This is a genomic window from Streptomyces melanosporofaciens (genome assembly GCF_900105695.1).
Classification (GTDB): domain Bacteria; phylum Actinomycetota; class Actinomycetes; order Streptomycetales; family Streptomycetaceae; genus Streptomyces; species Streptomyces antimycoticus.
This window is the reverse complement of sequence record NZ_FNST01000002.1, coordinates 7268721-7326391: the sequence shown is the minus strand read 5'-3', so window position 1 is coordinate 7326391 and position 57671 is coordinate 7268721. Positions and strand designations below refer to the sequence as shown.

Below are 57671 nucleotides of genomic sequence, written 5' to 3'. Positions count from 1 at the left end.
TGCGGCCTACGGCCTCGATCTGTACGGGGTGGATGTGCTGCTGGGCCCGGACGGGCCGGTGGTCGTCGATGTGAACGACTTCCCCAGCTTCAAGGAGGTGCCGGACGCCGCGGCCCGGGTGGGGCGTGCGGTACTGGAGTTGGCGCGCAGGGGCGGCGCCCGGTCCGGAGCGGCGTTCGTCGGCGCCGCCCTCACCGAGCCGGTGCTGGCTCCGGAGCCGGTCCCGGCCGTGGCCACGGGCCGGCTATGACCGCGGGCCGCGGCCATGGGCGGGATATGACCGCTACGGTGAGCGGCGGCCGATGAGGATCGGTCTGATCACCGCCGACCCCGGTCATCAACTCCTCGCCGACACGGCGCAGTTGCTGTCGCCCCGTCATGAGGTGGTGGCGCTCGATCCGGGCGGCCACGGGGCCGGGACGCAGGCCCCGGCCGACCCCTCGGAAGACGCGGCCGGCCCCGGGGAACTCGCCGATGTCTATCTGCTGAAGGCCCGGACGCCGCGTGCGCTGGCGCTCGCCCGGTCCCTGGAGCGGCGCGGCGCCCCGGTGGTGAACTCCGCCGCGGCCACCGCCCTGTGCCAGGACCGGACGGCGATGGCCGAAGTGGCGCTCCGCGCCGGTCTGCCGTTCGCCCCCACCCGTACCGTGGCCTCGCTCGCCGGGCTGACGGCGGAGCGGCTGCGTCATCCCGTCGTCGTCAAGAGCCGCCACAGCCGCCGCCATGATCTGGTGGCCCGCGTCGACGACACCGCACGGCTGCGCGCCCTGAGCGCGGACTGGGCGGATGAGCCCGTGGTGGTGCAGGACTTCACCCCGAACGACGGCTGGGACCACAAGCTGTGGGTGATCGCGGGCCGGGTGTTCGCCGCGCTGCGCCGGTCGGAGCTGGCGCCCGGCGGCCGCGGCCCGAGCCTGCCGCTCGCCCCGGACGCGCTGCCCCCGGGCTGGCTGGCCCCGGTGCGCCACGTCGGTTCGGTGTTCTCGCTGGAGGTCTACGGCGTGGATCTGATCGACGCGGGCGGCGGCGCCCCGCTGATCGTGGACATCAACGCCTTCCCGGGGATCCGCGGTCAGGCCGGAGCGCCCGAGGCGCTGGCGGCCCTGGCACTGCGGACCGCCGAACGGGGTGGACTCACCGCGCCCCGCCCATGACCGACACGAGGGAAATACTAGGGGACTCCCGTCCTGAATAGGGGTGGTCGCAGGCCGGACCGGAGCGGCAGGGTGGTCTACTGGTCTCCGCGCGACCCGAGGCACGCGCGCGACAGCCACACGACAGCCGCCGCGGAACGAGCGGCGCGAAAGGACATCACGTGACCGCACACCCCACCGGCACAAGCCTGTGGATCCGGCAGTTCCACCCCGCGCCGGCCGCGGCGACGCGACTCATCTGCCTGCCCCACGCCGGCGGGTCCGCCTCCTACTACTTCCCGGTCTCCAAGGCGCTCTCGCCCACGGTCGACGTGCTCGCCGTGCAGTACCCGGGGCGTCAGGACCGGCGCAACGAGAAGTGCATAGACAACATCCCCGAGCTGGCCGACGCGCTGGTGCCGGAGCTGCTGCCCTATACGGACAAGCCGGTGGCGCTTTTCGGCCACAGCATGGGCGCCACCCTCGCCTTCGAGGTCGCCCTGCGCCTGGAGCAGAAGGGCGTGGTGCCGGTGGCGCTGTTCGCCTCGGGGCGGCGCGCCCCCTCCTGCCACCGTGACGAGTCCGTCCACCTCCGCGACGACGACGGGCTGATCGCCGAGGTGAAGGCGCTCGCCGGGACCGACACCCAGCTCCTGGGCGACGACGAGATCCTCCGGATGGTGCTGCCCGCCATCCGCAGCGACTACAAGGCGGCCGAGACCTACCGCTACGCCCCCGGCCCGCAGCTGGCGACGCCGATCCACGCGCATGTGGGGGACGACGACCCCAAGGCGAGTGTCGAGGAGGCCCGCGCCTGGGGCGAGCACACCACCGGTGGCTTCGACCTCCAGGTCTACTCCGGCGGCCACTTCTACCTCAACGACGAGGCCCCGCGCGTCATCGCGTCCATCCGGAAGGTGCTGACCGAGCAGTCCTGAGCCATCGGCCGGCCGCGGGGCGTTCAGCCGTGCGGCCGGTCCGCCAGGACGGTGCGTATGTAGTCCTCGACGGTGACGTCCAGGCCCACGTCACGCCCGGCCCGCTCGGACAGCAGCCAGCGGTGTTCGAGCAGTTCGTAGTAGATCTGCGCGGTATCGGTGGCACCGCGCAGATCCTTGGGTACGGCCCGCACGGTGGGCCGGAAGACATCGCGGACCCACCGGTGGGCGAGCACCTCCGGACGCGCGCCGAGCGGATCGCCGGGCGCGTAGTCGTCCTGTGTGGCCATCCAGGTCTCCAGGTCGTTCAGGAGGCTGCGAGCCTGGTTCTCCTCGGCGTCGAGTCCGGTCAGCCGCAGCAACTGCCGCTGGTGGTGGCCCGCGTCGACGACCTTGGGCACGAAGGTGACGGTGTCGCCGCCGGGTGAGCGCTCGATCTGCATCTCCGCCACGTCGAACCCGAGGTCGTTCAGGCGCCGGACGCGCTGGTCGATGGCGTGGCGCTGGGCGAGCGGATAGACCGACTGGCGGGTCAGCTCATGCCACAGGTCACGGTAGCGCTCGGCGATGGCCTCGCCGAAGAGCACCGGGTCGACCGAGGGGTGCAGGGAACCGCTCGCCTCCAGGTCCATCAGCTCACCCGCGATGTTCACCCGCGCCACCTCGACGTCGTAATCCCGCTGTCCGCTGGTGAGCTTCGGCTGGATCTGCCCGGTCTCGGCGTCGACCAGATAGGCGGCGTACGCGCCCGCGTCGCGCCGGAAGAGGGTGTTCGACAGCGAGCAGTCGCCCCAGGCGAACCCGGCCAGATGCAATCGCACCAGCAGCACGGCGAGCGCGTCGAGCAGCCGTCGGATGGTGCTCGGCCGCATGGTCGTCTGGAACATCGAGCGGTATGGCTGCGAGCCCACCAGATGGCGGGTGATCAGCGCCGGTTCCAGCGGTTCGCCGTGCTCGTCGGTGCGTCCGGTCACCACCGCGAGCGCGTCCACCGCGGGGACCGCGAGCCGGTCCAGGTCGCGCAGCAGCCCGTACTCGCGTACCGCCGCCCACACGCCGACCTCCTTGACCGCGACGATCTCGCCGCCTGCCTGCGCGAAGCGGACGACATGGCGAGAGATGCCCCGGGGCAGCGCGACCAGATGCTCCTCCGGCCACTCCTCCAGCGGGATGTTCCACGGCAGATCGAGTAGCGACGCCGGATGCTCGGGCGAGGTGGCGGTGATCTGCAGCTCCATGACACCCCAGTGTGCGGTACGGAGGTGTGATCAGAGCCGGCCGGGCAGGGGGGTACTCGCCGGTGCGCGCATTCCGTCGAGGACGACCGTGACACACCGTTCGACCTGGAGCCGGTCGGCCGGGAGGTCCAGCACACAGGCTCCGGCGGCGGCCGCCCTGGCCAGGAACGGAATGTCCCGCCAGGACAGATCGGCGCGCAGCGCGCCGTCCCGCTGGGCGCGTTCGGTCAGCCGCCGTACGCGATCGAGCAGGGCGCGGCGGGCGGCGGCCACCTGCGGTCCACCGCGATCGTCGAGGGAGTCCGAGAGCCCCGCGTTCTCCCCGGTGCGCAGGGCGAGGCCGGTGAAGAACCGGGTGAAGGCCGGCCAGGACTCGTCCTCGCCCAGGGCCCGTTCGGCACTGTCGGCGAGTTCGCCGAGCACATCGAGGAGGACGGCTTCCAGCAGTTGGGCCCGCTCGGGGAAGCGACGGTAGACCGTGCCGACGCCGACCCCGGCCAGCCGCGCGATCTCGTGATAGCTGACGTCGAAACCATGGACGGCCACCGCCTGGCGTGCGGCGGCGAGGACGCGGGCGGCGTTGCGCCGCGCGTCCGCGCGCGGCGGTCTGGGGGGCCGCTGAGCGGAGGGCATGCCCGTCATGTCCCCAGCCTAGTCAGAAGTGGACAGAAACTGTCCACCTCCGTACGCTGAAGTCTAAGCGGACAAGATCTGTCCATTTAGCGAACGGCGCCACGGCCGCGTACCCCACCGGCCTCTCGCCACACGTCCCCGCCACACGACCGAACAGCGCACGACCGAACAGGAGCCACGGCCATGAGCCATCTCGACGGCACCACCGCGGTGATCACCGGGGGCAGCGAGGGGCTCGGCTACGCCATCGCCGACGCCTTCGCCACCGAGGGCGCCGACCTGGTGCTCCTCGCCCGCGACCGGGAGAAGCTGGACCGGGCCCGGCACACCCTGGCCGGACACGGCACCACCGTACGCACCCTCTCCGTCGACCTGGCCGACCCCGGCGCCGTGACCACCGCCGCGCGTCAGGTGCTCGCGCTCACCGAACGGGTGGACACCCTGGTCAACAACGCGGGCACGGCACACTTCAGCCCGCTCGCCCAGACCTCGGCCGACTCCTTCGACGCCATGCTCCACCTCAATGTCCGGGTGCCCTTCCTCCTCGCCCAGGCGTTGCTGCCCGCGCTCGTCGAGGGCCGCGGCAGCATCATCAACATCAGCAGCTACTGGGCGCACAAGATGGTCGCCGACCGCCCGTCCGCGGCCTACTCCGCCACCCGCGGCGCCATCAACGCGATGACCCGGGCCCTCGCCAATGAGCTGGGCCCCTCCGGCGTCCGGGTCAACGGCATCGCCCCCGGCGCCGTACGCACCCCCACCTACGAACGGGACTTCCTCGGCCCTATGAGCGCCGAGGAGCGCGACGGCCACGACCACCGCACCCGGGACGCCTATCCCCTGGGCCGCGTCGGCGAACCCCACGAGGTGGCCGCCGCGGCCGCCTTCCTCGCCTCCCCGCAGGCCGGCTGGACCACCGGCACCATCATGAACGTGGACGGCGGGCTGACCGTCCGCTGACGCCCCCCGCAGAGCCCGCTGCCCGATAAAATGGCCTCCGATGCCGAGAATCCGCCACACTCCCCAGGCGACGACGGGCCTGCGTCCGCTGCCCGCCGGTGGCGGCATAGACGCTCATCGGCATGACGAGCACCAGATCGTCTACGCCGGGCGAGGGGTGCTGGCCGTCACCACCGACGCGGGCAGCTGGATCGCGCCCGCCAACCGGGCGCTGTGGATACCGGCCGGGACCGTCCATGAGCACCGCGCGTACGGCGCCACCGACCTCCATCTGGTGGGACTGGCGGTGGCGGACAATCCACTGCGGCTGGAGCAGCCCGCGGTCCTCGGCGTCGGCCCGCTGCTGCGCGAGCTGATCATCGAGTACACCGCGCGGCCGGCGGACACCGGCGCCGAACGCCGCCGGTTGCGGGCCGTACTGCTCGATCAGCTCCGCCACTGTGCCGAGCAGCCCGTGCATGTGCCCGCCGCCGGGGACCCGCGCCTGGCCGCGGTGTGCGCCCTCCTCCATGATGACCCGGCGGACAACCGGACCCTGCGGGAGCTCGGCGCCGCGGTCGGGGTCGGCGAGCGCACCCTGACCCGGCTGTGCGCGGCGGAGCTGGGCATGACCTTCCCCCAGTGGCGCACCCAGCTGCGGCTGCACCACGCCCTGCGGCTGCTGGCCGAGGGCGTCCCCGTCACGGCCGTCGCCCATCGATGCGGCTGGGCGTCCAGCAGCGCCTTCATCGATGTCTTCCGCCGGGCCTTCGGCCACACCCCCGGCGCCCATCGCGCGCTCTGACGTCCGCCCCTCGTTCAGTCCTCGGCCAGGACCACGACCGTATCGCCCTCCTCCAGGGTCAGCGGCGCTGTTTTGGACGGGTTGAGGTGGACGCCGTAGAGCGGTGGCTCATCGCTCTGCCGGGCCAGCCGGTAGCCGATGGCCGTCTCACCGCGCTGGCGGGCGGCCTCGATGACGGTGGCGAAGTTGGCCTCCGCGCCGGGTATCAGATAGCTGGGCGCGGGCTTGAGGTAGATCTCCGACCCCTGGGGGTCGAAGAGGTCGGCGAAGACCGCGTACAGATGGCGGTTCTCGGTGAGCTGGGTCAGCAGAAGGCTGATCACCTTGGTGGAGACGATGAAGTCGTCGGCCTTGGTGACCTGCGCGACCTCGCGGTTGGCGTCATCGTGCATCTCGGTGACGATCGAGTACGGATCGCCGAGCTGGATCTCGATGTCGCGCAGGTGGAGCAGGGTGACCAGGGTGCGGTCGTCCGACCGTCCGGGGTCGATCCCGTCGTCGGTGAGCACCACGATATGGCGGTAGTCGTCCAGCCCGAGTGCCTCCAGCGACGGGCGGCGGGTGGGTTCGCAGTGCTTGAAGCCGACCGTGAGGTTCTTCAGCTCCCGGTTCGCCTCCTCCCGGGGCGGGCGCGGGGCGGCGATGTCCACCACCGACCCGGGTTTCACCAGGAGGTCGAGCTGCGCGATGATCTTCTCCGCGCGGGAGTTCCAGCCGATCAGCAGGGTCCGGTCCGGTACCGGCGGCCGGAACGCTGCGGTGGCCATCGCCGAGCGCACGATCGGGGCCCGGGTGGCCGCCATCGTGATGAGCAGATCGTCCTCGGCGACCATCAGCAGCCGGTCCCCGCGCTCGATCACGGTGTCCATGGCGGGGTTGACCAGCGCCTCGCCGTCCGCGCGCTGGACACCGATGGGCACACCGAGCTCGAAGGCGTTCAGCGACTCGCCGTAGGTGGCGCCGGCCAGTGCGGGCGCGTGCCAGGGGTAGATCTCGTTGCCGATGAAACTGAGCAGTTCATTGAAGACGGTGGACAGACCGGACTGGCGGTGGGACTGCACGATCAGCCCGACCGCGATGTCATCGGCGTCGATCACCAGCGCGGTGTCCCCCGCGGCCAGCCGGGCGGCCGCCAGGTTCTCCGAACTCTGCACGGCGGCCACCACATTGGGCCGCGTCCCGGGCCAGGTGCGGCCGTTGAGCAGCAACAGCGTCTTGATGACGTCGATGTCGCTGTCGTCGCCGATGGGTGAGAGCACCATGATGGCCTTGGCGCTGTCCGGGCTCACCAGCTCCAGGTCGCCGCGCTGGAGCGGATTGCCGGAGCGGCAGATCACCCGGGTCTTCCCGGTGTCCGGGATGCGGCGCCGGATCTCGTCCTCCATGTCGACCTTGTCCCGGTCGGCGAGGATCACCACACATGAGCGCCGCTCGCTCTGGTTGGCCTCCGCCAGCTCCGCTATCACCGTGAAGACCTGCTCCGACCAGCCCAGCACAATGGTGTGGCCGTGCTCGATCAGCCGTGAGGTGCCCTTGCGCAACTGCTGGATCCGGGCCTCCAGGCCGGTGGTCATCACACCGATCAGCGCGCTGACGATGAAGATCCCGCCGATGGTCACCGTGAGCATGAGGACCAGGAACAGCGGCCGGCCCGTGTCCCCGCCCATCGTGCCCGGATCGAGGGTCCGCAGCAGGCTCATCCAGACGACGCCGAGCCAACCGCCGTTGTCCTTGGTGTCCTTGTGGGCGAAGGCGACCACCACGGCGGAGACCAGGGTGATCAACGCCAAGGAGGCCAGCCCCAGCCAGCCGATCAGCGCCGGGGTACCACGGTCCATCGTCCCGTCGAACCAGTACCGCAGCCGCTCCCGCAGCCTCTTGCGCATGCCGCATTCCTCCATAGCCCATCACGCCGCCGGGCCCAACGGCCCGTGGTGAGCGGCGCTTTACGCCATGAGGGTGTCGTCTGACCCCGCTTCAGCGCCAATCGGGCGCCGCCGGTGACCAGCGGAGGGTCGGTCCGGCGGGCCGTCGGCGGAGCTCGTCGGCGGCCGTCCGGGGCGGCGGGGTCAGCCGGGGATGTCGTCCCACTGGTCGAGGAGGTCCTCGCCCTCGGTGTCGGCCAGCGGGAGCATCGGGTCGGTCAGGGGCTGCTCGGCCCAGATGATCTTGCCATTGGGGGTGTAGCGGGTCCCCCAGCGCAGCGCGTACTGGGCGACGAGGAAGAGCCCTCGGCCGCCTTCGTCGGTGGTGGCGGCGCGGCGCAGATGCGGCGAGGTGCTGGAGCCGTCGGCCACCTCGCAGATGAGGGTGCGGGCGCGCAGCAACCGGACACGGCTGGGGGCGCAGCCGTAGCGGATGGCGTTGGTCATCAGCTCGCTGAGGATGAGTTCGGTGGTGAAGGCGATGTCCTCCAGCCCCCAGGCGGCGAGTTGCTCGGCGGCCTCGTTGCGGATGCGGGCGACCGCGGCGGGGTCGGAGGGCAGCTCCCATTCGGCGACGTGCCCCGGGTCCAGCAGATGGGTGCGGGCGACCAGGAGGGCGATGTCGTCGCCGGGGTGGGCCGAGGTCATGGTGTCGAAGACGGCCTGGCAGGTCTCCTCCGGTGTGCCCTCGGGCAGCCCGGCGAGGGTGGTGCACAGCACGCCGAGACCCTCGTCGAAGTCCCGGCCGCCGTCCCGGATCAGCCCGTCGGTGTACAGCGCCAGCCGGCTGCCCTCGGGCAGCTCCAGCTCGACGGTCTCGATGGGTTCGCCGCCCAGGCCCAGCGGCGGGGCGAGGGGGATGTCGGGGAAGGTCACGGTGGAGTCGGGGAGGACCACCGCCGGGCCCGGGTGGCCGGCGCCCGCCATCGTGCAGCGGCCGGAGACCGGGTCGTAGACGGCGTACAGACAGCTGGCGCCGCTGATCCCCGGTGCGTCGCCTCCCGATGCGGCCTGGTCCTGGTCGAACCGGCTGGCCAGCTCGTCGAGATGGGCGATGAGCTCATCGGGCGGCAGGTCGAGGGCGGAGAAGTTGTGCACGGCGGTGCGCAGCCGGCCCATGGTGGCGGCGGCGTGCAGTCCGTGGCCGACGACATCGCCGACGGCGAGGGCGACCCGCCCGCCGGGCAGGGGGATGACGTCGAACCAGTCGCCGCCGACTCCGGCCTGGGCGGGCAGATAGCGGTGGGCCACGTCCAGGGCGTCCTGGTCGGGCAGGCCCTGGGGCAGCAGACTGCGCTGGAGGGTGGCCGCCATGGCGTGTTCACGGGTGTAGCGGCGGGCGTTGTCGATGGCGACCGCGGCGCGGGCGACCAGCTCCTCGGTGAGCGCCACATCGTCCTCGTCGAACGGGTCGGACTGCTCGGAGCGCCAGAAGGTGGCGATACCCAGGGTGACGTCCCGGGCCCGCAGCGGGATGGTGATCATCGAGTGGATGCCGTACGTGACGACCTTCGTCGCCTGTTCGGGGTCCTGCTCCTGCCATCCGTCATACGCCCGCAGGTCCGCCTCGAGCACCGGCCGGCCCGCGCCGAAGCCCAGCGCCTGGGGCACGCCCCCGGCGTAGGTGATCATCTTGCCGACGCGCCACAGCGGATGGTCGGCCCGGATGCCGGAGGTGGCGGTGCGGCGCATGGCGTTGCCCGTGGGGTCGTCGCCGCGCAGCACGGGCTCCACGAGGTCGACGGTGGCGAAGTCGGCGAACCACGGGACGCCGAACTGGGTCAGCTCCTCGGCGGTCCGCACGATGTCCAGGGTGGTGCCGATCTTCGAGCCCGCCTCGAAGAGCAGCCTCAGCCGGCGCTCGGCCACTTCGGCCTTGCCGGACAGCGCGCGCAGTTCGGTGGAGTCACGGAGCGTGGCGACGCTTCCGGACATCCCGCCGTCCCACCGGGTGGGCCGCTGGTTGATGGCGAGCAGCCGGTCCCCGGCCAGATGCACCTCGTCGGTGGCGACCCGGCCCGAGGCGAGCAGCTCGGCGGTGCGCGGCTCGAGGCCGAGCTCGGTGATGGGGCGGCCCTCGGCGTCCCGGGGCAGGTCGAGCAGCCGGCCGGCCTCGTCGTTGGCGAGGACGAGGCGGCCGTGGCTGTCGACGATGAGCACACCTTCCCGCACGGAGTGCAGGACGGCGTCGTGGTGCTCGTACATGCGGGTCATCTGGGCGGGGCCGAGCCCTCGCGTCTGGCGCCGCAGCCGCCCGCCGACCAGCGCCGTCCCGCCGGTGGCGAGCGCGAGCGCCCCGGCGGCGGAACCGAAGACCAGCGGGAGCTGGCGCTCGACCCGGCCGCTCACATCCGCGGCGGTCATTCCGGCGCACACCACACCGGCCACGGTGCCGTTGGCCCGGGGGATCGGAACGGTGGCCTGGACCTCCCGGCCGAGGGGCCCCTGCACGGACTCGGTGACGATCTTGCCCTTCACCACGGGCCGCCAGTCGGCGACGAGCTCCTTGCCGATGAACTGCGGCCTGGGGTGGGTGTAACGGATGCCCTTGGTGTTCGCCACGACCACGAAGTCCAGATGCGCCCGCTTACGGGTCTCCTCGGCCCGCGGCTGCAGCCGGGCGGTCGGATTCTCCGCGCCCATCGCGGACGCGATCCCCGGGGAGGTGGCGAAGGTCTGGGCCACGGCGGTCGCGCGGCGGACGGCCTCCTGCTCGCTGTCGTTACGCGCCTGGAGGATGAGCGCCGTCGTGGCCGCGACGATGAGCAGGCCGACAAGCAGCACTTGAACAGCGAAAACCTGCCCGGCGATGCTGCGTACGCTCAAGCTGCGCATGCTCAAGAACGAACGGAAGCGCTTCCGGGACAGGGGGTGTGGGGCAGGTCTAGACCGACCGAAAACTCCGACCACGCACCCTTCCTACCATTTATCACCCTCGGATCGTGAAGCCTGGTGGCACACGATCGGAGACCGTCCCGGCCTCCGATACATATCGGCACCGCGTGTGACGGCTCGGCCACGCACCACTCACCGCGGCCCTCCTCGTCGAGCGCCACGGGCCGTATCGGCCCACCTACCACGGTCACACATCGAGCCGGTGGGCCACAGCCCGCATCGCCGCCCTCGCGGCGTCCAGATCCACCCGCGACCGGTCGGCCACCAGATAGAGAAAGACACCCTGGCGGGTGCGCTGGCTGAGCGGACGGATCAGGTGATACTCGGTGTCCAGCGTGATCACGATGTCCTCGAGACGATCCGGGTCGTAGCCGAGCAGCTCCAGAGTGGACAGCTTGGCCCGCATGACATCGGTGTCCCCGTAGGCCACCTTCTCCAGGTCCGGACCGCGCGGGGTCTGGACGGCACCCAGGGTGATCCGGCTCAGATAGTCCACGAGCGAGGCCGCCAGCGCGCCCTCGCACTCCATCATCTCGCGCAGTGACTCCTCGACGTCGATCATGGCCCGTCGCCCTCCGGGGACCCTCGAGATCAAGTCCACATCTTTCATCCTTGCACAGGGCTCGCCGACGCACCCCCGCTCGCGTCCGATCCCCGGCACGGCGTGCCCCACCCCGTGGTGGCGGGCCGCCGATCGTCCTATCCTGCGCACGCGTTGATCGACTTCGGATTGAATCGTTGCTTCCCGCTGGAGGACGCATGACCATCGGCAGCACCCCGTCCCGGGCCGTGGTGGTGGGCACCGGCTCCCGGGCCCAGATGTTCACCGAGGCGCTGGCCCGCCGCCCGCGTCTGAGGGTCGCCGCGCTGTGCGATCCGAACCCGGTGCGCATCGCCCACCACCAGCGGCTGCTGAAGGAGGCGGGCGAGCCGGAGGCCGCCGCCTGGAGTCCCGAGGAGTTCGAGCGGCGGCTGCGCGCGGATGACATTCAGGAGGTGGTGGTGACCTGCGTGGACGCGCTGCACGACGCGTACATCGTGCCCGCGCTGCGAGCCGGCTGCCGGGTGGTCACCGAGAAGCCGATGACCACCGACGCGGCCAAGTGCCGTCGCATCCTGGAGACGGTCGAGGAGACCGGCAACCATCTGGCGGTCGCCTTCAACTACCGCTTCAACCCGGTGCACGAGGAGGTCCACCGGCAGCTGGCCGGCGGCGCCATCGGCGAGGTGCTGTCGGTGCACTTCGAATGGCTGCTGGACACCCGGCACGGGGCCGACTACTTCCGCCGCTGGCACCGCGAGAAGGAGCACAGCGGCGGGCTGATGGTGCACAAGTCCAGTCACCACTTCGACCTGGTCAACTGGTGGCTGGGGGCCCGGCCGGCCGAGGTGTTCGGCTATGGCCGGCTGGGCTTCTACGGCCGTGCGGCGGGCGAGCGCAGCGGTTACCGGCGCGAGTACGAGCGGGCGCACGGCGCCGCCGCCGCGCAGGACGACCCGTTCGCGCTGGAGCTCGCCGAGAACGACGCGCTGCGCTCGCTGTATCTGGACGCCGAGGGCGTGGACGGCTACCACCGCGACCGCAATGTGTTCGGCGACGGCGTCACCATCGAGGACGACATGGCGCTGCTGGTCCGCTATGACACCGGCGCCACCATGACGTACCACCTGACCGCCTACTCCCCCTGGGAGGGCTACCGGGTGATGTTCAACGGCACCCGGGGCCGGCTGGAGCTGGAGGTCGAGGAGAGCGCGTGGCAGCCGTCGCTGCTGGGTACCGCCTCGGGCCGCGGCACCATCCACGGCGACCAGGCCCTGGCCAACGCGGGCGGTCCGCGGCTGGTCCTGCGGCCGCTGTGGGAGCCGCCGCGGGAGGTGGAGCTGCCGACGTTCGACCACGCGGGACACGGCGGCGGGGACGAGCGGATGCTGGAGGTGCTGTACGGCCCCGTGGATCCGGCGGCGGCCACCGGGGCGGCGGCCGTGGACGCCTCGGACGCCTCACACCGGCGGGCCACCGAGGAGGACGGGGCGCTGGCGCTGGTCACCGGGCTCGCGGCCAACCGGTCGTTCGTCAGCGGAAAGCCGGTGGCCACGGCGGATGTCGTGACGCTGTAGCCGGGGGCCGGGTCCAACGCGGCTCATCCCGACCGGGGTTGAGGCAGGATGAGCCGCATGGACACGGATGCGATCGAAACACCCCGGGCGCCCCTCTTCCGGAGCGCCACCCGACGCCGCCGAAGACGGCTGCTCGGCTCCCTCGCGGCGGCCGGTCTGCTCAGCGCATGCGGTACGCAGACCTCCTCGGGAGTCGCCGCGGTGCCCGAGGAGGCCACCTCCCGCCCGTCGGGCCTCACCGTCTCGCCGGACACCACCGCCCCCACCGCCCCTGCGGTCTGCCCCGACTCGGGGGTGCTGCTGCGGGCCGCGGAGGCCAACGCGGCGATGGGGCTGCGGGAGCAGCAGATCGAGCTGGTGAACTGCGGCAAGAGCGTTTATACGGTGAACGGCCATCCGTCCGTCCAGGTCCTCGACGCGGACCTGAAGCCGCTGGAGGTCACGGTCGGCCATGGGGCGTCGGGCATCGCCACCGTCGACGGCTTCGAGACGGCCACCGGGCCGGTGCGGCTGAAGCCCGGTGAGCGGGCGGTGATGCGTCTGCTGTGGCGGAATCTGGTGACGGACACCACGCGCCCCGCCGCCGACGGTCGCTATCTGCGGATCGCGCCGAACGGCGACGGGGCGGATGTGCAGACCGTGCCCGACCTCGTCGACCTGGGCACCACCGGCAAGTTGGGCGTGAGCGCCTGGGCCCGCCCCGCCCCGGAGCGTCCTGCCCCGAATCGTCCTGGCGCGGATCGCCCGGACGCCGGTTCCTGACGTTCGCCGGTGGTGCCGTAGGTCCCGCAGCCCCGTCAGCCCGGGGCGCCCAGCCGCTCCTCCGGCCGGTCGGCCGGATCGAGCCCCAGTTGCTGGGCGAGCCCGGCGGCCAGGGCCTCCACGGTCGGGTGCCGCCAGACGAAGTTGCCCGCGAGCTTGATGTTCAGCCCCGTCTCCAGGCGCACCCGCAGCTCCATGGCGAGCAGCGAGTCGAACCCCAGTGACCTCAGGGGGGTCTGCGGATCGAGGGTGGCGCTGCTGAGCCGCAGCACGGCACGGATGTGGTCGGTCAGATAGGACTCCAGCGCGGTGCGGCGGGCCGGTCCTGCGGGGAGTGCGGCCAGCCGGGCGCGGATGTCGTCGGTGTTCTCCCGGGCGGCCACCGGAGTGTCGTCGCCGGGGAGGAGCGGGGCGAACAGGGCGGACCGGCGGGCGGCGGCGGGGATCCAGGTGGCCGGTTCGCCAGGGATCACACCGGTCTGCACCCGCCGGTGGGCCAACAGGGCGCCGAGCGCGCCGAGCCCCTGCTCGGTGGGGATCGTCTGATAGCCGCGGTCGGCGAAGCCGGTGGCCACTCCGGTCTCGCCCCACGGGCCCCAGTTGACCGCGAGGGTGGGCAGGCCGCGGGCCGAGCGCCATGCGGCGAAGCCGTCCAGCCAGGCGTTGGCGGCCGCGTAGGCGCCCTGTCCGGCGTTGCCGAGCAGCGAGGCCATCGAGGAGTACACCGCGAACCAGTCGAGCCGGTGGCCCTCGGTGGCCCGGTGCAGCCGCCACGCCCCGGTGACCTTCGGCGCCCATACGCGGCCGAGCTGGTCCTCGCGGATGGTGGCCACGGCCGCGTCGTCGAGGACCATCGCGCTGTGGACGACACCGTTCAGCGACGCCCCTTCGGGCGCGGTGGCGGCGGCCACGAGCCGGTCGGCCGTGCCCGGGAGGCTGATGTCGCCGGTGACGACGGTGATCCTGGTGCCGGCGGCGGAGAGTTCGGCGAGCGTCCGCGCTGCGGCCCCGGCCGGTGCGGTACGCCCGCTCAGCACCAGGTGGCCGGCGCCCCGCCGGGCCAGCCAGCACGCGGTGGCGAGCCCGAGACCGCGCAGGCCGCCGGTGACGATGTACGTACCGCCCTCGCGCACCGTCAGCGGTCCGTCGGGCAGGACGGCGTCGAGCTCGCCCTCCTGCGGGATGGTCAGCACCAGTTTGCCGATGTGGCGGGCGCCGGCCATCCGCCGGAACGCGTCGGTGACCTCCGTCAGCGGATAGGTGGTGCAGCGCAACGGCCTGAGACGGCCCTCGGCGATCGCGGCCAGCACCTCGCGCAGCATCGCCGCGTACACCCGCGGGCGGGCCAGTTGCAGCTCCCTCAGGTCCACGGTGGAGAAGGTGATGTTGTGGCGCAGCGGGGAGAGTCCGAGCGGGGCGTCGGAGAGGATGTCGCGGACGCCGAGTTCGACGAAACGGCCGAAGGGGCGCAGACACTCCAGCCCGGCCCGGATGGCCGATCCGGCGAGGGAGTTGAGCACGACGTCCACGCCCTCGCCCCCGGTGGCCTCCTTGACCTCGTCGCGGAAGTCCAGCGACCGGGAGTCCATCACATGGGCGATACCCATGGCCCGCAGGAAGCGCCGCTTCTCCTCGCTGCCCGCCGTGGCCAGCACCTCGGCGCCCAACAGCCGGGCGACCGCGATGGCGGCGAGCCCGGTGCCGCCGGTGGCCGAGTGGATCAGCACCCGCTCCCCCGCGGTCACCTGGCCGACGTGGCGCAGCGCGTACCAGGCGGTGAGGAACGCGATCGGCAGCCCGGCGGCGGTGTCCGGGGCGAGGCCCTCGGGGAGGGGTGCGGTGCGGTCGGCGGGGACGACGGTGAACGATCCGAAGGCGCCGCCGTGCACATCGGCCGCCACCACCCGGTCACCGGCGCGGAGATGGTCGACACCGGGCCCCACCGCGCTCACCTCGCCCGCGCATTCGAAGCCGAGCCGGTAGCGGATGTTCTCGTCGCCGGGGAGCAGGCCCATGGCGGTGAGGACGTCGCGGAAGTTCAGGCCCGCGGCGAGCACCCGCAGCTCCACCTCACCGGGCCCGGGCCTACGGCGGGGGGTGGTGGTCAGCTCCAGGCTGCCGAGGTCGCCGAGGCGGCCGGCGCGCAGCCGGAAGCCGTCGGTGCCGCAGCGCACGGTGCGGGCACAGGCGGTGGCGCGCTCGGTGTCGGTGAGGGGCGCGTAGTCCAGCTCGGCGGTGTAGCGGGCACTGTCGCGCAGCGCGATCTCCTCCTCGGGGCCGTCGGCGAGGAGTTCGGCGGCCAGGGTTTCCGCGAGCTCGTCGGGGGCGGCCGGGTCGGTGTCCACCAAGGTGGCCCGCAGCTCGGGGTGTTCCAGGGCGAGCACCCGCACCAGTCCGCGGAGCGGGCTCTGTCCGGGGTCGGCCAGGTCCCCGGGGGCCACGGTGCGGGCGCCGCAGGTGGCGGCGTAGAGGCGGGGCGGTTCGGGGAAGCGGGCGGTGAGCGCCTGGGCGGCGGCGAGCAGCCGGCGGGTGCGGCGCAGCCCGTCCTCCGCGCCGCCGTCGGCGGGGCGCGGGCCGCACAGGAGCACCACGGCGCGCGGCCGGTCTCCGGGGCGGGTGAGCCGGCTGGTGAGCGCGTCGCGGAAGGCGTCGAGCCGCTGGTCGGCCAGGGGTGTCTCCCACACCCGGGCGGTGGCGCCGGCGTTGCGCAGGGCGGCGGCCACGGGGCGGGCGGTGCCGTCCGCCTCTCCGACGATCAGCCAGCGTCCCGGGGGCCGGGTGGCCGCGGGCCGGGTGGCGCGCCGCCAGCCGACCTCGAGGAACCACTGGTCGGCCTCGGCCGTGCGGTCCGCGGCGCTGTGGACGATCCGCAGTCCGTCGACGGCCAGGACCGGGCGGCCGTCCGCGTCGAGCAGGCGGACGTGCCCGACGGTGGCCCCGGGGGTGGTCTCGGCGAGGCGGGCGTGGCAGTACACCGCGGTCCCGGGGTCGCCGAGGACGCGTACGCTCTGCATCCGCGCGGGCAGCAGCAGCCGCCGGTCGTCCTCGTCGAGCAGCCCGGCGACGATGAGTTGGGCACACAGGTCGACGAGGACGGGGTGGATGCGCAGACCGTGTCCGGGGGCGTGGGCGGCCTCGGGGATCCGGACCCGGGCCCAGAGGCTGTTGCCGTGGCGGGAGGCGGACACCTCGGTGATGCCCTGGAAAGCCGGTCCGTGTGCCACGCCGCGGGCCCGCAGATTGGCGTAGAGCGCGTCGGCCTCGACGGGCAGCGGATGGCGCAGGGCGAGGGTCCGGACGGAGGCGGCGCGCGGGCGCTGCGGTGCGGCGAGTCTGCGGAGCACCGCGGTGGCCTGCCGCACCCAGGCGCCGTCCTCGTCGCGTCCGAAGATCTCGCATTCGGCGCGGTCGGCGGCGGCGAGGGTCACCGTGGTGGAGAGGTCGGTGCGGTCGGCGAGCCGCAACAGTTCACGGAAGTGCAGATCGGTGACCTCGACCTCCCCGGGCCCGGCGCCGAACACCTCGCAGGCGGCGGTGAGCGCGAGGGCGTAGGAGGCCGCGCCGGGCAGGACGGGGGCGTCGTGCACCCGGTGGTCGTCGAGCCAGGGCAGGGCCGCGGTGCCGGTGCGGGCGCGCCAGGAGTGGCGGACGGGGTCGCCGGGCACCTCCAGGTGCGCGCCGGGCAGCGCACCGGCCGGGCTCGCGCCGGGCGGATCGTCGGAGGGCGCGGCGAGCGGGGCGTCGGCCCAGTGGCGGGTGCGGTCGAAGGTGATGGGCGGTACGTCGGCGAGGGCGGCGTCCGCGTACAGCACGGACCAGTCGACGGGGACGCCCGCGCAGTGCAGCGCGGCCAGCTGGGTCCGGAAGGTGGCCGGCTCGTCCTCCTCGCGGCGGAGCGTGGGCAGGACGACGGGGTCCTCCACCAGACCGGCAAGGCCGCGCAGGACGGGGTGGGTGATGACCGGGTGGGGGGATATCTCGACGTACACCAGGTGGCGGTCGGCCGCGGCGGCGGCGACCGCCGCGGCGAACCGCACCGGGTGGCGCAGATTGGCGCACCAGTAGTCGGCGTCGAAGGCGGGCGGGGTGTGCGGATCGTCGAGGACGGTGGTGTAGAAGGGCACGTCCGGGCGGCGGGGGGTGAGGTCGGCGAGGGCGGTGCGCAGATCGGCCAGGAGCGGGTCCACCTGGGGTGAGTGCGAGGCGACGTCCACGGCGATCAGCGCGGCGGGCACGGAGCGGGCCTGCCAGCCGGCCACGAGCCGTTCGACCCGGTCGGTGTCCCCGGCCACCACGGTGGAGCCGGGTGCGGCCATGACGGCGACGGTGACCGCTGCCGCGGCGCCGCCGGTGTCGAGTTCGGCCTGCACCTCGTCGGCGCCGAGACCCACCGTGGCCATGGCCCCGTTCCCGGCGACGCGGGTGAGCAGCCCGGAGCGGCGGCAGATCACCTTGGCCCCGTCGGCCAGGGAGAGCGCCCCGGCCACCACGGCGGCGGCGACCTCGCCCATGGAGTGGCCGATGACCCCGGCGGGCTCCACGCCATGGGCGCGCCAGGTGGCGGCGAGCGCGGTCTGCAGGGCGAACAGCACGGGCTGCACCCGGTCGCAGCCGGTCACCGGAGCGCCGGAGCGGACGATGTCGAGCACCGAGAATCCGGACTCGGCGGTGATGAGCGCGTCGGCCTCGGCGAGCGCCTCGGCGAAGGCCGGTTCGCACTCCAGCAGCCGCCGTCCCATACCGGGCCACTGGGAGCCCTGTCCGGAGAACACCCAGACCGGCCGGCGGGAGACCTCGGCGCCCACGGCGCCGGTGACCACGGCGGGGTGGGCCTGACCGGTGGCGAACGCCCGCAGGGCGCCGACGAGTTCGGTGCGGGAGGCGGTGGTGACGCCGAGCCGTCCGCGGCCGGCGCCGCGACGCAGCGCCAGGGTGTGGGCGATGTCGCGCAGCGGGGTGTCCGCACCGTCGCCCTCCAGCCAGTCGGCCATCCGCCGCGCGGCGCCGGGCAGCGCGGCCGGGGAGCCGGCGGGGACGAGGAACACCTGCGGAACGGCGTGAGCGGCGGGTCGGGAGGCGGGTGCGGGTACCGCGGGGGGTTGTTCCAGCACCACATGGGCGTTGGTGCCGGAGAAGCCGAAGGAGGACACGGCGGCCAGCCGCGGGCCGGTGCGCACCGGCCAGGGGGTGAGCTCGCGGGGGATGAAGAGGCGGGTGCCGTCGGCGTCGATGGTGGGATTCCACCGGGTGAAGTGCAGATTGGGCGGGATGAGTCCGCGGCCCAGGCACAGCACGGCCTTGATCAGGCCGGTGACCCCGGCGGCGGGCTCCAGATGGCCCAGGTTGGTCTTGACCGAGGCGAGGGCGCAGCGGTCGCGGCCGGTTCCGTAGACCTGGGCGAGGCTGGCGAATTCGACCGGGTCGCCGACGGGGGTCCCGGTGCCGTGGGCCTCGACCATCCCGACGTCGGCGGGATCGACCCCGGCGCGGCCGAGCGCCTCCTCGTACAGGGCGCGCTGGGCGGTGGCCGAGGGCGCGGCGAGCCCGTCGGAGTGGCCGTCCTGGTTGACGGCCGAGCCGCGCAGCACGGCCAGGATCCGGTCCCCGTCGCGCACCGCGTCGGTGAGGCGTTTGAGGACGACGATGCCGCAGCCCTCGCCGCGGACGAATCCGTCGGCGGCGGCGTCGAAGGCGTGACAGTGGCCGGTGTGCGAGAGCATGCCCATCCGGTCGAACGAACGGGTGATCCGCGGCTCGAACATCAGGGTGACCCCGCCGGCCAGGGCCAGATCGCATTCCCCGGCGCGCAGGGCCTGGACCGCCAGGTGGACGGCGACCAGGGAGGACGAGCACGCGGTGTCCAGGGCCACGGAGGGGCCGTGGAGGCCGAGGAGGTAGGAGATCCGGCCGGTGGCGACGCAGTGCCCGTTGGCCAGGGCGGAGCCCTCCAGCTCGCGGGGGTGCCGGTCGAGCCGGTTCATGTAGTCGTTGTAGCTGAGCCCGGCGAAGACGCCGGTGGCGGTGGAGCCGAGCCGGTCGGGTGGCATTCCGGCGTGTTCCAGGGCCTCCCAGGCCACTTCGAGCAGTAGCCGGTGCTGAGGGTCGAGGATGTCGGCCTCGCGTCCGGAGACGCCGAAGAAGTCGGCGTCGAAACCGGATACGTCGCGCAGATATCCGCCGCGGACCGGCGGTGCGGATTCGGACCGGGCGGCCGTAGTGGGGTCGGCCGCCCAGAGCGCGGCGCGCTCGGCGGGCGGTTCGGCGACGGCGTCGCGTCCGTCGGCCAGCAGCCGCCACAGGGCGGAGGGCGAGTCGATGTCACCGGGAAGCCGGCAGCCCATGCCGACGATGGCGATGCGGCCGGGGGAACGGCTGGGAGCGGGGGGGTGCTGACTCATCGGGGTCTCCGTGGGTGGTGCTCGGCCCGGGGTGAGGGCCGTGGGGGGCCGTGGGGTGGAGATCGCCGCGGGGGTGTACGGACTCAGATGGCGTCCGGGCCGCCCAGCAGCATCGCGTGCTTCACGCCACCGATCTGGTAGTTGAAGCTGAGCGCATGGTCGAAGTCGAGGGGACGGGTGCGGGTGCCGGGGACGGGGTCGAACGAGAGCCCGTCCGCGGGCTGTTCGCAGTTGGCCGTGGGGCACACCTCGCCGAACTCCATCATCATCAGGGTCAGGGCGAGGCCCACGCAGCCGGAGGCCGCTCCGTGGTGGCCAAAGCAACCTTCCTGGGAGGACAGCAGCACGGTGGAGTCGGGGCCGTAGAGCTCGCGGACGGCGTTGGCCTCCATGGCGGTGACAGCGGCACCGCCGTCGCTGGCGCCGTTGATGTACGGCACCTGCTCGATCCGCCAGCGGTCGCCCAGGCAGAGGCGGACGGCCCGCGCGAGCTGCGCACCGGTGTGGTCGGCGGCCAGCGGGTTGGCCAGGCCGTCGCGGGTCATGGCGGCGGCGAGCACCTGGCCGTAGAGGTGGGCGCCGCGGCGGGCGGCGTGTTCCCGGCTCTCCAGGATCACGGTGGCGGATCCCTCGCCGTGGTTGATGCAGTCGGCGCGCCGGTCGTAGGGGCGCATGAGGGAGTCGAAGGACGGCAGCAGATCGGGCATTGCGGCGGCGTCCATGCCCTCGTGGGCGTGCTGGGCACCGCGCAGCAGCCGCTGACCCTTTTCGATCAGGCCGACGTTGAAGACGTCGACGCCGGTCACCACCGCGAGGTCGGTCTCGCCGGTCGCGATGAGGCGGCGGGCGTTGCCGATCTGCACGGCGGTGGAGGAGCAGCCGCAGGACACGGTGAAGCAGGGACCGATGGTCCGGGTCAGCGCGCCCTGGACGACGGCCACGTCGGAGGGGGATACGGCCTGTTCGGCCGCGACGAACATCTCCAGGGCGTCGAGGGTGGTGGCGGAGTCGGGGTCGATGCCGAGCAGGGTGAGATAGCTGTCCACATTGGCGTCCACGCTGCCGCGGCCGACGAGCAGGGCCGCCTCGCACAGATCGCCCGCGGCCAAGTCGAGTTCGGCGTCGGCGCACGCCTCGACGAGGGAGACCAGGCCGTACCGATGGGCGTTGGTGTAGTGGCGGGAGAAGAATTCGGGGATGTCGGGGAGTCGCTCCTCGAACTGCCCGGCCGTCAGATGGACCGAGCCGTAGTGGCTGTCGTGCCGGCCGAGGACGGTGCGGCCCCGGGAGGCGATGTCCCACACCTGGGCCGCGGTGAAGACGGGTTCGGCGCCGCCCGGAAGGCAGAAGCCCAGGCCGGTGACGACGGTGTCCCGGGCGTTCCGGGAGCCGCCCGGAGCCGGGCGGGAGGGGTGGCCGCGCGGGCTCACGACGCCCTGCCGCATCTGGAAAGAGTCATGACGGTGGTCCCTTTCGCTCGCACCGGAGTACGGACCCGCCGGTACGGCGTGTCGCCGAAAGCGCGGTGGCACCGTCGGTGGGCCGGAATCGGTTCACCGTCGAATTCGGCGCGTACGGCGCGGCGTTGGGCGTACTCGAAGCCTTTCCCCGTTGGATGGTGAGCCGTCTCCGTTCGGGAGTCGCTCATCTTTCGGAAAGGATGGGTGGAATAGATGACGGTACGCCCGCCGGGACATGGGCCGGTAGGTGGTATCCGCATCACCGAGGTGGATTCGGCCGGTCCGGCGCACCGCTGTTGTACCCCCGGAGCCCGTGCCGCGCGACCCCTGGAAAGAAGGGGCTCGCGCCCCGGTTCACGCCCCCCTGTTGTGGAATCTTTCTGAAAGAGCGTACAGAAAAAGGCGCCCCAGGCATTCAATGAGTATGGGGCGGTTTGAAAGCGCGGAAGAGCCCTTTACCTTATGGGGCAAAAACCGTAAAGGACGACAAAAGATGACGCACCCGTCCCCACTGTTCGACGATCTGGACCGCAAGATCGTCGCGGCACTGGTGGAAAACGCCAGGACCAGCTTCACCGAGATCGGCGCCGCGATCGGGCTCTCCGCCTCGGCGGTCAAACGCCGGGTCGACCGGATGCGCGAGACCGATGTGATCACCGGCTTCACCACCACGGTGCGCCCGGCCGCCCTCGGCTGGCGGACCGAGGCGTATGTCGAGGTGTACTGCGACAGCGCCGCACCACCCCGGCGCCTCGCGGAGGTCGTGCGCAACTATCCGGAGATCATCGCGGCCATGACGGTGACCGGCGGCGCGGACGCCCTGCTGCATGTCATGGCCACCGACGTGGAGCACTTCGAGGAGGTGCTGGAGCGCATCCGGGCCGAACCGTTCGTCCGCCAGACGATCAGCTACATGGTGCTGTCCCACCTGCTCACAGGCAGTCCGGAGGCCGGTTCGGCGCCTCCCGCGACCGCGACGCAATGAACCGCCGCCAGACGGCCACAGCACGCAGCATCGGTGCGCCTACACGCAGTTTTCCTTTCTTGTCTCCCCTCTCCTCCGTTTTCTACCGTTGATTCATCCCCCGGTCGCCCGCGGAAGCGAGAGGAATCCTCCGTGTCCCTTACGCGTGTGCCGCGCCCCAGGCGCTTCTTGACCTGTGCCCCCAGATTTTTCGATGTGCGGTATGCCATCAATCCCTGGATGCGTGAGGACACCGAGGTCGATACCGACCTCGCCCGGGCGCAATGGGAGACGCTGATCGGCGCCTACCGCGACCACGGCCATCGGGTCGAATTCATCGAGCCGGTGCCAGGGCTGCCGGACATGGTGTTCGCGGCGAACTCGGCCCTCGTCCTGGAGGGCCGGGTCTTCGGCTCGCGATTCCACGCCCCGCAGCGACGGCCGGAGCAGCTCGCCTACGAGCGGTGGTTCAAGGCCAACGGTTTCGACGTCCATCCGCCGGAGTCGGTGTGCGAGGGCGAGGGCGACCTGGTGCCGGCCGGGCCCTTCGTCCTGGCGGGCACCGGCTTTCGCACCACCCGGGCGGCCCACCAGGAAGTGCAGGAGTTCTTCGGGGTGCCGACCATCAGCCTGCTGCTGGTGGACCCGTACTTCTACCACCTGGACACCGCGCTGTTCGTCCTCGACGACCAGAACATCGCCTACTACCCGGAGGCGTTCTCCCCCGGCAGCCGTGAGGTGCTGGAGCGGCTCTACCCCGACGCGCTGATCGCCACCCGCGACGACGCCATGGCCTTCGGGCTCAACTCCGTCTCCGACGGCCGCCATGTCTTCGTCGCCCCCCGGGCCACCGGCCTCATCGACCAGCTCACCGACCGCGGTTACGTCCCCGTCCCCGTCGACCTGTCGGAACTGCACAAGGCCGGCGGGGGCATCAAGTGCTGCACACAGGAGATCCGCTGATGACCGCCACCACCCCCACCGCCTCCGGTTCCCCCGCCGCCGCGGCGGACGGCGCCCGTGCCGCCCGCTCGTCGCGGGAGCTGATCCGCGCCGAGGAGTCCTCGCTCGCGCACAACTACCATCCGCTGCCCGTGGTCGTCGCCCGCGCCGAGGGCACCTGGGTCTGGGACGTCGAGGGGCGCCGCTATCTCGACATGCTGGCCGGCTACTCGGCGCTCAACTTCGGCCACCGCCACCCGGCGCTCATCGAGGCGGCCCACCGTCAGCTCGACCAGCTCACCCTGACCTCGCGGGCCTTCCACAACGACCGGCTGGCCGGGTTCGCCGAGGGGGTCGCGGAGCTCACCGGACTCTCCATGGTGCTGCCCATGAACACCGGCGCGGAGGCGGTGGAGAGCGGGATCAAGGTCGCCCGCAAGTGGGCGTACGAGGTCAAGGGCGTCGCCCCGGACCAGGCCACCATCGTGGTGGCGGCCGACAACTTCCATGGCCGTACGACGACGATCGTCGGCTTCTCCAGCGACCCCGTCGCCCGCGACGGCTTCGGCCCGTTCGCCCCGGGCTTCCGCGTCGTGCCGTACAACGACCTCGCGGCGCTGGAGGCCGCCGTCGACGAGACCACGGCGGCGGTGCTCATCGAGCCGATCCAGGGCGAGGCGGGCGTCGTCATCCCCGACGACGGCTATCTGCGCGGGGTGCGCGAGCTGACCCGGCGCACCGGGACGCTGTTCATCGCCGATGAGATCCAGTCCGGCCTGGGCCGCACCGGCACTACCCTGGCCGTCGAGCACGAGTCGGTGATGCCGGATGTGCTGCTGCTCGGCAAGGCGCTGGGCGGCGGCATCGTGCCGGTGTCGGCGGTGGTGGCCGACCGTGCGGTGCTCGGCGTGCTGGGCCCCGGCGAGCACGGCTCCACCTTCGGCGGCAATCCGCTGGCCGCGGCGGTCGGCTCGGCCGTGGTCGACCTGCTGCGCACCGGCGAATTCCAGCGCCGCGCCACCGAGTTGGGCGAGGTACTGAGGGCCGGGCTGGCCACGCTGACCGGCAAGGGCGTCGTGGGCTACCGCTGCCGCGGGCTGTGGGCGGGTGTCGATGTGGACCCCGCCCTCGGCACCGGGCGCGAGGTGAGCGAGCGGCTGATGGCCGAGGGGATCCTGGTCAAGGACACCCATGGGTCGACGATCCGGCTGGCACCGCCGCTGACCATCACCCGTGAGGAGCTGGAGGGGGCGCTGGCCGCGCTGGAGAAGGTGCTCGGCTGAGCGATTGACCGAAAGCGACGAGGAGCGCCGGGCCGCATTATGTTTCATACGGCCCGGCGCTTCGTCATGTTCAATGCGCGCGCAGATTCTTTTTCGGCGGCCCTGCCGCATGCCTCGAGAACGCCGGATCGCAGATAACGCCCAGGTCACGGCGGACTTTTCGAGTTTTTATGTACGTTGTTGAGCATTTCACTGTTCCCGATCGCACGGTGTGGAACACTTCGTGTCATCTCGCCGGGTGGACCTGACGGGAAGTTGGCAGTTCTCGCAGGTCGGCACCGTGGAGAAGGCAAACGTCATGGTGCGGAAAGGAGTTGCGGCTGGAGTGGACAGTGAGCCGGTCACGGTGACTGCCGCATACCGGGTGGACCCCGGCCGCGAAAGCGAATTCTATGCCTGGGCGATCGAGATGCTCAATGCCGCGGCACGCCTTCCGGGATATCTCGGAGGCGGGGTCATGGGATCCGGTTCGGCGTCCTCGGAGTGGCATGTCCTCTACCGGTTCGAAGCGGAAGGCCCGGCAAGGGCATGGGATTCCTCGCTGGAACGTGCGCGATGGGCATCCCGGACCGGGCCCTTCGTCCAGGAAAAGGGAACACAGCGCACCTCGGGACTGGAGAACTGGTTCAAGGGGCCGGTGCGGCCGCTGCCGCCACCACCCAAATGGAAGCTGTGGCTGGTGAATCTGAGCGCGGTCTTCCCGCCGGTCCTCATCTTCAATGTGCTGGTGATCCCGTTCATCAAGGACACCAATTTCCTGCTGCGGACCCTGGCTCTGTGTCTTGGTGTGACCGCGATGGTGACCTGGCTGGTCATGCCACGGCTGCAGCGGATTTTGAAGAAGTGGCTCCACCCGCCGCTTCAGTCGATACGAGGACGTCACAGGCGGATGGTGGCCGACGGCCCGCGCGCTCGCCGGTAGGTGAGCGACGCGCCACGGCCCGACGACCGGGACGGGTGATCCCCGGCCGGTTTTCTCATCGCAAGGAGGCAAATCCGGATGGAATCGCTGAGGACACTCCTCGTCGATCATCACGACTCGTACACGTACAACCTCTTTCATCTGCTGACCGAGGTCAACGGCGAGGAACCGGAGGTGCTTCTCCATGACGCGCCGGAATGCGCGGACATCGATCTGACCGCGTTCGACAACATCGTGCTCTCCCCGGCCCCGGGCATCCGGCCGATCCGCGGGACTTCGGCGCCACCGCCCGGCTGATCGAGCGGTCGGCCATTCCGGTGCTGGGGGTGTGCCTGGGGCACCAGGGGATCGCGCTCGGCGCCCAGGCGCGGGTGGTGCCCGCGCCCGAACCGAAGCACGGGCATCTGTCCCGGATCAGACACGGCGGGCGCGGGCTCTTCCGCGGTCTGCCGCAGGACTTCACGGCCGTTCGCTATCACTCGCTGTGCGTGGCCGAGCCGTTGCCGCTGGGGCTGCAGGGCATCGCCTGGTCCGAGGACGGTGTGCTGATGGGGGTGCGGCACCGGGCCCGTCCGCTGTGGGGCGTGCAGTTCCACCCGGAGTCGGTGCTGACCGGATACGGCCATCGCATGCTCAGCAACTTCCGCGATCTGACCATCGAGCACGCCAATGGCGAGTCGGTGACCTCGACCGTGGCGCCCGCCTCCGCCGAGGAACCGCGCCGCACCCGTACCGCCGCCGAACCGGCCGCGGGACCTTCCTCCGCCCCGGGCTCCCCGCAGCCCCCCGAGGCGGACCCCCGAGCGGAATTGGCGCGGCTCGACCCCGAGGAGGGCGCCCCGGCGCCGTCGTCCCCGGAAGGCCCCGCCTACCGGCTGCACGCCCGGTGGCTGGCCGATGCCACCGACACCGAGGCGGCCTTCACCCGGCTGTACGCGAAGGCGCCGCACGCGTTCTGGCTCGACAGCTCGCGCGCCGAGTCCGGCGAGGCGCGCTTCTCCTTCCTCGGGGACGGCACCGGTCCGCTCGCCGAGTTCGTCCGCTACGACACCGATACGGGCGTCTGCGAGGTCGAGCGGGCGGGACGGCCCGCCGTCCGGGTCGAGGGCGGCGTCTTCGACTACCTCGAACGGGAGCTGGCCCGCCGCCGGGTGACCGCCCCCGGTCTCCCCTTCGACTTCACCGGCGGCTATGTGGGCTACTTCGGCTACGAGCTCAAGGCCGACTGCGGCGCCCCGGGCCGCCATCGGTCCGCCACCCCGGACGCCTGCTGGCTCTTCGCCGACCGGTTCGTCGCGGTCGACCACCAGGAGGGCGTCACCTACATCTGCTGCCTCACCGAGGACACCCCCGAGGGCCACCGGGAGGCGAAGGACTGGCTGGACACCACCGTGACCGTGCTCAGCGGGGTGCCGACGCTCACCGGCCCCGCCCCGCGGCCGCCCGCCCTCACCACCACGGCCGCCGTGGAGCCCTGGCTGGTGCGGGACCGGGAGCGGTATCTGGCCTCGATCGAGGCGTGTCTGCGGGAGCTGCGCGCCGGGGCGAGTTATGAGATCTGCCTGACCAACGCCGCCTGGCTGCCCGCCCCGAGCGACAGCTACGCCTTCTATCGGGCCCTGCGGCGGTCCAATCCGGCGCCGTACGCCGCCTATCTGCGGTTCGGCGGCACCGATGTGGCCTGCGCCTCCCCCGAGCGCTTTCTGCGCATCACCCCCGACGGCACCGCCGAGGCCAAGCCGATCAAGGGCACCGCCCCGCGCGGCACGGGCCCGGAACAGGACGCGCGGGCGCTCGCCGCCCTGGCCTCCAGCCCCAAGGCCCGCGCCGAGAACCTGATGATCGTGGACCTGCTCCGCAACGATCTGGGGCGGGTGTGCGCACCGGGCAGCGTGTATGTGCCGCGCCTGATGAACACCGAGACCTATGCCACCGTCCACCAGCTCGTCTCCACCGTGCGGGGCCGGCTGCGCCAGGAGACGAGCGCCGTCGACTGCGTCCGGGCCTGCTTCCCGGGCGGCTCCATGACCGGCGCCCCCAAACTGCGCACGCTGGAGCTCATCGACTCGCTGGAGACCGAGGCCCGCGGTGTCTACTCCGGGGCGCTCGGCTACCTGAGCTGCAACGGCGCGGCCGACCTCAACATCGTCATCCGTACGGCCGTGTTCACCAGCGGCCGGATGCACATCGGCGCGGGCGGCGCCATCGTGCTCGATTCCGATCCGGCCGAGGAGTACGAGGAAATGCTGCTGAAGACCGCTGCCACCATGCGTGCCTACGAGGCCGTGGAGCCCGTGCCCGACGCGGAGCCCGCCGGGGAGATCGACGACCTGCTGGTGGCCGCCGCCACGGCGCCACCGGCCCCCGCGGCGAAGGAGCCCGGCCGGTGACCGCCCTCTCGGTGTCCGCCGCTTCGGTGTCCGCCGCTTCGATGTCCTCCCCGCCCCTGCCCACCGGCCCCACGGTCTCCGCCAATGTCGCCGCGCATCTCGCGGCGCTCGCGGACCGCCGCGGCTGGTCCGGCCGGGCCGCCTTCTTCGAGGGCCACCGGGCCTGGACCCACGGCGAGGTCCACGACCGCGCCGAGCGCGCCGCCACCGTGCTGGCGGGCCGGGGAGTGGCCCCCGGTGACCGGGTGCTGCTCGCATTACCCGACGGCATCGTGTGGGTGACCACGTTCCTGGCCGCCGCCCGGCTGGGCGCGACGGCGGTGCTGGTCAATCCCGCGCTCACCGCGGACGACCACCGCTTCATGGCCGAGGACTCACGCACCGCGCTGGCCGTCTCGGGCCCCGATCTCCAGGACCACTTCGAGGGCGTCCCCTGGCTCGGCGCCGACCAGCTGTCGGCCCTGACCGGCCCGCCCGCCACCCTGGGCGCGGCGGCCCCGGCCCCGGCGGCGAAACCGGTGACGGCCGCCACCTCGCTGTGCCTCCAGTACACCTCCGGGACCACCGGCCGCCCCAAGGCGGTGACCCACAGCCATGGCGATGTGGCCGCCTATCACGATCTGGTCGGGCAGGAGGTGCTCGACATCGGCCCCGCGGACGTGTCGTTCTCGGTGTCCAAGCTGTTCTACGCCTACGGCTTCGGGAACGCCTTCGCCTTCCCTCTCTTCTCGGGGTCGGCCGCGGTGCTGACCGCGGACCGCCCCGGACCGGCCCTCATCGACGACCTCGTGGCCCGGCACCGGGTGACCCTGCTGTACTCGGTGCCGTCCTCGTACGCCGCCCTGGTGGACGAGCGCGGCACCGGCCACACGGCCCGCTTCGCCTCCGTCCGCGCGGCGGTCAGCGCGGGCGAGGGACTGCCGCCCGCCCTCGGCGAGCGGGTCGGTGAGCTGCTCGGCGCGCCGGTGCTGGAGCAGATCGGCTCCACCGAGGCGGGCCACGCCTTCTGCGCCAACACGGTGTGGGACAACACGCCCGGCACCCTCGGCCGTCCGGTGCCGCGCTTCGAGCTGGAGTTACGGGACCACGAGGGCGCCGTGGTGGCGGACGGGACCGACGGCACCGCCGAGGGCGAGCTGTGGGTGCGGGGTCCGACGGTGGCCACCGGCCGCCCGGGGGACGGCGGTTGGCTCGCCACTCGGGACCGGGCCCGGCGCGAGCGCGACGGGACCTATCGCCATCTGGGCCGGGTCGACGACCTGGAGATGGTCGGCGGGATCACCGTGTCGCCGCTGGAGGTCGAGGAGGTGCTGCGGCAGCACCCGGCGGTGCGGGAGGTGGCGGTGGCGGCCGTCCCCGACGAGCGGGGCGCGACCCGGCTGCGCGCCTATGTCGTACCGGCTGCCGACCCGGGTGGCCGGGCGGCCGACGAGGAGACGCTGACGGCCGATCTGGTCGCGCTGGCCCGGCGGCGGCTCGCCGCCTACAAGGCGCCGCGCACCGTGCGCCTGGTGGCCTCGCTGCCACGCACCCCGACGGGGAAGCTGCGGCGCCATGTCGTCCGCACGGGCCGCTGGTGACGCGCCGCGGACCCCACGGCCGCGCCTGGGCGCACGGCCTCCCGACCGACTTCGAACGATGAGGACCTCGATATGTTGCAGCGGCTGCTCCCCGAGCGCGGGTTCTATCTGGGGCTGATGTTCCAGGAGGCCGCGGCCCGCCACGGCAGGGTCAGGGTGACCCTGGACCGGCCACTGGACGTCGCCCCCGGGGCCGGTACCGACCTCGGGTACACCGAACTGGCCGATCTGGTCGACGATCTGGCCGCCCGGCTGTGGTCGGCGGGGGTCCGCCCGAGCGAGCATGTGGCGATCCTCAAGGGCGACAACGTCGACATCGTGCTGCTGACCTGTGCGGTCTCCCGGATCGGCGCGGTCCCTGCGCTGCTGTCGCCCTCGCTGGACGGACAGGTGGCCGCGGTGCTGCTGGACCGGCTGCACGCCCCCTGGCTGATCACCGACCGGGCGACGCTGGAGTCCACGCTCAGCGCGGTGGACACCACCCTGGCCCGGGGCGTGCTGACGGTGGACGAAGCGCCCGGGAACACCATCGCGCTGACCGCGCTCGCCGGGGTGCCGCGCCGCCCGGCCATCCGGCTCCATCCCGGCGAGCCCTCGCTGATCACTCACAGCTCGGGGACCACCGGCATACCGAAGCTGGCCGTGCACTGCCCGCACACCATGTGGAACCGGCTGGTGCCGCAGCAGGCGCTGGGCCGGGCCACCCGCCGGGAACCGGCCGCGCTCCACATGTCGTTCGCGCACTCCCGCTTCTACCATCTGCTGGGTGTGCTGCTGCACTTCGGCAGTCCGCTGCTGCTGCTCGTCGACCCCGACCCGGCCCACGCCGGCCCGCTGCTGGCGGCACACCGCCCCGGCATCGTCGAGACACATCCCAACACCTATGTGCTGTGGGAGGACCTGGCCGACGCGCCGGACGGGCCACTGTCCAACGTCCGGGCGTACGGCTCCACCTTCGACGCCATCCACCCCCGTGCGGTGCGGCGGCTGCTCGCCGCCTCCCGGCGCCGCGACCCCCGGCTGACGCAGTTGTACGGGCAGAGCGAGACCGGGCCCATCGCGTTTTGCTGGTACACCCGGCGGGGCGCGGACCGGGTGCAGGCGCGGCGGGTGGGCACCGGCATCCCCGGCTTCACCCGGGTCCGGGTGGTGGACGAGCGGGGCCGCACCTGCCCGCCGGGGACGACGGGGGCCATCGAGGCCCGCACCCGCGGCCGGATCCTCACCTACCTCGGCGCGCCGGAGAGTTACGCCCGGCAGGTGGACCGGGGCTGGTGGCGGATGGGCGACATGGGCTACCGCGACCGGTGGGGCGCGCTGTATCTGCTGGACCGCGAGGTGGACCAGATCGCCACCGTGGACAGCAATCTGGAGGTGGAGGACGAACTGCTGTCGCGGATCGCCGACCTCCGGGAGGTGGTCATCGTCCACGGTCCGGAGCGGGAGCCGGTGCCGGTGGTGTGCACCCGGGGGACCAGCCGCTGGACCCCGACCGCTGGCGGGAGGCGACCGGGGATCTTCCGGCGCTGGCCGAGCCGGTGCAGTGCCGCTTCGAGGATCTGCCGCGCACCGGCACCTGGAAGATCAAGCGGCTGGAGATCGCCCGGCTGCTCGCCGCGGGTGAACTGCCCACCCTGTCCACCGCCCCGGTCGGTGGCTGACATGGCGGCGCGGAAGGAGCGCGGGCCGGTTCTGGTGGTGGGCGCCGGACCGGTCGGGATGACGGCGGCGCTCAGCCTGCGCGCGGCCGGGCTGCCGGTCACGGTGCTGGAGGCCGGGGCGCGGGACCGGGTGCGGGCCGGGAGCCGCGCGCTGTTCGTCCACCGGCGGTCGCTGCGGCTGCTGGAGCGGGCCCGCCCGGGGCTGGGCGCGCGGATCGCGGCGTACGGGACGACCTGGCACACCCGGCGCACCCTCTACCGCGGCCGTGAGGTGTTCGCGCGGACCTTTCCGCGGGTCGCCGGAGACGGGGGCCACGAAGGCAGGGGCCACGGAGACGCGGGCCGCGGAGACGGGGTTTCCGCGGCCGGGGTTTCCGGGGACGCCGCCGCGGCACTGCCCCCGTTCACCAGCCTGCGTCAGGTGGACACCGAGCGGTTCCTCTTCGAGGCGTGCACGGAGGCGGGCGTGGAGTTCCGCTTCGGCGCCGAGGTGCACGGGGTGCGCTCGGACGGCGACGAGGTGACGGTGACCGCGAAGGACGGCGGAAGCTGGACGGCCGGTCATGTGATCGCCGCCGACGGGGCCCGTTCGGGGGTGCGCAAGGCGCTGGACATCCCGCTGGTGGGCACCCGGTCCGAGGGATATCACGTGGTCGTGGACGTGGCGGATCCGGCCGGCGGGGACCTGCCGGTCGAGCGGGTCTTCCACTACGAGCACCCCGGCACCGGCGGCCGCACCGTGCTGCGGGTGCCGTTCACCGGGGGCTTCCAGATCGATCTGCAGTGCCGCGCGGACGATCCGCCGGAGTGCTTCGGCACCGAGACGGCGGTCCGCCGCTGGCTGCCCCGGCTGGTGGGCGAGGACTGCGCCCACCGGGTGCTGTGGGTGTCGCGGTACCACTTCCTGCGCAAGGTGGCCGCGTCGTTCGCCGATCCGTCGGGCCGGGTGCTGCTGGCCGGTGAGGCCGCGCATCTGTTCCCGCCCTTCGGGGCGCGCGGGATGAACAGCGGGATCGTGGACGCCGTCGCGGCGGCCGAGGCGGTGTCGGCGGCATGCTCCGAGCCGTCCCGGAGACCCGCGGCGGTGGCCGGGTACGCCGCCGCCCGCCGGAGCGCGGCCCTGCACAACAGCGAGGCCGCCGGGGCGGCCCTGGACCATCTGCGGCCCCGGCCGCTCAAGCGGGCGGCCCAGCGGGCGGCGGCGACCCTGTCCCCCGTGGTCCCCCGCTGCGGGGAGTGGCTGGAACGCGCTCCTTACGGCCCCCGGGGCGGCCCGGCGCGCGGCTATTGACCGGCAATCCAGCGAGCGCGGCTAGGAATCCGGCCGGACATCCGCACATCGGACACCGGGCCACGGACACGGGAAAGCACGCATCGGACACCGGAAACACCGGAAGCAGCTTCGGACATCATCGGGACGGAGACTGGAAGCGGACATGGTCGCTGCACAGAACATCGGTCACGCCGACGCGTCGGACCAGAAGCAGTGGACGCTGATGTGGCGCGAGGACGGCGGGCTGATGCCCTCCCGGGCGGTGCCGGACGCCGCCCTGCTGGCCGCCGATTCCTGGCTGGTCGACGACGGGCGGGTGCGCGGGCTCGACCACCACCGCCGCCGGTTCGTCGCCGGGTGCGTCGAGGCGTCCGGCGACTCCCCCGCCCGGATCGAGAGCTTCTGGCGCGACGCGATCGCCGCCCTGCCCCGTACCGAGCGCTGGTTCCCACGGGTCGAGCTGGCCGGTCCGGAGCCGGCCCGGCTGTTCCTGCGGATACGCCCGGCGCCGCCGCGGACGGCCAATGTGACCGTATGCCTGACCGAGGAGTTCGATCCGCGGTCGCATCCCCGCCGTAAGGGCCCCGACCTCCCCCTGCTGGCGCATCTGCGCGAGCGGGCCGCCGCCCGGGGCGCGCAGGAGCTGATGCTCACCACCCCCTCCGGGCTGGTGCTGGAGGGGACGACGGCGAGCGTTCTGTGGTGGGAGGACGACGTCCTGTGTCTGCCGCCTCCGGGGCTTCCGCTGCTGGCGGGCGTGACCTCGGCCCTGATCCAGGACCGGGCGGCCGAGCTGGGCGTCCGCACCGAGCACCGCAACCGCACCGTGCAGGAGCTGGACGGCCGTGAGGTGTGGCTGGTCAACGCGGTGCACGGAATCCGCCCGGTGACCGCCTGGCTGGGCCGTCCGCTGCGGGCGGGCCCGGCGCTGCGCGCCGCCTCCTGGCAGACCTGGCTCGACAGCGCTGCCGATCCCCTGGTTTCGACGAACGGAGTTCACCGATGACGACGACCACCCCGGCCCGCACCACCGCCCGGCTGGATCTGAAGGGCCTCGCCCCCGAGGTCTCCGCCGCGATGGGCGAGCTGCACCGGGCGGCGGTGCGGGCGGGCCAGGACGCGGGGGTCGAGCCGGAGCTGCTGGAGCTGGTGCGCATCCGCGCCTCGCAGCTCAACGGCTGCGCCTTCTGCCTGGACATGCACACCAAGGACGCCCGCGCCCAGGGCGAGACCGAGCAGCGGATCCACACCCTCGGCGCCTGGCGGGAGACCCCGTTCTTCACCGAGCGGGAGCGGGCCGCGCTCGCGCTGGCCGAGGCGGTGACCTCCGTCCAGGACGGCCACGTGCCGGACGAGGTCTACGCGGCGGCCCGCGAGGTATTCGACGAACCGCAGGTGACGGCGGTGATCTGGGCCGCCGTCGTGATCAACGCCTACAACCGCACGGCGATCAGCGCACGGATGGTGCCCGGCGCCTATCGGCCCGCCCCGCGCTCCTGACCCCGACACCGGTGCGAGAGCGCGCCGGTGTCAGCACTCGCTGGAGGCCAGACCATGAACACCCACGGACCGCGACGCGTATTCGGGCCGCGTCCGCCCCTGCCCGGGCGTCCGGCCAGGGGTCCCAATCCGCTGCGCCGCCGGACGGACCGGATCCAGACCTGGTGCACCGTGCTGCTCGTGCTGATCCTCGCGGTCGGGCTGCCGGCCGCCGCGATCAGCGCGGGGTACGCGGCGCACGCCTCCCAGATGCGCGTCGTGGCCGCCGAGACCTCGGCGCGGCACCAGATCACCGCGCGGCTCGCCGAGGCTCCGCCCGGGCCGGACCACACCGATGTGCGGGAGCCGCGGCAGGCGCGGGTGCGCTGGGTCGCCGACGACGGTGAGCGCCATACGGGCACCGCCACGGTGTCGGGCGGCGCCTCGGGGGGCGAGGTACGGGTCTGGGTGAACCGCGAGGGCGCCCTGGCGCAGGCGCCCTCCTCCCCGGCGACCGCGCGCACCATGGGCTGGTTCACCGGCTGTGTCACCGCCGCCGCGGTGGCCGCGGTCGCGCTCACGGGGCGGTCCCGGGTCCGGCGGGCCCTGGACCGCAGGCGGTACGCGCGATGGGAGGCAGAGTGGAAGGTGGTGGAACCCGCGTGGTCCGGCAGGAACCGCCGCTGAGCGGCTCCGGCCGCCTGCGCGGGGTGCGCGGTCGCCAGAAGGCAGCCACAGCCACCAGAGGCGGCCGCCGGAAGATGAGGAGCAGACCATGTCGCACACAGTGGAGTGGAGGGTCCATCTCTACCTCTCCGAGGACGAGGGACGGACCACGGCGCGCGTCGAGCTGGACACCGGGGCCGCGGCGCTCACCGGCCGGGGACTGGCCCGGTGCAACCCGGACGACGAGGACGTGCCCGTGATCGGCGATGAGCTCGCCGCCGCGCGGGCGCTCAGCGACCTGGGGCAGCAGCTCGTGCACGCCGCCGAGCGGGACCTGGAGAGCGTGGGCGCGCCCCCGGCCCCGCGCAGGCCGCGGCCCGGCTACGGCTGGATCGCCTGAGGAGCCGGAGGCGACCGTAGTACGGACCTCGCGGGGCGAGGTCCGGTGGGCGCCGACGGCCTCAGCGCCGGGCGCGTCCCGGTTCCGGATGACGCGCCATGAGGTGTTCTCTTCCTGGGAAGGCTGGAGGAACGGGGCGGAAATCCCACCGCACCAGCGCTGGCCATTATTTATGAATACATCTTGACAGTCCGTTTGGGACCCCCGGACGATGAACCGGTCTCTCATCGCCGAGCCGCCGACCGCGGGGAGCCCCCTGTGACGCTGTCGCCGCATCTGCCGGACAAACTGACCATCTCGCTGTGGGACTTCAGCTGGTACACCCGCACCGGCCCGGGCGAGCCCTTCGCCGACCTCGACCGCGCCTTCGAGGAGGCCGTGGCGCGCGGCTACAACACGGTGCGCATCTGCGCCATGCCGTTCCTGCTCTTCGGCTCCCGGCTCGACACCGGCAAGTTGCGGCCGTCGGGGCTGGGCGGCGCGTACGGGCAGCGGATGCGCTGGTACGACGTGGGCGGCGGGGGCGAGATCGACGGACGGGCCTGGCTGCGCGAGCTGTTCGAGGCGGCCCTGCGCCATGACTGCTTCGTGATCCTCTCCAGCTGGGAGTACCAGCAGAGCCCGTCGTTCGGCGAGGACCGCGCCTGGTTCGACGCGCTGATGGCCGTCGATCCCGAGCGGCGCGCCGAGGCGCTCGCGGACGCGCTGGCCGATCTGATCGACTTCCTGGTGATCCACGGTCTGGACGACCGGATCGCCTTCACCGAGCTGCACAACGAGGTTCAGGGCAGCCGGCTCACCGAGGGGCTGGAGGGCCAGGACAAGGTCGTCGCCCTGCGGCCACGGCTGGAGCGGGGCATCGCGCGCTTCAAGGAGCGCCACCCCAACCGGCCCGTCACGGTCAACTACGCCAAGGTGCCGGTCGGTTCGCTGCGCGGGGTCCCCCGGGACGTGGATGTGGCGGTCTTCCACCCTTACGTCTACGGGGTGCTGGACGAGCTCCTGGCCACCTTCGCCATCCGCGACCGGGGCCGCCCCTTCGCCCAGGAGCCGGTCCGCCGCGAGCTGCTGCGCCCCGGCGCCCCCGATCTGGCCGACTGGGCTCCTCCGCCCGGCGATCTCTGGCGGCTGGAGGCCACCACGGTCGGCCCCCGGGAGATCTACGTCCACGACTGGTGCGACCCCGACCGCTGGGACGCCTGGCTCTACGACCGCTATGCCATGCACCGTCTGGCGATGGAGCAGCGGCTGGTCACCTGGATCGAGGCGGCCGCGGACTGGGCGGCCGGGAGCGGGGTCCCGCTGGTCTTCGGCGAGGGCTGGATCGGCTACACCCCGCTGCACGGGACCTTCGAGGAGGGCCCGGTGGGGGCCGCGTTCTGCCGCCGCGCCGTCGAGGAGTCGGCACGGGTGGGCGCGTGGGGCGCGGTGGTGTGCTCCAACGCGGCGCCCCAGCACCCGATGTGGCAGGACATCGCGCTGCAGCGGGAGTGCAACGCGATGCTGCGCGGCTGACCCGCCCGGCCGTCGGCGGCTCCGGTGACGATGACGCACGTCGCGAGGGCAGGCGTTCCGCCAGGACCTCGCGCACCACTGGAGCCGCGCTCGCACCGGTAACCGCCGCCGCCAACGGGTACGCACATCACGTTCCCCTTGGCGGTGACGGCGAAAGGGCCCGAAAGTGACGACGTCCCCAGCGGATCCCCGAGAGCGTGCCGCCGGGCGGGCCCCGCGCCGTGCGCTGGTGGCCGGTTCGGTCGGCAACTTCATCGAGTGGTACGAATTCGGTGTCTACGGCTTCTTCGCGACGATCATCGCGGCGAACTTCTTCACCCCGCACGGCGGCACCGAGCTCGAGGGCCTGGTCAAGACCTATGCCTCCTTCGGGATCGCGTTCTTCTTCCGCCCCATCGGCGCCGCCGTCTTCGGCCGGGTGGGCGACCGGATCGGCCGCCGGCCCACGCTGATCCTGGTGCTGCTGCTGATGACCGGCGCCACGACGCTCATCGGAGTGCTGCCCACGTACGACACGCTGGGCGCGGCCGCGCCCTGGCTGCTCACCCTGTTGCGGATCCTCCAGGGGCTGTCCGCGGGCGGGGAGTTCGGCGGTGCCGTGTCGATCATGACGGAGTTCGCGCCACCGGGCCGCCGCGGGCTGTACGGGGCGTGGCAGTCGTTCACCGTGGCGCTGGGGCTGCTGGCCGGGGCCGGTGTGGCGGCGCTGCTGGCCACCGTGATGAGCGAGGAGTCGCTGGGCGACTGGGGATGGCGGTTGCCGTTCCTGGCGACCCTGCCGATCGGGCTGGTCGCCCTGTGGCTGCGGCTGAGGCTGGAGGAGACCCCGTTCTTCCGCGCGGCGGCGGACGGGGAGACCGGCCCCGCGCCGGGCTCCGGGGCACCGTCCGCCGCACCGGAGCGGGTGGCGGACCCGCGTGAGATGGCCGGGGCCATCGTCATGGGGGCCGCGCGCATCATGGGCTGGGCGGCGGCCGGTTACACCTTCCTGGTCGTCATGCCGTCGTATCTGCAGGCCACCTTGAACGCCACCTTCCAGCAGGCGCTGGTCGCCACCGTGGTGGCCAACGCGGGCTTCGCGCTCTCCATCCTCCCGGCGGGCCTGCTCAGCGACCGGATCGGGCGGCGGCCGGTGATGCTGACCGGGGCCGCGCTGGTGGCGGTGCTGGCCTTCCCGCTGCTCAATGTGTTGCAGGAGCCGGACAGTTCGGCGTGGGTCCAGGGGGCGGCGGTCTTCGTCGCGGGCGTGGTGGTGGGCCTGATGGCGGGGCCGGGTCCGGCCATGCTCGCCGAGATGTTCCCGACCCGGGTCCGCTATACGGGCCTTGGGCTGGCGTACGCGCTGTCCAACGCGGTGTTCTCCGGATGCGCGGGGCTCATCATCACCGAGGTGATCAAGCGCACCGGCGAGGTCGACATCCCGGCCTACTACGTGACGGTGACCTGCGCCATCAGCGTGCTCGCACTGTTCACCCTGCGCGGGGAGGACCACCGCGGCGCACTGCCCGAGGTGGCGCGGGCGGGGAAGGCCGCCGAGACGGAGGAGGAGACACCATGCGCGTGATCGGCCTGATGTCGGGCACGTCCCATGACGCGGTCGACGCCGCGGCAGCCGATCTGGTGCTCGACGGCGACACCGTGGTGCTGGTGCCGCTGGGGCTGGTCAGCGAGGCGTATCCGCAGGCGCTGCGGTCGGCGCTGAGCGCCGCGCTGCCCCCGGCGGCCACCACCATGAAGGACGTGTGCGCCCTCGACACCCGTATCGGCCAGGCGTTCGCCGCGCTCGCGGCCCGCGCCGACCGGGAGCTGTTCCAGGGGCGCGCGGACCTCATCGGCTCCCACGGTCAGACGGTGTACCACTGGGCCGAGGGCGGGCGGGTGCACGGAACACTGCAGCTCGGCCAGCCCGCCTGGATCGCCGAGGCCACCGGCTGCCCGGTCGTCTCCGATCTGCGCACCCGTGATGTGGCCGCGGGCGGCCAGGGCGCTCCCCTGGTCAGCCTGGTGGACGCCCTGTGGCTGCGCGGGCGGCCCGGTGTGTGCGCCGCCCTGAACCTGGGCGGGATCGCCAACATCACGGTGGTGTCGAGCGCCGGCGATCCGCTGGCCTTCGACACCGGCCCGGCCAACGCGCTCATCGACGCGGCGGTCCGCGATCTGACGGACGGCCGCCTCGACCATGACGCGGACGGCGCCATGGCGGCGCGCGGCACCGTCCACGAGCCGCTGCTGGAGCGGCTGCTGGCCGAGCCGTACTATGCGCTGCCCGCACCCAAGACGACCGGCAAGGAGCTGTTCCACGGGTCCTATCTGCGGGCGGCGCTGGCCGCCGCGGGCCCGGTGCCGGACGATGACGTGGTCGCCACCGTCACCGAGCTGACGGCCCGTACCGTCGCCGACGCGGTGCGGTCGGTGCACGCCACCGAGGTGCTCGCCTCGGGCGGCGGCACCCGCAACCCCACCCTGATGGGGGCGTTGCGCCGGCAGCTGGGCGCCATCGCGCTGCGGACCTCCGATGAACTCGGCCTTCCGGCGGCGGCGAAGGAGGCGTACGCCTTCGCCGTCCTCGCCTTTCTGACCGCCCATGGGCTGGCCGGTACGGCGCCGAGCTGCACCGGCGCCCGCCATGCCAGCGTGCTGGGGTCGATCACCCCGGGGAGCCGCGGCCTCACCCTGCCCGCACCGGACCGGCCGGCGCCCACCCGGCTGGAGATCTTCCGCCGCTGAGCGGACTGCGGCGCGTGGCCGGTAAAGGGGATGTCGGCATCGGCCGTACCCGGGGTACGTTGGGAGCGGTCGGCTATAGAAGGGGCGAACGTGGGTAAAGACCCCCCGAGTTGCCGACGGGGGGCCGACGGGGGGACGGGGGCACGTGGCGGAATCCGGAATGGGTGTGGGCTTAAGAGGCCGCAGCGGGATCATCAGTCTGGTCGGAGAGTGTCTCAGACTGGGGCCCACGGACGAGCGGCCGGTGATCATGCTGCTGGGGCCGCGCGGCAGCGGGGCCAGCGAGGCCCATGGCGCGCTGATGGAGAAGTTCGGGCCCGAGACGCCGTTCGCGTATATCAATCTCGGCGGTGAGCAGAGCCTGCTGCCGCGGTACGCGCTGGCGCTGCTCGCCCGCCAGCTGGAGCGCAAGCTGCCGCGCTACCGCCGCTCCCACTTCCCGCGGCTGACCCTCGGTCTGCTCGCCTCGGACCACCAGCTGCGCATGACGAGCCTGGCGGAGGGGCGGCGCAACATCCGGCGGGAGCTGGACGCGTTCCAGGAGCGGGCGGAGGCGCGTTACGGCGACTATCTCGCCGCCTTCTTCGAGGTGGCCGGAGGCGCGGTGGGCGCCCCCGACGGCGCCTCCACGGCGGCGCTCGCGCTGCTGCGGGACGCGCTGCGGCGCGGCCGGAGGCGGCTGCCGGGCCGCAAGTTCACCAGCAGCGCCGCCTGGTACGGCGGCCATCCGCTGCTGCAGAGCCGGGATCCGTGGGAGGCGCTGGTCGAGCTCAACCTGTGGCGCCACGACGGGGACGAGGACGATCAGGAGCGGCTGGACCGGGTGCTGTTCTCGGCCCTGCTGGAGGACATGCGCGGCAATGTGCGCCACTCCTTCATGCCCCGCTCCTATCTGCTGCTGCTCGACAACTCCCATACGGAGTACGGCCGTCGCTTCCTCGATCTGCTGATCCGGGCCCGCCATGACGACGCCGTGGTGGCGGGCACCGACTGCGATCCGCTCACCGTCGTGGCCAGCTCCAACCGGTGGCTGCCCCGCTGGGGCCCGGCCACCGGCGATCAGTGGCCCTGGCGGCTGCGCGGCCCGGACCGGGCCTCCCTCACGGACTGGACGGAGCACCGGCCGGGCCGGGACAGCGATGACACCTGGTGGTATCCGCTGCGGCTGCGCGATCTCAATCTGGACGAGGTGCGCATCCGGATCGAGCTGGAGCTGCGCCACCATCCCGACCTCGCGCCGTTCGCCCGGCTCGCGCCCTTCATCCACCGGCTGACCGCGGGGCTCCCCGGGCGGTCAGCCAGGTCCTGGAGCTGTTCCGGCATTCGACCGTGCCCATCGAGGACGGCGCCGAGCAGGACCGCTGGCTGCGCACCCTGCCGGACCGTACGCCGCGGGAGGGCGAGGACCCCCGGACGCTGGTGGAGGCCGCCCTGGATCATCTGCTGCGCGGGTTCGACCCCATGCAGCGGGCGGCGCTGGAGGAGTGCGCGGCGGCCCGCGATCTGTCCATCGGCACCCGGCTGCTGGGCTCGGGCGACTCGCTGTTCGGCGAGGTCCGCGGCCGCTGGCTGCTGCACAGCCCGGGCACGGTGACCCCGGCCCTCCACCCCTGGCCGCGCCGGCTGCTGCTGTGGCGGCTGGCCGCGCGTCCGGACGACTGGGACGCGGTGCACGAGCTGCTGGCCGAGCACTTCAGATCCGAGGGCCGCACCGTCCAGGAGATGTACCACCGGCTGGCGGCGGAGCGGATCGATGAGGTGACCGGGTATCTGGTGGCGCGCTTCCCGGCGGTGCCCGCGGCGCAGTGGATCAGCGAGTTCAACACGATCACGGCCGCGCCCAACCGGCTGGGCCAGGCCGGCGGACCGCTGGAGCTGCTCGCCGGCCTCGCCCCGGAGGAGCCCCCGGAGGCGGTCACCACCGCCTCGGTGATCCGGGAGCTGATCACGGTGCGCTGGGTGTGGAGCGATCCGCTGGCCGACCCCGCGATGCGGCTGAACGACATGATCGCCGACGGGTTCAACCAGCTCTCACGACTGCGGAGGAACGACATCGTGGCCCTGTTCAACGAGGCGGAGCGGTACCGCCACTGGCGCCATCCGCTGACGAGCGCGGGCGAGGGGTGAGGCCCGTGCCGAGACTGGAATGGCCGCTGCACATCGTGCGCCGGGTGGTGATCGGCGTGCTCGTCGTCGCGCTGCTCGCGGTGGCGGTCCCCCTCACCTGGAAATGGATCGAAGAGAAGCGGGCGCGGTGCGGCGACGGCGTCGTCGAGAAGGGCGACGACCACGAGTGCGTCGGGGTCACCGACGGCTCGTATGTCTTCGCGGACCATCTGAAGTCCGTGGAGAAGAAGATCAAGGCGGAAAACGACCGGGTGGAGGAGAACACCGGCAAGGAGCCGTACGTCAGCGTCGCCTATATGACCTCCTTCACCCTGACCGACGACGACAGCAACTCCGAGGAGTCGGTCCGCCATGAGCTCGAGGGCGCATATCTGGCGCAGTACCGGCACAACCGCGGCGATCTCTCCTCCTCCCCCAAGATCAAGCTGCTGATCGCCAATGTGGGGAGCAGCGCGGCCCACTGGGAGCACACCGTCGACGAGCTGATCGACCGGATGACCTCCGACCGCGACAAGCTGGTCGCGGTCACCGGGCTCGGCCCCAGCACCGATCGGAGCCTGAGCGCGCTCAGGCGGCTGTCGGACCGCGGGCTCGCCCTGGTGGCCAGCACCATGACGGCCACCAACATCGAGGGCATAAAGGGGTTCGTCCGGGTCTCGCCGACCAATGTGGACGAGGCGTACGCCGCCTCCGCCTATCTGAAGAAGCAGAAGGTCCGTACGGCGGTGGTCGTCCAGGACGCCGCGCGAAGCAACTACTACGCCAAGACGCTGGGTGACGCCTTCACCGAGGTCTTCCAGGACACCAAGGGCCATCGGCTGGTGGCGGACCGGATGACCTATGACTCCTCGGTGCGCAGCGCCTGGGAGAACGAGCTGCGCTATATGCCGGGGCAGCTGTGCGACCAGAAGCCGGAGGTGGTCTACTTCGCGGGCCGCGGCAAACACCTCACCCGGTTCCTGGACTCGCTCGCCAACCGGCCCTGCCAGGAGCGGAAGTTCACCGTCATCACCGGTGACGACACCTCCAACCTCACCGCCAAGGAGCTCGCGCACGCCGCCGACAGCGGGGTGCGGGTGCTCTACACGGGTCTGGCGCACCCGGATATGTGGCGGCAGGACCCCCTCCATGTCTCCGGTCCCTCGGCCGGCCACTTCCAGCCGGGCGGGTCGATGGACAAGTGGTTCCCGGGCGATCCGCGCTATGACGGCCAGGCCATCATGGGGCATGACGCGGTGCTCGCCGCCGCCCATGGCATCCAGATGGCGGCGGGCTGGCAGGGCGAGGTGTCGGGGGACGCGGTGGCACGGATGTTCCACCAGATGGACGGGCGTCAGCAGGTGGCGGGGGCGAGCGGCTTCATCTCGTTCCAGAACAACGGCAATCCGCGCAACAAGGCCATCCCCATCCTGCACCTGAACGCAAGGGGGCGCTCGGAGCTGGTAGAGGTCTCGGCGCCACGGGGCGAGCCGCCCAGAAAGCAGTGAGGGTCAGGGGGCGGTGACGCTCGGGCCGCAGTGAGCGTCAGGCCCCGGGAAGCGGTGGCGGTCAGCCGGCGCCTCCCTGCGGCCGCTCGCCCCCGGCCTTCTCGTCCCCGGTCTTCTCGTCGTCGACGATCTCCGCGTCCACGACCTCCTCGTCGGACGCGTGGGCCTGGCCCCCGCCGTCACCGGAGGAGCCGGCCGCCGAGCCGCTCGCTCCGCCGCCGGACGAGGCGGACTGCTGGGCCTGGGCGTAGATGGCGGTGCCGATCTTCTGCCCGACGGCGGCGGTCCGCTCGGTGGCCTCGCGGATCGCGTTGGTGTCCTCGCCGTCCAGGGTCCCCTTCAGCTCCGCGACCGCCGCCTCGGCCTCCTGCCGGACGTCCTGCGGCACCTTGTCGGGCTGGTCCCGCAGCAGCTTCTCGGTCTGGTAGACGAGCGCCTCGGCCTGGTTGCGGGTCTCGGCGGCCTCGCGGCGCTTGTGGTCCTCCTCCGCGTAGCTCTCGGCCTCCCGCATCATGCGGTCGATGTCGTCCTTCGGCAGCGCGGAGCCGCCGGTGACGGTCATCCGCTGCTCCCGGCCGGTGCCGAGGTCCTTGGCGGAGACGTGCATGATGCCGTTGGCGTCGATGTCGAAGGCGACCTCGATCTGCGGCACCCCGCGCGGGGCCGGCGGAAGGCCGGTCAGCTCGAACATCCCGAGCTTCTTGTTGTACGCGGCCATCTCGCGCTCGCCCTGGAAGACCTGGATCTGCACCGACGGCTGGTTGTCCTCGGCCGTGGTGAAGACCTCCGAGCGCTTGGTCGGGATCGTGGTGTTCCGCTCGATCAGCTTGGTCATGATGCCGCCCTTGGTCTCGATACCGAGGGACAGCGGGGTGACATCCAGCAGCAGGACGTCCTTGACCTCCCCCTTGAGGACACCGGCCTGCAGGGAAGCGCCGATGGCCACGACCTCGTCCGGGTTGACGCCCTTGTGCGGCTCCTTGCCGGTCAGCTCCTTGACCAGGCTGGTCACGGCGGGCATCCGGGTGGAGCCGCCGACCAGGATCACATGGTCGATATCGGAGGTCTTGATCCCGGCGTCCTTGATCGCCTGGTGGAAGGGGGCCTTGCAGCGCTCCAGGAGGTCCTCGGTCAGCTGCTGGAACTGCGAGCGGGTGAGCTTCTCGTCCAGATGCAGCGGGCCCGCGTCGGACGCGGTGATGTACGGCAGGTTGATCGTGGTCTCGCTGGCCGCGGAGAGCTCGATCTTGGCCTTCTCGGACGCCTCGCGCAGCCGCTGGACCGCCATCTTGTCGTTGGCCAGATCGACGCCGTAGCCGCCCTTGAAGCGGGAGACCAGATGGTCCACGATCCGCTGGTCCCAGTCGTCGCCGCCGAGGTGGGTGTCGCCGTTGGTGGCCTTGACCTCCACCACCCCCTCGCCGATCTCCAGCAGCGAGACATCGAAGGTGCCGCCGCCGAGGTCGAAGACCAGGATGGTCTGGTCGTTCTCCTTGTCCAGCCCGTACGCCAGGGCGGCGGCCGTCGGCTCGTTGATGATCCGCAGCACCGTCAGCCCGGCGATCTCGCCCGCCTCCTTGGTGGCGGTGCGCTGGGAGTCGTTGAAGTACGCGGGGACGGTGATCACGGCGTCCGTGACGTCCTCGCCGAGATACGCCTCGGCGTCGCGCTTGAGCTTCTGCAGCACCCGCGCGGAGATCTCCTGCGCGGTGTAGCGCTTGCCGTCGATGTCGCCGGTGGCCGGGAACCGCCAGCGGTCCTCGCCCACGTGGCGCTTGACCGATCGCGCGGTGCGCTCGACGTTTGTCACCGCCTGGCGCTTGGCGACCTCGCCCACCAGCACTTCGCCGTTCTTGGCGAAGGCCACCACCGAGGGGGTGGTCCGGGTCCCCTCGGTGTTGGTGATGACGGTCGGCTCGCCGCCCTCCAGGACGGATACGACCGAGTTCGTCGTACCCAGGTCTATACCGACTGCGCGGGTCATCTGAGCCCTCCTCCCGATCTGCCTCCCAGTATCCCAAAAAGGGATATTCGGGGCGGGCGCGGAGGCGGGCCGGGACTCAGTCCCGCAGGTGGTCGATCTCGCGCATCTTGTTCGTGGCGTCGAGCGCGGCGACCTTGTACGACTCGGCGAAGGTCGGATAGTTGAACACCGCGTCCACCAGATAGTCGACGGTGCCGCCGCAGCCCATCACGGCCTGGCCGATATGGATCAGCTCGGTGGCGCCGGTGCCGAAGCAGTGCACCCCGAGCAGCCGCCGGTCCTCCGGGGAGACCAGCAGCTTCAGCATGCCGTGCGCATCGCCGACGATCTGGCCCCGGGCCAGCTCGCGATAGCGCGACACTCCGACCTCGAAGGGCACCTTCTCGTCCGTGAGCTGGTCCTCGGTGCGGCCGATGAAGCTGATCTCCGGGATGCTGTAGATCCCGATCGGCTGCAGATGGTGGATCGGGTTCACCGGCTCCTCGCAGGCGTGGTACGCCGCGCTGCGGCCCTGCTCCATGGAGGTCGCGGCCAGGGCCGGGAAGCCGATCACATCGCCGACCGCGTAGATATGCGGTACGGCGGTGCGGTAGTGCTCGTCCACCGCTATCCGGCCCCGCCGGTCGGCGGTGAGCCCCGCCTTGCCGAGGTCCAGCCCGTCGGTGAGCCCCTGGCGCCCCGCGGAGTACATCACCGCGTCGGCGGGGATCTTCTTGCCGCTCTCCAGGACGGCCAGGGCGCCCCGCGCATGGCGCTCGACGGCGGCCACGGTCTCGCCGAAGCGGAAGGTGACGGCCAGGTCCCGAAGCCGGTACTTCAGCGCCTCGACGATCTCGACATCACAGAAGTCCAGCATCCCCTCGCGCTGCTCGACCACGGTGACCTTGCTGCCCAGGGCGGCGAACATCGAGGCGTACTCGATGCCGATCACCCCGGCGCCCACGATGACCATGGAGCGCGGCACCCGCTCCATGTTGAGGACACCGTCGGAGTCCATGATCGTCCGCTCGTCGAACTCCACGCTCGCGGGGCGGGCCGGGCGGGTGCCGGTGGCGATCACGATATGCCGCGCGGTCAGCAGCTCTTCCTGGCCGGTCGCGTCCGTGACGGCCACGGTGTGGTCGTCCACGAACCGCCCGGTGCCCGGGAACATCGCGACCCGGTTGCGGGAGAGCTGGTTGCGGACGACGTCCATCTCACGGCCGACCACATGCTGGGTCCGGGCCGTGAGGTCGGCGACGGTGATGTCCTCCTTGAGCCGGTAGCTCTGGCCGTACAGATCCCGCTGGGTCAGTCCGGTGAGATAGAGCACCGCCTCGCGCAGGGTCTTCGACGGAACGGTTCCAGTGTGCAGGGAGACCCCGCCCACCATCTCCTTCCGGTCGACGACGGCCACCCGGCGACCGAGTTTGGCGGCTGCGATGGCAGCTTTCTGGCCGCCCGGTCCGGACCCAATCACAAGCATGTCAAAGTCGGTCACGGACCGAGTCTGGCATCGGATGACGCCCCGCTGGAAGAGGAATCGCCGGTCAACCGCCCCGGGGAGTAACAGACTTGGGGCGGCCTACTCGGCGTGCGGCCACAGACGGCCCTCGGCGTCCCGGGCCAGCGAGGTCAGGGAGGCCAGCAGTACGAGGGCCACCAGCCCGGTCGGCAGGGCGGGCGCGGCCCGCGCCGCATGGGCCACCAGCAGCCCACCCGCAGCGGCACCCACCACCAGGGCCCCCAGCAGCGCCATGCTGAGCCGACCCACCGTGCCGCTGCGCGCCACGTCGACCAGCAGCCCGGTCAGGACGCCGGTGAGATAGGTGGTGGAGAAGCCGGGCGGCCCGACGGCCCGCACCAGACCGCTCTGCCCGCCCATCGCGAGCGCGGCCACCGCCAGCAGCCCCAGTTGCCGGCCGCCGGAGGGGTGGCCGCCGGTGGCCGCCCACGCCGCCCAGAGCCCGCCGAGCGCGAGCAGTTCCACCGTGAGCGCGCAGCGGGCGCGCCAGGCGGGCCGGGGGCCGCGGACGATCCGGCCGCTGAGCAGCGCACCCACGATGTATCCGGCCATGGCGACCGCGGTGTCCCGGGCCAGCGTCGCGTCCAGGGAGGCGGTCGACATGCCGAGCAGGGAGAGGTTGGCGGTCATGACGCTGGTGAAGACCCCGCCCAGCGCCAGAAAGCTGATCGCGTCCATCGCCCCGGTCGCCACGGTCAGCGCGACGGCGGCCGCCACTCCCCCGGCGTCGCACGCCCGTCCCGGGCGCCGTCGCTTCGGTGCGGGGTCGGTGTCGCTCTCATCGGCCATCGGCACTCCTCCGGCCACCTCGGGTGCCCCGGGCGGCGCACCGAAAACAACGGCCCTGGGAGCGCCGGGGCGTCAGGAGCCGGCCGGGGCGGCGGCCGCCCGCCGCTCGCGGTGTTTCGCGGCCTTGGCGCTGTTGCCGCACAGCCGCATGGAGCACCACCGGCGCCTGCCGCCCGGTGTGTGGTCGAGGTAGATCATCGTGCACAGCGAGGCGTCGCACACCCGCAGCGCCCCGCGCCGCTCCGGGTCTCCGAGCACCGCGATGAGGTCGCGGACGACGGCCGACTGCAGCTCCCGCCCGGACAGGGGGCGATCGGCGCCGTCGATCCCGACGCCGGTGCCGGTGGCTATCAGCAGCGGCTGCGGAGGGGCGGGGCGCGCCCGGTCGTTGAGCAGCGCCACGGACACATCCGACGGCGCCCGGCCGTCGACCACCGCCACCACCACGTCGTAGGCCGCTTCGCGCAGCGTCCACAGCTCGGTGAGGAGTTCGTCAGTGACGGCCTCGTCGTGGAGCCGCAGCCCGACGCCGTCGCACCACTCCCGCAGCCGGTCGAGGGTGCCGAGGCGCTCGATCGGGGTGCTGCCGCGCCGCCCGAGGGTCGCGAGGAGATTCAGGGCGAGGCTGCCGGCGTCGAAGCGCAGGGCCCGCAGCCGGGCGGTCACCCGCGGCCGCGGGACCGGCTCCGTCGAGGAATCCATCCGCATATAGTAACCGTCTGAAGGGTTACCAAGCGGCTGAGGTGAGGGCACATCATGCGGATCGCGGTCATCGGCGCGGGTGGCGTCGGCGGATACTTCGGCGCGCGGCTCGCCGCCGCGGGTGACGATGTCACCTTGGTGGCACGGGGCCGCCATCTCGCGGCGATCCGGGAGAAGGGGCTGACCGTGCGCAGCCCGCTGGGCGAGCTGCGGGTGCCGTCCGAGGCGGTGGTGCCGGCCATCTCCGACCTCGAGTCCCCGGACCTCGTCATGGTGGCGGTGAAGCTGTGGGACACCGAGGACGTCGCTCGGCAGCTGGCGCCCCTCGCCGAAGGCGGCGCCGCCGTCGTGTCGTTCCAGAACGGGGTCCAGAAGGACACGGTGCTGCGCCGCCATCTGCCGGCCGGGTCCGTCCTCGGCGGGGTCGGCTATATCTCGGCGTTCATCGAGGAGCCCGGGGTGGTGGTGCACAACGGCACGCTGCAGCGGCTGGTGTTCGGGGAGTACGACCGTACGGAGTCCCCGCGCGCCCGCGATTTCCTCGACCGCGCTGTGGCGGCCGGTATCGACGCGGAGATCAGCGCCGACATCGAGCGCACCATTTGGGAGAAGTTCGTCTTCCTGGTGGGCCTCTCCGGGACGACATCGGCGGTGCGGCAGCCGATCGGGGTGGTCCGCGGGAATCCCGGGTCGCGGGCCCTGCTGCGTGAGGTGATGCACGAGGTGGTCGCCGTGGGACGGGCCAAGGGGGTGGCTCTGGACCCCGGTTTCGCCGACGACCGGCTCGCCTTCTGCGACACGCTGCCCGCCGCGATGACGTCCTCCATGCACAACGACCTGCTGCACGGCAACCGCCTCGAACTCGGCTGGCTCAGCGGAGCGGTGGCCGACCTCGGCGCCGAGCTGGGCGTCGCCACCCCGCGCAACCGGGCCATCGCCGACATCCTCTCCCCGTACGCCCTGGGCGATCCGGCCGCGACCGGCGGCGCGGGGGTCAGCGCAGCAGGGGCAGCTTCCCGATGAGCTTGCTCACCTTGTTCCGCGGGCCGATGATGCTGAGCGCGAGATAGTCGAGGTCCTCGGTCTTGGTGCCGGCCAGGCTGTCGAGGTACTCGTCGTAGACCCGTGAGGTCTGGGCCTGCCCGGGCATGTCGACGAGGTACAGGTCGTCCTTCCCGGCGGCCTTCGTGCGCAGCTCGCGCAGCGTCTCCGGGCCGGCGGCCAGGATCGAGCAGCCGGCCCACGGCAGCCCCGGGTGGCCGGCGCCGGACCCGTCCGTGCCGTCCGGCCCCAGCAGCTCCGGCATGGCCCGGCCGACGGCGGCGGCCATGCAGGCGGCGGCGTTCACCGCCCGGCCCGCCGGCAGTTCCTCGGCCACGACGATCACCCACTTCAGCTTCGCCTGCCGGGTGGACTGATCGGTGCGGACATCCTCGTCGGTGAGCCGGGGAACGGACACGAGCGGCACTCCTTGTCGATGGCTAATGTGGTGGATGAGGTGGACGGTACCCATCCATCCGTGCCGCGGCACGGCCCGCCGAATTTCGTCAGGCAAGGGAGCGCTTTCGTGGAACTTGATGCACTGGACCGCGCTCTTCTGCGGGAGCTGCAGAACGATGCACGCCAGACCAACCGGGAGCTGGCCCAGCGGACGGGGGTCTCGCCGTCGACCTCCCTGGAGCGGGTCCGGGCGCTGCGCGAGCGCGGCATCATCAGCGGCTATCACGCCGCCGTCGACCTGGAGGCGGTCGGCCGCCCCGTCCAGGCGCTGATCTCGGTGCGGATCCGCCCGCCGTCCCGGCCGGTCATCGAGGGATTCCGGGAATGGGCCGCCCAGCTTCCGGAGACCATCGGCCTGTTCGTCACCTCCGGCGCCCATGACTTCCTCATCCATGTGGCGGTGCCGGACACCAATGGGCTGTACGCGTTCGTCATCGACCGCCTCACCGAGCGCCGTGAGGTGGCGGATGTGCAGAGCACGATGGTCTACGAACACGCCCAGTCGCGCTGTATCGACCCCGCCCCCGCCGAGCGCCCCGCACCCTCCCGCCGGAGGCGATAGCGGGCCGGGGAGGGGATGGGATGGGATGGGTCAGTGGTGCGGGGTGTCGCCAAAGGCCGTCACGGTCAGAAACCGTATGGGCAGGGTGATCAGTTTCTCCGGGCCGTGCGGCGCCTCGCCGTCGAACTGGAGGGCGTCACCGGCCCCCAGTGTGTAGCTGGACTTGCCGTGGCCGTAGACCATGACGCCGTCGAGCATGTAGATCAGCTCGGTGCCGCCGTGCTGGAAGAGCGGGAACACCTCGCTGGACTCGGTGAGGGTGACCTCCAGCGCCTCCATCCGCTTGTTGCTGCCGCGCAGGGCACCGAGCAGGGCGTACTCATGGCCGATCCGGGTGCCGCGGCGCACGATGCGGGCGCCGTGGCCGGCCGGGACGAAAACCGCCTCGCGCTCGTCGTCCATCCCGCGGAAGAGCGCGGTGACGGGCACGCCCAGGCCGCGCGCGAGCCGGGAGAGGGTGGTGAGGCTGCAGGCGGTCTGGGCATTCTCGATCTTGGACAGCATGGCCTTGGAGATGCCCACCCGCTGGGCCATTCCACCCACCGACGCCCCGGCCGCCTGCCGGTACTCCCGCGCCCGGACCGCGATGATCCGCTCCAGCGCCTTGTCGTCGTCCCCCGCGTCTGCCGCCATCCACCGCATCCTAGGGCCTGTCACCAAAGGGGACACCCCGCTCCCTTTGACGACAAACCCTGGTGCCGCTGAGGGCCCCACCTCGGCGGCGGGCGGCTCCGTCGTGACGCCGCCCGCCCCGGGGGGTTCACCGCCGGGCGGTCAGGAGCCCGCCACCGCCGCCGTCTTCTCCGGCCGCGGTTCGGTCGTGGCGGGAACGTCCCGCGTCCACAGTGGCCGCAGCCGGTAGGTCAGCAGATAGAGCACCGCGGCGGCGGCCGCCGCGACGAACATGCTCAGATCGCCCGCGTGCGGATGCGCCGCGGCGAACGCCCCGGTGTAGAGGTCGGATTGCCAGAACGGCACCGAGGCCACCACCCCGCCGGCCCAGGCGACGAAGCCCCAGGAGAGCACCCGTCCGCGGTCGTACAGCTCGGCGATCCGGCCCGGGTCGGAGCGGCCGCCCAGGTGGTAGTCGAGCAGCAGCACGGTGGCGAACGGCGCGATGAAGTACGCGGTGAGGTTGAGGAACACCGAGAACTTGTCCTCGATCCCGGCGTGTCCCCACAGGCTGATCCCGTACGCCAGCGCGCAGATGAGGGTGACGGCCTGGGTCCGGGTGACCGGCACCTTCAGCGTCTGGATGGAGATCGCGCCGCCGTAGACGTTGAGGAAGTTCTGCGCGAGCGCCGAGAGCCCGATGGCGACGAGGGCGGGGATGGCGAACGGCCCGGTCAGCTGGTGCAGGGCGGTGATGGAGTCGGTGCTGGTGGCGTTGGAGCCCAGAAGCACGCCGAGGATGCCGAGCCAGCAGATGGTGACGAAGTTGCCGAGCCCGGTGTACCAGGCGGTGCGGCTCACCACGCGGGGCGAGTCGGGCAGATAGCGCGAGTAGTCCGAGGCGAACGGCGCCCAGGCGACCAGGAAGGAGAGAAACCAGCCGCCGAAGGTGATCCAGCCGCCGGTGGAGCCCACATAGTCCGGTGCCTTCGGATCGGCGTCGAAGGTGCCCGCGCCCCGGACCAGGGCCACCACCGTGATCATGACGAACAGCGGGGTGAGCACATAGGTCAGCACCCGCTGCAGGAAATTGATCATGTTGTAGCCGTAGATGGACACCACCAGCTCGACCAGGGTGAGCACCAACCCACAGACCCAGAAGGGCAGATGGGTCAGCTCGGCGATGGCCTTGCCGCCGAGGATCACGGTGACGGCGGCCCAGCCGACCCCGGCGAACACATTGATGTACGCCACCGGGAGGAAGTTGCCGAAGAAGCCGAGCGGGCCACGCGCCTGGATCTGCTGGGGCACCCCCAGCCGTACGCCCATCCGGGACATCACGGCCATCAGCAGCGAGCCGAGACCCGCGCCGGCCACGATCGCGGCGACGGCGGCGCCGAAGCTGAGACCGAGCCCGACCGCACTGAACCCGAGCAGGATGATGGGGAAGTTGAGACCGGCGGCGAACCAGACGAAGAACTGCGAACTGGGCTTGCCGTGCCGCTCGTTGTCGGGGATGTGGTCGACCCCGAAGGGCTCCACCTTGGTGACCGCGCTGCCGTACACCGGCGCCGTGTCGTCGTGGGTCATGGGCGTGCTCCTGGGACGGGAGGAGTGGACGTCAGGGGGAACCGGTGGGCGTACGGACCCGGGCGGCGGCGTCTCACCACGGCAGCGGCGCGGTCTGCGAGATGTCGAAGAAACCGCCGCCGCCGTAGACCAGCGGGGCCGGCTCCGCATGGCGGGCGGAGACCACCCGGCCGGTGAAGACGGTGTGGCTGCCGGCCTCCAGGCGCTCGCCGATCTCCACCTCCAGCTGGGCGCAGGACCCGTCGATCAGCGGGGCGCCGAACTCACCGGCGGTCCAGGCCAGATCGGCGAACTTGTCGTCCGCCTTGGAGGCGAAGGTCTTGGCCACATCGAGCTGGCCGGCGGCGAGGATGTTGATCCCCAGATGGCTTGCCCGGTGCAGCGCGGGGTGGGTGGTGGAGGTGCGCTGCACGCAGACCAGCACCATCGGCGGATCCAGCGAGATGCTGGCGAAGGCGTTCACCGCGAGACCCCGGGGCCTGCCGTCGTCCTGGCAGGTCACGACGGTGACGCCGGTGATGAACTTACGGTGCACCCCACGGACCAGATCGGCGTCGACGGCCGCTCGCTGGGTGGTGGTGATGATCCCGAGCGCCTCCAGTAGCTGGCGGGGATCCCAGGTCACCCACTCCTCGCTGACCACACCGTGGTCGAAGCGGGTGAAGGTGGCGCCGGAGACCTCGACCGGCCTGCCGGTGGCCGGCACTCCGAGGAAGTCGTTGGTGTGGCTGCCGGTGCTGCGCCAGCGGATCGCCAGCGACTCGCCCTCCTCGACGATCTCCTCGATCTCGGTACGGAGATCGGGAAAGGCCCGGCGGATGGCGCGGACGGACTCCTTGAACTGCTCCCGGTCCTGGGGTGCCGCGGCGGGGCCGCGGCGGCGCACATAGCCGGGGCTGAGCAACTGGTCGAGCGCGTCGACCTGGCCCTGGTCCCAGACGGCCCGCCAGGTGGAGCGGATGCGGGCGGTGCGGTCAAGAGTATGCGTCATGACGTCTTCCCTCACTCAGCTCTTGTATGGCAGAGGACCGTAGAAAGGGCCATCAGTCGCTGTCAACACCTGGGGATGAATGAAGCGGAAATGGGCCGGCAAGACCCGTCCGAGCAGCAAAGACACAGGTCAATAGTTGTTGTCTCGGCCGTGGCCCTTGACGGGCCCAGAATCGGACTCCTAGCCTCCCTGCCATGGCACAGCGTGAGCCGGAAGAACAGGACGGACGCTGCATGCGCTTCTCGATATTTCACAATCTCGGTGCCCCGGGCCGTCTCGGCGAGTACGCCGACGTCATGGCGGAGGCCCGGGAGTTCGCGGTCACCGCGGACCGGGCGGGCTTCTGGTCCACCTGGTACACCGAGCACCACTTCGGGCACGAGGCGATCGAGATCACCCCGAACCCGGTGCTGATGGGCGCGGACATCGCCGCCCGTACGACAGATATCCGGATCGGCCAGGCGGCCTCGATCGCCACCTTCTGGCATCCGCTGCGGCTCGCCGAGGACATCGCGATGCTCGACCAGCTCTCCGGGGGCCGGGTCGAGGTCGGCCTCGGCCGGGGGCTGTACGGCCGCGAGGCGCTCAACCTCAACGCCCTGGCCGATCCGCGCGACCAGGAGCAGAACCGCGCGCTGTACGACGAGACGGTGGAGGTCCTGCGCAAGGCGTGGAGCGGCGAGTTCTTCTCGCACCAGGGCCGTTTCTACGATTTCCCCGCCCCCGGGGTGAAGTGGAACCACCCCCTCTCCCCCGCCACCCCGGAGTACACCGAGGCCGGGGTCATCACGAAAATGCAGGTCACGCCGTTTCCGCTGCAGCGGCCGCATCCTCCGCTGTGGCAGGTCATCGACAGCCCCCGCTCGATCAAGGCCGCCGCGGCGGACGGCGTCCAGGGACTCTTCTGGCTGCCGCCGGTCTCCGCGCTGGGGGAGCGGTTCGAGCTCTACCGGGACACCGCGAGCCAGGCGGCGGGGCGCGAGTACGCGCTGGGCGAGGGCATCGGTCTGGTGCGCGATGTGTATGTCGCGGACACCATGGAGCAGGCGCGCGCCGAATTCGAAGAGGCGCTGATGACCACCTACCGGTGGATCATGCACTGGCGGGGACTGGGCAACCTCATGGAGGCGGGCGAGGAGCTCACCGACGCCCATGAGCTGTCCTTCGACTTCCTCCAGCGGCGCAATCTGCTGGTCGGCACCCCCGAATACGTCTCGGAGAAGATCGCCGAGCTGCGCGACGAGGTGGGCCTGGAGCATCTGCTGCTGTGGACCACCCACCCCGGTCTGCCGCACCGCAACGCGATGCGCAGCCTGGAGCTGTTCGCCGAGAAGGTCATGCCGCAGTTCACCACCGGCGGCGGTCATGGCTGAGGCGCTGCTGCGCAAGGTCGTCACCGTCACCGATGAGCTGCTGCTGGAGCTCGGCCGCCCGGTCGCGGTGCCGGTACGCCGGGTCGCGGCGGCCGCGGTGATCCACAACCCCTGGGCCGGTGGCGGCCTCGTCGCCGATCTGGGGCCCGAGGTGGAGCGGATCGCACCGGGGCTGGCCCGGCTGCTCACCGGCCGGATCAGCGAGGCGCTGGGCGGGGTCGACCGGATCGAGTCCTTCGGCAAGGCCGCGATCGTGGGCCTTGACGGGGAGATCGAGCACGGCGGCGCGCTGATCCACACCCCCTTCTTCGGCAATGTGTTCCGCGAGCTGACCGAGGGCACCTCGATCATCGTCTTCAGCGACGACCGGCTTCCCGCCGGTGAGCCGCTGACCGTGCCGCTGTGGCACAAGACCGCGGCCGCGACCCGCTCGCACTACCAGACCTGCCAGATCCGCATCCCCGACGCGCCCCGCCCGGACGAGATCGTCGTCATCGCGGCCGGGGCGTCCGGCCCCCGCCCGAACGCCCGGATCGGGGACCGCGCCACCGACCCCCTCATCCGCCTCGCCGATCTGGACGATCTGGAGACCGTGACGTGAACATCCGCAAGATCATCACCTTCACCGAGGACATCCACAGCGAGGGCGGCCGCCCGGTGGACCCGCCGGCCCGTACAGCGGTGGTGCTCGCCGTCATCGAGAACCCGTGGGCCGGTCAGGGCTTTGTGGCGGATCTGCTGCCCGGGATCGACGAGGTGGCGCCGAAGCTGGGGGCGCTGCTGGCGCCCCGCGTGGTCGAGGCGCTGGACGCGCCGGTGGAGGCGTACGGCAAGGCCGCGATCGTGGGGCTCGACGGGGAGGTCGAGCACGGCTCCGCGCTGATCCACACCCTGAAGTTCGGCGATCACTTCCGCCGGGCGGCGAACGCGACCACCCTGCTGCCGGCCGTGGAGAAGCGGGCCGCCGCGGGGACGGTCTTCGACATTCCGCTCAAGCACATCACCGACGCCACCATCCGCTCGCACCACCAGAGCATCGAGGTCCGGGTGGCGGACGGACCGCGCGCCGACGAGATCGTCATCGGGCTCGCGGCGGCCGCCCAGGGCCGCCCACAGGCCCGGCTGGCCCCGCTGTCGACGGAGCGGTGAGCGGCATGGAGGCGGTGCGGACTCCCGGCGGGGCGCCGGGGGCGGGCGCTCCCTGCGGGCCGGACCCGGCGGGGGCCCGGCCGCCGGTGGCGCTCGCCCATGAGTCCCATGGCACGGGAGCGCCCATGGTGCTGCTGCACGGCGTGGGGCTCGACCGCCGCATGTGGGACCGCTGTCTGCCCGCGCTGGCCGCCCGGCACCGTGTGACGCTGGTCGATCTGCGCGGCCACGGCGCCTCCCCGGCCGCGGCGGCCGGGGTGTCCCTCGCCGAGCTGGCCGCGGACGTCGGGGCGCTGCTGAGCGGCCCCACGCATATCGTCGGCTTCTCGCTCGGGGCCCTGGTCGCCCAGCGGCTGGGGCTGGACCGGCCGGACCTCACCGCCTCGCTCACCCTGGTCAGCTCGGTCGCGGGGCGGTCGGAGGAGGAGCGGGCGGCGGTGGCCCGCCGCCAGGAGCTGGCCGCCGAGGACTTCGGGGCGTCCGCGCGGGCGGCGGTCGACCGCTGGTTCTCGCCCGCCTGGCGGGCCCAGGACCCCGGTCTGGCGCAGCGGGTGCTCGACACCCTGCTGGCCCACGACCGGGCCTCCTACCTCGCGTGTTACCGGGTCTTCGCGACGGCCGACACCGGGCTGTGGCGGTGGCTGCCCCGGATCGCCGCCCCCACCGTGGCGGTGACCGGCGAGCGGGATCCCGGCTCGACCCCGGCCATGTCGCACCGGCTGGCCGGGCGGATCCCCGGCGGCCGGGCGGTGATCGTGCCCGGCGCCCGCCATCTGCTGCCGCTGGAGCGCCCCCGGGAACTCGCCGACGTGATCCTCACCCACACCGGAGCCCACCCCGGAAGCGCTACCGGAACCGACGCCGGAGCCCGTACCGGAACCGGTACCGGAGCCGACACCGGATCCCATACCGGACAGGAGTCCCACCGCTCATGAACCCTCTGCCGCGCCATGACCACTACATCGCGGGCGAGTGGACCGCCCCCGCCGACGGCGGCTACTTCGCCAGTGTCAACCCGGCCACCGCCGAGCCCTGGTACGAGGCGGCGCGCGGCACCGCCGCCGACGTGGACCGTGCGGTGGACGCCGCCCGCACCGCCTTCGAGGATCCGCGCTGGCGCGATCTGAGCCAGACCCGGCGCGGTCGGCTGCTGCGGAATCTGGGCGATCTGATCGGTGACCACGCGGAGCGGCTGGCCCGTACCGAGACCCTCGACAACGGCAAGCTACTGCGGGAGATGCGGGCCCAACTCGCCGGGCTGCCCGAGTACTTCTACTACTACGCGGGACTCGCCGACAAGATCCAGGGCGAGGTGATCCCCGGGGCCGGCCGCGAGCTGCTCAACTACACCCTGCGCGAACCGGTGGGCGTGGTCGGTGCCATCACCCCCTGGAACTCCCCGCTGCTGCTCACCGCCACCAAGCTGGCCCCGGCCCTGGCCACGGGGAACACGGTGGTGGTCAAGCCCTCGGAACACACCTCGGCCTCGCTGCTGGCGCTCGCGCCGCTCTTCGAGGAGGCGGGGTTCCCGCCGGGGGTCGTCAATGTGGTCACCGGGTACGGCCCGGAGGCGGGCGCGCCGCTGACCGAGCACGAGGCCGTGGCCAAGGTGACCTTCACCGGTTCCAGCGGGACCGGCCGCCGGATCGCCCGTACCTGTGCCGACCGGCTGATCAGCTGCACGCTGGAGCTGGGCGGGAAGTCGCCCAACATCATCTTCCCGGACGCCGATCTGAGGTCGGCCGCCATGGGGGTGATCGCGGGCATCTTCGCGGCCGCGGGTCAGACCTGTGTGGCGGGGAGCCGGGTGCTGGTGCACCGGGAGGCGTACGACGAGGTCCTGGAGCGGGTGACGTCGCGGGCGGCCACGATCCGCGTCGGCGATCCGCTGGAGGAGACCACCGAGCTCGGCCCGCTGGCCCTCGCCGAGCAGCTGGAGAAGGTCGAGTCGTATGTCGAGCTGGGGCAGGCCGAGGGCGGAAAGGTGGTCTGCGGCGGCAGGCGGCCGGACACGGGTCTCGACGGGTACTTCTACTCCCCCACCGTCTTCACCGGCACCGACAACGGGATGCGGATCTGCCAGGAGGAGATCTTCGGACCGGTCGCGACCGTCATGCCCTTCGGCTCCGAGGAGGAGGCCCTGGCGATCGCCAACGACTCCGCGTACGGCCTGGCGGCGGGTGTGTGGACCCGGGATGTGAACCGGGTGCACCGGATGGCCGCCCGGCTGGAGGCCGGGACGGTGTGGGCCAACA

General features: G+C 72.2%; 44 protein-coding genes and 2 pseudogenes (2 of these 46 cut by a window edge). 31 read left to right on the top strand and 15 right to left on the bottom strand.

What is annotated here, in order from left to right; translation table 11 throughout:
- From BLV72_RS34485 to BLV72_RS34475, 3 genes are all read left to right on the top strand, one after another.
- A protein-coding gene (locus BLV72_RS34485) for an ATP-grasp domain-containing protein (RefSeq protein WP_093467283.1) crosses the window boundary here: on the top strand, positions 1 to 250 show its end. Its footprint begins 656 nt before the window's first position; only the last 250 of its 906 coding nucleotides appear in the window; the start codon falls outside the window, past its left edge; its stop codon occupies positions 248 to 250.
- 52 nt (positions 251 to 302) lie between these two features.
- Positions 303 to 1154: an ATP-grasp domain-containing protein gene (locus BLV72_RS34480; protein ID WP_093467281.1), complete on the top strand. Its 852-nt coding sequence runs from the start codon at positions 303 to 305 to the stop codon at positions 1152 to 1154.
- A 161-nt stretch (positions 1155 to 1315) separates the two neighbouring features.
- Positions 1316 to 2071: a thioesterase II family protein gene (locus BLV72_RS34475; RefSeq protein WP_093467280.1), complete on the top strand. Its 756-nt coding sequence runs from the start codon at positions 1316 to 1318 to the stop codon at positions 2069 to 2071.
- A 23-nt stretch (positions 2072 to 2094) separates the two neighbouring features.
- Here the strand turns inward: BLV72_RS34475 and BLV72_RS34470 are convergent, their stop codons facing one another.
- Positions 2095 to 3309: a DUF4032 domain-containing protein gene (locus tag BLV72_RS34470; protein WP_093467278.1), complete on the bottom strand. Its 1215-nt coding sequence runs from the start codon at positions 3307 to 3309 to the stop codon at positions 2095 to 2097.
- 30 nt (positions 3310 to 3339) lie between these two features.
- Positions 3340 to 3951: a TetR/AcrR family transcriptional regulator gene (locus BLV72_RS34465; RefSeq protein WP_093467277.1), complete on the bottom strand. Its 612-nt coding sequence runs from the start codon at positions 3949 to 3951 to the stop codon at positions 3340 to 3342.
- Between the two features lie 174 nt (positions 3952 to 4125).
- Between BLV72_RS34465 and BLV72_RS34460 the strand changes: the two genes are divergently transcribed.
- Positions 4126 to 4902 (top strand): SDR family NAD(P)-dependent oxidoreductase, encoded by a 777-nt coding sequence (locus BLV72_RS34460; RefSeq protein ID WP_093467275.1) that lies wholly within the window; start codon positions 4126 to 4128, stop codon positions 4900 to 4902.
- A 40-nt stretch (positions 4903 to 4942) separates the two neighbouring features.
- Positions 4943 to 5686 (top strand): AraC family transcriptional regulator, encoded by a 744-nt coding sequence (locus tag BLV72_RS34455; RefSeq protein WP_093467274.1) that lies wholly within the window; start codon positions 4943 to 4945, stop codon positions 5684 to 5686.
- A gap of 14 nt (positions 5687 to 5700) precedes the next feature.
- Here the strand turns inward: BLV72_RS34455 and BLV72_RS34450 are convergent, their stop codons facing one another.
- The 3 genes from BLV72_RS34450 to BLV72_RS34440 form a co-directional block, all read right to left on the bottom strand.
- On the bottom strand, positions 5701 to 7572 hold the full coding sequence (locus BLV72_RS34450; RefSeq protein WP_093467272.1) for a CASTOR/POLLUX-related putative ion channel: 1872 nt from the start codon (positions 7570 to 7572) through the stop codon (positions 5701 to 5703).
- Positions 7573 to 7755: 183 nt separating this feature from the next.
- Complete coding sequence (locus tag BLV72_RS34445) at positions 7756 to 10446, bottom strand: SpoIIE family protein phosphatase (protein ID WP_093467271.1); 2691 nt, start codon at positions 10444 to 10446, stop codon at positions 7756 to 7758.
- Between the two features lie 247 nt (positions 10447 to 10693).
- Complete coding sequence (locus tag BLV72_RS34440; RefSeq protein ID WP_093467269.1) at positions 10694 to 11068, bottom strand: hypothetical protein; 375 nt, start codon at positions 11066 to 11068, stop codon at positions 10694 to 10696.
- A 197-nt stretch (positions 11069 to 11265) separates the two neighbouring features.
- On the opposite strand from BLV72_RS34440, the gene BLV72_RS34435 reads away from it, so the two are divergent.
- Together BLV72_RS34435 and BLV72_RS34430 are read left to right on the top strand one after the other, a co-directional pair.
- A complete protein-coding gene (locus tag BLV72_RS34435) occupies positions 11266 to 12624 on the top strand; it encodes a Gfo/Idh/MocA family protein (protein ID WP_093467268.1) in 1359 nt (452 codons plus the stop codon).
- A 57-nt stretch (positions 12625 to 12681) separates the two neighbouring features.
- Positions 12682 to 13386 (top strand): DUF4232 domain-containing protein, encoded by a 705-nt coding sequence (locus BLV72_RS34430; protein ID WP_093467266.1) that lies wholly within the window; start codon positions 12682 to 12684, stop codon positions 13384 to 13386.
- Positions 13387 to 13421: 35 nt separating this feature from the next.
- Here BLV72_RS34430 and BLV72_RS34425 read toward each other — a convergent pair whose 3' ends face one another.
- Complete coding sequence (locus BLV72_RS34425) at positions 13422 to 19784, bottom strand: type I polyketide synthase (RefSeq protein ID WP_093467265.1); 6363 nt, start codon at positions 19782 to 19784, stop codon at positions 13422 to 13424.
- Between the two features lie 83 nt (positions 19785 to 19867).
- Complete coding sequence (locus tag BLV72_RS34420; protein WP_244321146.1) at positions 19868 to 21229, bottom strand: beta-ketoacyl synthase N-terminal-like domain-containing protein; 1362 nt, start codon at positions 21227 to 21229, stop codon at positions 19868 to 19870.
- A gap of 508 nt (positions 21230 to 21737) precedes the next feature.
- On the opposite strand from BLV72_RS34420, the gene BLV72_RS34415 reads away from it, so the two are divergent.
- From BLV72_RS34415 to BLV72_RS34335, 17 genes and pseudogenes are all read left to right on the top strand, one after another.
- A complete protein-coding gene (locus BLV72_RS34415; protein WP_059144637.1) occupies positions 21738 to 22229 on the top strand; it encodes an Lrp/AsnC family transcriptional regulator in 492 nt (163 codons plus the stop codon).
- Positions 22230 to 22361: 132 nt separating this feature from the next.
- On the top strand, positions 22362 to 23171 hold the full coding sequence (ddaH, locus tag BLV72_RS34410; RefSeq protein WP_093467263.1) for a dimethylargininase: 810 nt from the start codon (positions 22362 to 22364) through the stop codon (positions 23169 to 23171).
- Positions 23171 to 24433 (top strand): ornithine--oxo-acid transaminase, encoded by a 1263-nt coding sequence (gene rocD, locus BLV72_RS34405; RefSeq protein ID WP_093467261.1) that lies wholly within the window; start codon positions 23171 to 23173, stop codon positions 24431 to 24433. Before ddaH ends, rocD begins: the two co-directional genes overlap by 1 nt.
- A 325-nt stretch (positions 24434 to 24758) precedes the next feature.
- Positions 24759 to 25355: a putative antibiotic biosynthesis monooxygenase gene (locus tag BLV72_RS34400; RefSeq protein ID WP_093467260.1), complete on the top strand. Its 597-nt coding sequence runs from the start codon at positions 24759 to 24761 to the stop codon at positions 25353 to 25355.
- 78 nt (positions 25356 to 25433) lie between these two features.
- Positions 25434 to 27745: pseudogene (pabB, locus tag BLV72_RS34395) on the top strand (aminodeoxychorismate synthase component I).
- A gap of 41 nt (positions 27746 to 27786) precedes the next feature.
- Positions 27787 to 29325 carry an AMP-binding protein gene (locus BLV72_RS34390; protein ID WP_093470718.1) on the top strand — a complete coding sequence of 513 codons (1539 nt, stop codon included), beginning with the start codon at positions 27787 to 27789 and terminating at the stop codon, positions 29323 to 29325.
- Positions 29326 to 29397: 72 nt separating this feature from the next.
- Positions 29398 to 30495, top strand: a pseudogene (locus tag BLV72_RS34385) (AMP-binding protein); the annotation flags it as partial.
- Positions 30496 to 30987: 492 nt separating this feature from the next.
- Positions 30988 to 32277: an FAD-dependent oxidoreductase gene (locus BLV72_RS34380; protein ID WP_093467258.1), complete on the top strand. Its 1290-nt coding sequence runs from the start codon at positions 30988 to 30990 to the stop codon at positions 32275 to 32277.
- Between the two features lie 145 nt (positions 32278 to 32422).
- Positions 32423 to 33265 (top strand): aminotransferase class IV, encoded by an 843-nt coding sequence (locus BLV72_RS34375; protein WP_208905820.1) that lies wholly within the window; start codon positions 32423 to 32425, stop codon positions 33263 to 33265.
- On the top strand, positions 33262 to 33759 hold the full coding sequence (locus BLV72_RS34370; RefSeq protein WP_093467257.1) for a carboxymuconolactone decarboxylase family protein: 498 nt from the start codon (positions 33262 to 33264) through the stop codon (positions 33757 to 33759). The genes BLV72_RS34375 and BLV72_RS34370 overlap by 4 nt, the downstream gene beginning before the upstream one ends.
- Before the next feature lie 54 nt (positions 33760 to 33813).
- Positions 33814 to 34425: an Rv1733c family protein gene (locus tag BLV72_RS34365; protein ID WP_093467255.1), complete on the top strand. Its 612-nt coding sequence runs from the start codon at positions 33814 to 33816 to the stop codon at positions 34423 to 34425.
- Between the two features lie 88 nt (positions 34426 to 34513).
- Positions 34514 to 34804 (top strand): DUF1876 domain-containing protein, encoded by a 291-nt coding sequence (locus BLV72_RS34360; protein ID WP_093467254.1) that lies wholly within the window; start codon positions 34514 to 34516, stop codon positions 34802 to 34804.
- A gap of 258 nt (positions 34805 to 35062) precedes the next feature.
- Positions 35063 to 36319: a cellulase-like family protein gene (locus BLV72_RS34355; protein WP_093467252.1), complete on the top strand. Its 1257-nt coding sequence runs from the start codon at positions 35063 to 35065 to the stop codon at positions 36317 to 36319.
- Positions 36320 to 36485: 166 nt separating this feature from the next.
- Positions 36486 to 37883 carry an MFS transporter gene (locus tag BLV72_RS34350; protein WP_093467251.1) on the top strand — a complete coding sequence of 466 codons (1398 nt, stop codon included), beginning with the start codon at positions 36486 to 36488 and terminating at the stop codon, positions 37881 to 37883.
- Complete coding sequence (locus BLV72_RS34345) at positions 37874 to 39046, top strand: anhydro-N-acetylmuramic acid kinase (protein WP_093467249.1); 1173 nt, start codon at positions 37874 to 37876, stop codon at positions 39044 to 39046. The genes BLV72_RS34350 and BLV72_RS34345 overlap by 10 nt, the downstream gene beginning before the upstream one ends.
- Before the next feature lie 244 nt (positions 39047 to 39290).
- On the top strand, positions 39291 to 40640 hold the full coding sequence (locus BLV72_RS34340; protein ID WP_244321145.1) for a hypothetical protein: 1350 nt from the start codon (positions 39291 to 39293) through the stop codon (positions 40638 to 40640).
- 538 nt (positions 40641 to 41178) lie between these two features.
- Positions 41179 to 42660, top strand: a complete 1482-nt coding sequence (locus BLV72_RS34335; RefSeq protein ID WP_093467248.1) for an ABC transporter substrate-binding protein — start codon at positions 41179 to 41181, stop codon at positions 42658 to 42660.
- 61 nt (positions 42661 to 42721) lie between these two features.
- On the opposite strand, the gene dnaK is transcribed toward BLV72_RS34335, so the two are convergent.
- From dnaK to BLV72_RS34315, 4 genes are all read right to left on the bottom strand, one after another.
- On the bottom strand, positions 42722 to 44644 hold the full coding sequence (gene dnaK / locus BLV72_RS34330) for a molecular chaperone DnaK (protein WP_093467246.1): 1923 nt from the start codon (positions 44642 to 44644) through the stop codon (positions 42722 to 42724).
- A 76-nt stretch (positions 44645 to 44720) separates the two neighbouring features.
- Entirely contained in the window at positions 44721 to 46124 is a 1404-nt protein-coding gene (sthA, locus tag BLV72_RS34325; RefSeq protein WP_093467245.1) for a Si-specific NAD(P)(+) transhydrogenase, read from the bottom strand.
- A gap of 84 nt (positions 46125 to 46208) precedes the next feature.
- Positions 46209 to 46937, bottom strand: a complete 729-nt coding sequence (locus BLV72_RS34320; protein ID WP_093467243.1) for a YoaK family protein — start codon at positions 46935 to 46937, stop codon at positions 46209 to 46211.
- A gap of 72 nt (positions 46938 to 47009) precedes the next feature.
- Entirely contained in the window at positions 47010 to 47639 is a 630-nt protein-coding gene (locus tag BLV72_RS34315) for a CGNR zinc finger domain-containing protein (protein WP_093467242.1), read from the bottom strand.
- Between the two features lie 54 nt (positions 47640 to 47693).
- Between BLV72_RS34315 and BLV72_RS34310 the strand changes: the two genes are divergently transcribed.
- Positions 47694 to 48662, top strand: coding sequence for a ketopantoate reductase family protein (locus tag BLV72_RS34310; protein WP_093467240.1), 969 nt, complete (start codon positions 47694 to 47696; stop codon positions 48660 to 48662).
- Here BLV72_RS34310 and BLV72_RS34305 read toward each other — a convergent pair.
- Positions 48634 to 49098 (bottom strand): DUF2000 domain-containing protein, encoded by a 465-nt coding sequence (locus BLV72_RS34305; RefSeq protein ID WP_093467239.1) that lies wholly within the window; start codon positions 49096 to 49098, stop codon positions 48634 to 48636. The two genes, BLV72_RS34310 and BLV72_RS34305, sit on opposite strands and share 29 nt — an antisense overlap.
- Before the next feature lie 108 nt (positions 49099 to 49206).
- Here BLV72_RS34305 and BLV72_RS34300 point away from each other — a divergent pair, with 108 nt between their 5' ends.
- On the top strand, positions 49207 to 49701 hold the full coding sequence (locus BLV72_RS34300; RefSeq protein ID WP_093467237.1) for an Lrp/AsnC family transcriptional regulator: 495 nt from the start codon (positions 49207 to 49209) through the stop codon (positions 49699 to 49701).
- A 30-nt stretch (positions 49702 to 49731) separates the two neighbouring features.
- Here BLV72_RS34300 and BLV72_RS34295 read toward each other — a convergent pair whose 3' ends face one another.
- The 3 genes from BLV72_RS34295 to BLV72_RS34285 all read right to left on the bottom strand — a co-directional run bounded on the left by BLV72_RS34295 (position 49732) and on the right by BLV72_RS34285 (position 52894).
- Positions 49732 to 50334, bottom strand: a complete 603-nt coding sequence (locus BLV72_RS34295; RefSeq protein ID WP_093467236.1) for a helix-turn-helix domain-containing protein — start codon at positions 50332 to 50334, stop codon at positions 49732 to 49734.
- Positions 50335 to 50475: 141 nt separating this feature from the next.
- Positions 50476 to 51903: a purine-cytosine permease family protein gene (locus BLV72_RS34290; RefSeq protein WP_093467234.1), complete on the bottom strand. Its 1428-nt coding sequence runs from the start codon at positions 51901 to 51903 to the stop codon at positions 50476 to 50478.
- Between the two features lie 73 nt (positions 51904 to 51976).
- Positions 51977 to 52894, bottom strand: coding sequence for a flavin reductase (locus tag BLV72_RS34285; protein WP_093467233.1), 918 nt, complete (start codon positions 52892 to 52894; stop codon positions 51977 to 51979).
- 194 nt (positions 52895 to 53088) lie between these two features.
- On the opposite strand from BLV72_RS34285, the gene BLV72_RS34280 reads away from it, so the two are divergent.
- The 5 genes in view from BLV72_RS34280 to BLV72_RS34260 are tightly spaced (at most 5 nt apart) and all read left to right on the top strand, a layout consistent with a single transcriptional unit that may run on beyond the window.
- Positions 53089 to 54267 carry an LLM class flavin-dependent oxidoreductase gene (locus BLV72_RS34280; RefSeq protein ID WP_244321144.1) on the top strand — a complete coding sequence of 393 codons (1179 nt, stop codon included), beginning with the start codon at positions 53089 to 53091 and terminating at the stop codon, positions 54265 to 54267.
- The gene (locus tag BLV72_RS34275) at positions 54260 to 54868 is read left to right on the top strand and encodes an amino acid synthesis family protein (protein WP_093467230.1); all 609 of its coding nucleotides are present in this window, start codon (positions 54260 to 54262) and stop codon (positions 54866 to 54868) included. Before BLV72_RS34280 ends, BLV72_RS34275 begins: the two co-directional genes overlap by 8 nt.
- Positions 54865 to 55416: an amino acid synthesis family protein gene (locus tag BLV72_RS34270; RefSeq protein ID WP_059144615.1), complete on the top strand. Its 552-nt coding sequence runs from the start codon at positions 54865 to 54867 to the stop codon at positions 55414 to 55416. The genes BLV72_RS34275 and BLV72_RS34270 overlap by 4 nt, the downstream gene beginning before the upstream one ends.
- 5 nt (positions 55417 to 55421) lie before the next feature.
- Positions 55422 to 56351 carry an alpha/beta fold hydrolase gene (locus BLV72_RS34265; protein ID WP_244321467.1) on the top strand — a complete coding sequence of 310 codons (930 nt, stop codon included), beginning with the start codon at positions 55422 to 55424 and terminating at the stop codon, positions 56349 to 56351.
- A protein-coding gene (locus tag BLV72_RS34260) for an aldehyde dehydrogenase (protein WP_093467227.1) crosses the window boundary here: on the top strand, positions 56348 to 57671 show its 5' portion. The gene runs 164 nt beyond the window's last position; 1324 of the gene's 1488 nt are visible here — the first part of the coding sequence; its start codon is at positions 56348 to 56350; the stop codon falls past the right edge of the window. Before BLV72_RS34265 ends, BLV72_RS34260 begins: the two co-directional genes overlap by 4 nt.

What these genes read in the sequence shown, in the direction of transcription:
- BLV72_RS34480 (WP_093467281.1), top strand. Translation starts at nt 303, where the DNA reads ATGAGGATCGGTCTGATCACCGCCGACCCCGGTCATCAACTCCTCGCC.
- BLV72_RS34470 (WP_093467278.1), bottom strand. Translation starts at nt 3,309, where the DNA reads ATGGAGCTGCAGATCACCGCCACCTCGCCCGAGCATCCGGCGTCGCTA.
- BLV72_RS34465 (WP_093467277.1), bottom strand. Translation starts at nt 3,951, where the DNA reads ATGACGGGCATGCCCTCCGCTCAGCGGCCCCCCAGACCGCCGCGCGCG.
- BLV72_RS34460 (WP_093467275.1), top strand. Translation starts at nt 4,126, where the DNA reads ATGAGCCATCTCGACGGCACCACCGCGGTGATCACCGGGGGCAGCGAG.
- BLV72_RS34455 (WP_093467274.1), top strand. Translation starts at nt 4,943, where the DNA reads ATGCCGAGAATCCGCCACACTCCCCAGGCGACGACGGGCCTGCGTCCG.
- BLV72_RS34450 (WP_093467272.1), bottom strand. Translation starts at nt 7,572, where the DNA reads ATGCGCAAGAGGCTGCGGGAGCGGCTGCGGTACTGGTTCGACGGGACG.
- BLV72_RS34445 (WP_093467271.1), bottom strand. Translation starts at nt 10,446, where the DNA reads ATGCGCAGCTTGAGCGTACGCAGCATCGCCGGGCAGGTTTTCGCTGTT.
- BLV72_RS34440 (WP_093467269.1), bottom strand. Translation starts at nt 11,068, where the DNA reads ATGATCGACGTCGAGGAGTCACTGCGCGAGATGATGGAGTGCGAGGGC.
- BLV72_RS34435 (WP_093467268.1), top strand. Translation starts at nt 11,266, where the DNA reads ATGACCATCGGCAGCACCCCGTCCCGGGCCGTGGTGGTGGGCACCGGC.
- BLV72_RS34430 (WP_093467266.1), top strand. Translation starts at nt 12,682, where the DNA reads ATGGACACGGATGCGATCGAAACACCCCGGGCGCCCCTCTTCCGGAGC.
- BLV72_RS34425 (WP_093467265.1), bottom strand. Translation starts at nt 19,784, where the DNA reads ATGAGTCAGCACCCCCCCGCTCCCAGCCGTTCCCCCGGCCGCATCGCC.
- BLV72_RS34420 (WP_244321146.1), bottom strand. Translation starts at nt 21,229, where the DNA reads ATGCGGCAGGGCGTCGTGAGCCCGCGCGGCCACCCCTCCCGCCCGGCT.
- BLV72_RS34415 (WP_059144637.1), top strand. Translation starts at nt 21,738, where the DNA reads ATGACGCACCCGTCCCCACTGTTCGACGATCTGGACCGCAAGATCGTC.
- rocD (WP_093467261.1), top strand. Translation starts at nt 23,171, where the DNA reads ATGACCGCCACCACCCCCACCGCCTCCGGTTCCCCCGCCGCCGCGGCG.
- BLV72_RS34390 (WP_093470718.1), top strand. Translation starts at nt 27,787, where the DNA reads ATGTCCTCCCCGCCCCTGCCCACCGGCCCCACGGTCTCCGCCAATGTC.
- BLV72_RS34380 (WP_093467258.1), top strand. Translation starts at nt 30,988, where the DNA reads ATGGCGGCGCGGAAGGAGCGCGGGCCGGTTCTGGTGGTGGGCGCCGGA.
- BLV72_RS34375 (WP_208905820.1), top strand. Translation starts at nt 32,423, where the DNA reads ATGGTCGCTGCACAGAACATCGGTCACGCCGACGCGTCGGACCAGAAG.
- BLV72_RS34370 (WP_093467257.1), top strand. Translation starts at nt 33,262, where the DNA reads ATGACGACGACCACCCCGGCCCGCACCACCGCCCGGCTGGATCTGAAG.
- BLV72_RS34365 (WP_093467255.1), top strand. Translation starts at nt 33,814, where the DNA reads ATGAACACCCACGGACCGCGACGCGTATTCGGGCCGCGTCCGCCCCTG.
- BLV72_RS34360 (WP_093467254.1), top strand. Translation starts at nt 34,514, where the DNA reads ATGTCGCACACAGTGGAGTGGAGGGTCCATCTCTACCTCTCCGAGGAC.
- BLV72_RS34345 (WP_093467249.1), top strand. Translation starts at nt 37,874, where the DNA reads ATGCGCGTGATCGGCCTGATGTCGGGCACGTCCCATGACGCGGTCGAC.
- dnaK (WP_093467246.1), bottom strand. Translation starts at nt 44,644, where the DNA reads ATGACCCGCGCAGTCGGTATAGACCTGGGTACGACGAACTCGGTCGTA.
- BLV72_RS34320 (WP_093467243.1), bottom strand. Translation starts at nt 46,937, where the DNA reads ATGGCCGATGAGAGCGACACCGACCCCGCACCGAAGCGACGGCGCCCG.
- BLV72_RS34315 (WP_093467242.1), bottom strand. Translation starts at nt 47,639, where the DNA reads ATGGATTCCTCGACGGAGCCGGTCCCGCGGCCGCGGGTGACCGCCCGG.
- BLV72_RS34310 (WP_093467240.1), top strand. Translation starts at nt 47,694, where the DNA reads ATGCGGATCGCGGTCATCGGCGCGGGTGGCGTCGGCGGATACTTCGGC.
- BLV72_RS34295 (WP_093467236.1), bottom strand. Translation starts at nt 50,334, where the DNA reads ATGGCGGCAGACGCGGGGGACGACGACAAGGCGCTGGAGCGGATCATC.
- BLV72_RS34290 (WP_093467234.1), bottom strand. Translation starts at nt 51,903, where the DNA reads ATGACCCACGACGACACGGCGCCGGTGTACGGCAGCGCGGTCACCAAG.
- BLV72_RS34285 (WP_093467233.1), bottom strand. Translation starts at nt 52,894, where the DNA reads ATGACGCATACTCTTGACCGCACCGCCCGCATCCGCTCCACCTGGCGG.
- BLV72_RS34280 (WP_244321144.1), top strand. Translation starts at nt 53,089, where the DNA reads ATGGCACAGCGTGAGCCGGAAGAACAGGACGGACGCTGCATGCGCTTC.
- BLV72_RS34275 (WP_093467230.1), top strand. Translation starts at nt 54,260, where the DNA reads ATGGCTGAGGCGCTGCTGCGCAAGGTCGTCACCGTCACCGATGAGCTG.
- BLV72_RS34265 (WP_244321467.1), top strand. Translation starts at nt 55,422, where the DNA reads ATGGAGGCGGTGCGGACTCCCGGCGGGGCGCCGGGGGCGGGCGCTCCC.